This window comes from Stutzerimonas stutzeri SDM-LAC (assembly GCF_000235745.1).
Classification (GTDB): domain Bacteria; phylum Pseudomonadota; class Gammaproteobacteria; order Pseudomonadales; family Pseudomonadaceae; genus Stutzerimonas; species Stutzerimonas stutzeri_H.
Map to the genome: position 1 here is coordinate 1 of NZ_AGSX01000070.1, position 55,319 is coordinate 55,319.

At 60.0% G+C, this 55,319-nt stretch carries 58 protein-coding genes and 1 tRNA gene (1 of these 59 running past the window's edge); 51 read left to right on the plus strand and 8 right to left on the minus strand.

The genetic code is table 11. The annotated features are described in order from the left end of the window. Positions 1-79: 79 nt before the first annotated feature. Positions 80-1,267, minus strand: a complete 1,188-nt coding sequence (locus PSTU_RS0108355) for a benzoate/H(+) symporter BenE family transporter (RefSeq protein ID WP_019340590.1) — start codon at positions 1,265-1,267, stop codon at positions 80-82. Positions 1,268-1,570: 303 nt separating this feature from the next. Between PSTU_RS0108355 and fliE the strand changes: the two genes are divergently transcribed. From fliE to flhB, 18 genes are all read left to right on the plus strand, one after another. Then, positions 1,571-1,900, plus strand: a complete 330-nt coding sequence (fliE, locus tag PSTU_RS0108360; protein ID WP_019340591.1) for a flagellar hook-basal body complex protein FliE — start codon at positions 1,571-1,573, stop codon at positions 1,898-1,900. Positions 1,901-1,915: 15 nt separating this feature from the next. Beyond that, positions 1,916-3,700 carry a flagellar basal-body MS-ring/collar protein FliF gene (fliF, locus tag PSTU_RS0108365; RefSeq protein WP_019340592.1) on the plus strand — a complete coding sequence of 595 codons (1,785 nt, stop codon included), beginning with the start codon at positions 1,916-1,918 and terminating at the stop codon, positions 3,698-3,700. Beyond that, a complete protein-coding gene (gene fliG, locus PSTU_RS0108370) occupies positions 3,693-4,709 on the plus strand; it encodes a flagellar motor switch protein FliG (protein WP_029404681.1) in 1,017 nt (338 codons plus the stop codon). Before fliF ends, fliG begins: the two co-directional genes overlap by 8 nt. A gap of 17 nt (positions 4,710-4,726) precedes the next feature. Next, entirely contained in the window at positions 4,727-5,515 is a 789-nt protein-coding gene (gene fliH / locus PSTU_RS0108375; RefSeq protein WP_019340594.1) for a flagellar assembly protein FliH, read from the plus strand. After that, a complete protein-coding gene (gene fliI / locus PSTU_RS0108380) occupies positions 5,505-6,863 on the plus strand; it encodes a flagellar protein export ATPase FliI (protein WP_019340595.1) in 1,359 nt (452 codons plus the stop codon). Before fliH ends, fliI begins: the two co-directional genes overlap by 11 nt. Before the next feature lie 3 nt (positions 6,864-6,866). Then, positions 6,867-7,319, plus strand: coding sequence for a flagellar export protein FliJ (gene fliJ / locus PSTU_RS0108385; RefSeq protein WP_019340596.1), 453 nt, complete (start codon positions 6,867-6,869; stop codon positions 7,317-7,319). Positions 7,320-7,492: 173 nt separating this feature from the next. Beyond that, complete coding sequence (locus tag PSTU_RS0108390) at positions 7,493-7,798, plus strand: STAS domain-containing protein (RefSeq protein ID WP_019340597.1); 306 nt, start codon at positions 7,493-7,495, stop codon at positions 7,796-7,798. Then, positions 7,798-9,504: a fused response regulator/phosphatase gene (locus tag PSTU_RS0108395; protein ID WP_019340598.1), complete on the plus strand. Its 1,707-nt coding sequence runs from the start codon at positions 7,798-7,800 to the stop codon at positions 9,502-9,504. The genes PSTU_RS0108390 and PSTU_RS0108395 overlap by 1 nt, the downstream gene beginning before the upstream one ends. Next, complete coding sequence (locus tag PSTU_RS0108400) at positions 9,497-9,889, plus strand: Hpt domain-containing protein (protein ID WP_051127873.1); 393 nt, start codon at positions 9,497-9,499, stop codon at positions 9,887-9,889. Before PSTU_RS0108395 ends, PSTU_RS0108400 begins: the two co-directional genes overlap by 8 nt. Positions 9,890-10,009: 120 nt before the next feature. Beyond that, entirely contained in the window at positions 10,010-11,251 is a 1,242-nt protein-coding gene (locus PSTU_RS0108405) for a flagellar hook-length control protein FliK (protein WP_019340600.1), read from the plus strand. Positions 11,252-11,453: 202 nt separating this feature from the next. Then, the gene (gene fliL / locus PSTU_RS0108410; RefSeq protein WP_019340601.1) at positions 11,454-11,984 is read left to right on the plus strand and encodes a flagellar basal body-associated protein FliL; all 531 of its coding nucleotides are present in this window, start codon (positions 11,454-11,456) and stop codon (positions 11,982-11,984) included. A gap of 12 nt (positions 11,985-11,996) precedes the next feature. After that, positions 11,997-12,968: a flagellar motor switch protein FliM gene (gene fliM, locus PSTU_RS0108415; protein WP_019340602.1), complete on the plus strand. Its 972-nt coding sequence runs from the start codon at positions 11,997-11,999 to the stop codon at positions 12,966-12,968. A 40-nt stretch (positions 12,969-13,008) separates the two neighbouring features. Then, entirely contained in the window at positions 13,009-13,479 is a 471-nt protein-coding gene (fliN, locus tag PSTU_RS0108420) for a flagellar motor switch protein FliN (RefSeq protein ID WP_019340603.1), read from the plus strand. A 1-nt stretch (position 13,480) separates the two neighbouring features. Then, on the plus strand, positions 13,481-13,900 hold the full coding sequence (fliO, locus tag PSTU_RS0108425; RefSeq protein WP_019340604.1) for a flagellar biosynthetic protein FliO: 420 nt from the start codon (positions 13,481-13,483) through the stop codon (positions 13,898-13,900). Beyond that, positions 13,900-14,676 (plus strand): flagellar type III secretion system pore protein FliP, encoded by a 777-nt coding sequence (gene fliP, locus PSTU_RS0108430; RefSeq protein WP_019340605.1) that lies wholly within the window; start codon positions 13,900-13,902, stop codon positions 14,674-14,676. The genes fliO and fliP overlap by 1 nt, the downstream gene beginning before the upstream one ends. Positions 14,677-14,695: 19 nt before the next feature. Continuing rightward, positions 14,696-14,965 carry a flagellar biosynthesis protein FliQ gene (fliQ, locus tag PSTU_RS0108435; RefSeq protein WP_019340606.1) on the plus strand — a complete coding sequence of 90 codons (270 nt, stop codon included), beginning with the start codon at positions 14,696-14,698 and terminating at the stop codon, positions 14,963-14,965. Between the two features lie 36 nt (positions 14,966-15,001). After that, positions 15,002-15,781, plus strand: a complete 780-nt coding sequence (gene fliR, locus PSTU_RS0108440) for a flagellar biosynthetic protein FliR (protein ID WP_019340607.1) — start codon at positions 15,002-15,004, stop codon at positions 15,779-15,781. A 36-nt stretch (positions 15,782-15,817) separates the two neighbouring features. After that, complete coding sequence (gene flhB, locus PSTU_RS0108445; protein WP_019340608.1) at positions 15,818-16,909, plus strand: flagellar biosynthesis protein FlhB; 1,092 nt, start codon at positions 15,818-15,820, stop codon at positions 16,907-16,909. A gap of 280 nt (positions 16,910-17,189) precedes the next feature. Here flhB and sodC read toward each other — a convergent pair whose 3' ends face one another. Beyond that, positions 17,190-17,711, minus strand: a complete 522-nt coding sequence (gene sodC, locus PSTU_RS0108450; protein WP_019340609.1) for a superoxide dismutase family protein — start codon at positions 17,709-17,711, stop codon at positions 17,190-17,192. A gap of 204 nt (positions 17,712-17,915) precedes the next feature. Between sodC and flhA the strand changes: the two genes are divergently transcribed. The 15 genes from flhA to PSTU_RS0108530 all read left to right on the plus strand — a co-directional run bounded on the left by flhA (position 17,916) and on the right by PSTU_RS0108530 (position 32,718). After that, positions 17,916-20,036: a flagellar biosynthesis protein FlhA gene (gene flhA / locus PSTU_RS0108455; protein WP_019340610.1), complete on the plus strand. Its 2,121-nt coding sequence runs from the start codon at positions 17,916-17,918 to the stop codon at positions 20,034-20,036. A 16-nt stretch (positions 20,037-20,052) separates the two neighbouring features. Further along, the gene (flhF, locus tag PSTU_RS0108460) at positions 20,053-21,330 is read left to right on the plus strand and encodes a flagellar biosynthesis protein FlhF (protein ID WP_019340611.1); all 1,278 of its coding nucleotides are present in this window, start codon (positions 20,053-20,055) and stop codon (positions 21,328-21,330) included. A 91-nt stretch (positions 21,331-21,421) separates the two neighbouring features. Beyond that, positions 21,422-22,252 (plus strand): flagellar synthesis regulator FleN, encoded by an 831-nt coding sequence (gene fleN / locus PSTU_RS0108470; RefSeq protein WP_019340613.1) that lies wholly within the window; start codon positions 21,422-21,424, stop codon positions 22,250-22,252. Between the two features lie 14 nt (positions 22,253-22,266). Beyond that, positions 22,267-22,992 (plus strand): RNA polymerase sigma factor FliA, encoded by a 726-nt coding sequence (gene fliA / locus PSTU_RS0108475; protein WP_019340614.1) that lies wholly within the window; start codon positions 22,267-22,269, stop codon positions 22,990-22,992. A gap of 117 nt (positions 22,993-23,109) precedes the next feature. Next, a complete protein-coding gene (locus PSTU_RS0108480) occupies positions 23,110-23,484 on the plus strand; it encodes a chemotaxis response regulator CheY (RefSeq protein ID WP_172830728.1) in 375 nt (124 codons plus the stop codon). Positions 23,485-23,507: 23 nt separating this feature from the next. Then, positions 23,508-24,302: a protein phosphatase CheZ gene (locus PSTU_RS0108485; protein WP_019340616.1), complete on the plus strand. Its 795-nt coding sequence runs from the start codon at positions 23,508-23,510 to the stop codon at positions 24,300-24,302. Between the two features lie 12 nt (positions 24,303-24,314). Continuing rightward, positions 24,315-26,498, plus strand: a complete 2,184-nt coding sequence (locus PSTU_RS0108490; protein WP_019340617.1) for a chemotaxis protein CheA — start codon at positions 24,315-24,317, stop codon at positions 26,496-26,498. A gap of 49 nt (positions 26,499-26,547) precedes the next feature. Beyond that, the gene (locus PSTU_RS0108495) at positions 26,548-27,648 is read left to right on the plus strand and encodes a protein-glutamate methylesterase/protein-glutamine glutaminase (RefSeq protein WP_019340618.1); all 1,101 of its coding nucleotides are present in this window, start codon (positions 26,548-26,550) and stop codon (positions 27,646-27,648) included. Continuing rightward, complete coding sequence (locus PSTU_RS0108500; RefSeq protein WP_019340619.1) at positions 27,648-28,388, plus strand: flagellar motor protein; 741 nt, start codon at positions 27,648-27,650, stop codon at positions 28,386-28,388. The genes PSTU_RS0108495 and PSTU_RS0108500 overlap by 1 nt, the downstream gene beginning before the upstream one ends. Before the next feature lie 140 nt (positions 28,389-28,528). Further along, on the plus strand, positions 28,529-29,356 hold the full coding sequence (gene motD, locus PSTU_RS0108505) for a flagellar motor protein MotD (RefSeq protein WP_019340620.1): 828 nt from the start codon (positions 28,529-28,531) through the stop codon (positions 29,354-29,356). A gap of 90 nt (positions 29,357-29,446) precedes the next feature. After that, entirely contained in the window at positions 29,447-30,235 is a 789-nt protein-coding gene (locus PSTU_RS0108510; protein ID WP_019340621.1) for a ParA family protein, read from the plus strand. 86 nt (positions 30,236-30,321) lie between these two features. Then, on the plus strand, positions 30,322-31,146 hold the full coding sequence (locus PSTU_RS0108515) for a CheW domain-containing protein (protein ID WP_019340622.1): 825 nt from the start codon (positions 30,322-30,324) through the stop codon (positions 31,144-31,146). A gap of 85 nt (positions 31,147-31,231) precedes the next feature. After that, on the plus strand, positions 31,232-31,711 hold the full coding sequence (locus tag PSTU_RS0108520; RefSeq protein ID WP_019340623.1) for a chemotaxis protein CheW: 480 nt from the start codon (positions 31,232-31,234) through the stop codon (positions 31,709-31,711). Between the two features lie 3 nt (positions 31,712-31,714). Beyond that, positions 31,715-32,128: a DUF2802 domain-containing protein gene (locus PSTU_RS0108525; RefSeq protein ID WP_019340624.1), complete on the plus strand. Its 414-nt coding sequence runs from the start codon at positions 31,715-31,717 to the stop codon at positions 32,126-32,128. Between the two features lie 149 nt (positions 32,129-32,277). Further along, positions 32,278-32,718, plus strand: coding sequence for a rhodanese-like domain-containing protein (locus PSTU_RS0108530; protein WP_029404682.1), 441 nt, complete (start codon positions 32,278-32,280; stop codon positions 32,716-32,718). On the opposite strand, the gene PSTU_RS0108535 is transcribed toward PSTU_RS0108530, so the two are convergent. Beyond that, complete coding sequence (locus PSTU_RS0108535; RefSeq protein WP_019340626.1) at positions 32,699-33,022, minus strand: EscU/YscU/HrcU family type III secretion system export apparatus switch protein; 324 nt, start codon at positions 33,020-33,022, stop codon at positions 32,699-32,701. The genes PSTU_RS0108530 and PSTU_RS0108535 overlap by 20 nt on opposite strands. Then, positions 33,019-34,542 carry a flagellar hook-length control protein FliK gene (locus PSTU_RS0108540; protein WP_019340627.1) on the minus strand — a complete coding sequence of 508 codons (1,524 nt, stop codon included), beginning with the start codon at positions 34,540-34,542 and terminating at the stop codon, positions 33,019-33,021. The genes PSTU_RS0108535 and PSTU_RS0108540 overlap by 4 nt, the downstream gene beginning before the upstream one ends. Positions 34,543-34,668: 126 nt before the next feature. On the opposite strand from PSTU_RS0108540, the gene ccmA reads away from it, so the two are divergent. From ccmA to ihfB, 16 genes are all read left to right on the plus strand, one after another. Continuing rightward, positions 34,669-35,304 carry a cytochrome c biogenesis heme-transporting ATPase CcmA gene (ccmA, locus tag PSTU_RS0108545; protein ID WP_019340628.1) on the plus strand — a complete coding sequence of 212 codons (636 nt, stop codon included), beginning with the start codon at positions 34,669-34,671 and terminating at the stop codon, positions 35,302-35,304. Continuing rightward, entirely contained in the window at positions 35,301-35,972 is a 672-nt protein-coding gene (gene ccmB / locus PSTU_RS0108550) for a heme exporter protein CcmB (RefSeq protein ID WP_019340629.1), read from the plus strand. The genes ccmA and ccmB overlap by 4 nt, the downstream gene beginning before the upstream one ends. 155 nt (positions 35,973-36,127) lie before the next feature. Further along, positions 36,128-36,883: a heme ABC transporter permease gene (locus PSTU_RS0108555; protein ID WP_019340630.1), complete on the plus strand. Its 756-nt coding sequence runs from the start codon at positions 36,128-36,130 to the stop codon at positions 36,881-36,883. Further along, positions 36,880-37,056: a heme exporter protein CcmD gene (gene ccmD, locus PSTU_RS0108560; protein ID WP_019340631.1), complete on the plus strand. Its 177-nt coding sequence runs from the start codon at positions 36,880-36,882 to the stop codon at positions 37,054-37,056. The genes PSTU_RS0108555 and ccmD overlap by 4 nt, the downstream gene beginning before the upstream one ends. Then, entirely contained in the window at positions 37,053-37,520 is a 468-nt protein-coding gene (gene ccmE / locus PSTU_RS0108565; protein WP_019340632.1) for a cytochrome c maturation protein CcmE, read from the plus strand. Before ccmD ends, ccmE begins: the two co-directional genes overlap by 4 nt. Then, positions 37,517-39,490, plus strand: a complete 1,974-nt coding sequence (locus PSTU_RS0108570) for a heme lyase CcmF/NrfE family subunit (RefSeq protein WP_019340633.1) — start codon at positions 37,517-37,519, stop codon at positions 39,488-39,490. The genes ccmE and PSTU_RS0108570 overlap by 4 nt, the downstream gene beginning before the upstream one ends. Before the next feature lies 1 nt (position 39,491). Next, positions 39,492-40,022, plus strand: coding sequence for a DsbE family thiol:disulfide interchange protein (locus PSTU_RS0108575; protein ID WP_019340634.1), 531 nt, complete (start codon positions 39,492-39,494; stop codon positions 40,020-40,022). After that, positions 40,019-40,492, plus strand: a complete 474-nt coding sequence (locus PSTU_RS0108580; protein WP_019340635.1) for a cytochrome c-type biogenesis protein — start codon at positions 40,019-40,021, stop codon at positions 40,490-40,492. Before PSTU_RS0108575 ends, PSTU_RS0108580 begins: the two co-directional genes overlap by 4 nt. After that, positions 40,489-41,706, plus strand: coding sequence for a c-type cytochrome biogenesis protein CcmI (gene ccmI, locus PSTU_RS0108585; RefSeq protein ID WP_019340636.1), 1,218 nt, complete (start codon positions 40,489-40,491; stop codon positions 41,704-41,706). The genes PSTU_RS0108580 and ccmI overlap by 4 nt, the downstream gene beginning before the upstream one ends. Before the next feature lie 23 nt (positions 41,707-41,729). Beyond that, complete coding sequence (locus PSTU_RS22005; RefSeq protein WP_080571192.1) at positions 41,730-42,164, plus strand: hypothetical protein; 435 nt, start codon at positions 41,730-41,732, stop codon at positions 42,162-42,164. A gap of 126 nt (positions 42,165-42,290) precedes the next feature. Continuing rightward, the gene (locus PSTU_RS0108590; RefSeq protein ID WP_019340637.1) at positions 42,291-42,587 is read left to right on the plus strand and encodes a flagellar protein FliT; all 297 of its coding nucleotides are present in this window, start codon (positions 42,291-42,293) and stop codon (positions 42,585-42,587) included. 399 nt (positions 42,588-42,986) lie between these two features. Beyond that, entirely contained in the window at positions 42,987-44,456 is a 1,470-nt protein-coding gene (locus tag PSTU_RS0108595; RefSeq protein WP_019340638.1) for a sigma-54 dependent transcriptional regulator, read from the plus strand. A 241-nt stretch (positions 44,457-44,697) separates the two neighbouring features. Beyond that, on the plus strand, positions 44,698-45,774 hold the full coding sequence (locus PSTU_RS0108600; protein WP_085990183.1) for a sensor histidine kinase: 1,077 nt from the start codon (positions 44,698-44,700) through the stop codon (positions 45,772-45,774). 4 nt (positions 45,775-45,778) lie between these two features. Then, a complete protein-coding gene (locus tag PSTU_RS0108605; protein WP_019340640.1) occupies positions 45,779-47,176 on the plus strand; it encodes a sigma-54-dependent transcriptional regulator in 1,398 nt (465 codons plus the stop codon). 67 nt (positions 47,177-47,243) lie between these two features. Beyond that, positions 47,244-47,906, plus strand: a complete 663-nt coding sequence (locus tag PSTU_RS0108610; protein WP_019340641.1) for a thiopurine S-methyltransferase — start codon at positions 47,244-47,246, stop codon at positions 47,904-47,906. A 376-nt stretch (positions 47,907-48,282) separates the two neighbouring features. Continuing rightward, complete coding sequence (ihfB, locus tag PSTU_RS0108615; protein ID WP_019340642.1) at positions 48,283-48,567, plus strand: integration host factor subunit beta; 285 nt, start codon at positions 48,283-48,285, stop codon at positions 48,565-48,567. Between the two features lie 289 nt (positions 48,568-48,856). On the opposite strand, the gene PSTU_RS0108620 is transcribed toward ihfB, so the two are convergent. After that, positions 48,857-50,059 carry a CaiB/BaiF CoA transferase family protein gene (locus tag PSTU_RS0108620; RefSeq protein ID WP_019340643.1) on the minus strand — a complete coding sequence of 401 codons (1,203 nt, stop codon included), beginning with the start codon at positions 50,057-50,059 and terminating at the stop codon, positions 48,857-48,859. A 460-nt stretch (positions 50,060-50,519) separates the two neighbouring features. Here PSTU_RS0108620 and acs point away from each other — a divergent pair, with 460 nt between their 5' ends. Then, the gene (gene acs / locus PSTU_RS0108625; RefSeq protein WP_019340644.1) at positions 50,520-52,478 is read left to right on the plus strand and encodes an acetate--CoA ligase; all 1,959 of its coding nucleotides are present in this window, start codon (positions 50,520-50,522) and stop codon (positions 52,476-52,478) included. Positions 52,479-52,524: 46 nt separating this feature from the next. On the opposite strand, the gene PSTU_RS0108630 is transcribed toward acs, so the two are convergent. From PSTU_RS0108630 to PSTU_RS0108645, 3 genes are all read right to left on the minus strand, one after another. Continuing rightward, on the minus strand, positions 52,525-53,643 hold the full coding sequence (locus tag PSTU_RS0108630) for a mechanosensitive ion channel family protein (RefSeq protein WP_019340645.1): 1,119 nt from the start codon (positions 53,641-53,643) through the stop codon (positions 52,525-52,527). 132 nt (positions 53,644-53,775) lie between these two features. Then, positions 53,776-54,141: a rhodanese-like domain-containing protein gene (locus tag PSTU_RS0108635; RefSeq protein WP_019340646.1), complete on the minus strand. Its 366-nt coding sequence runs from the start codon at positions 54,139-54,141 to the stop codon at positions 53,776-53,778. A 653-nt stretch (positions 54,142-54,794) separates the two neighbouring features. Then, positions 54,795-54,884: transfer RNA gene (locus tag PSTU_RS0108645), tRNA-Ser, on the minus strand. A 229-nt stretch (positions 54,885-55,113) separates the two neighbouring features. On the opposite strand from PSTU_RS0108645, the gene PSTU_RS0108650 reads away from it, so the two are divergent. Continuing rightward, positions 55,114-55,319 carry the 5' end (the start) of an HD-GYP domain-containing protein gene (locus PSTU_RS0108650; protein WP_019340647.1) on the plus strand. The gene runs 1,102 nt beyond the window's last position, so only the first 206 of its 1,308 coding nucleotides appear in the window; its start codon is at positions 55,114-55,116; the stop codon falls past the right edge of the window.

Genomic DNA, 55,319 nt, shown 5'->3' on the forward strand with positions numbered 1-55,319 from the left:
GGTCAAGACCGCTCCCACGGGTGAGGCTAAGGCGGCGGGGTTGGGCTCTGTGGGAGCGGTCTCGACCGCGAAGGGTGTTTCAGGCCCGCTTGTTGAGTATTGCTAGCGTCAGCCCGCCCGCAATCAACCCCCAGAGCGCCGCCCCTATGCCGAACAGCGTCAGCCCCGACGCCGTTACCATGAAGGTAATTAACGCAGCGTCGCGCTCGTTGGGCTGTTGCATGGCTTGGGTCAGGCCTGAACCGATCGAGCCGAGCAAGGCCAGGGCGGCGATGGACAACACCAGCGCCGCCGGAAACGAGGCGAACAGCGCAGCCAGCGTGGCGCCGAAGATCCCTGCAATACCGTAGAACACCCCGCACCAGATCGCCGCCGTATAGCGCCGGGATGAATCCGGGTGCGCCTCCGACCCACTGCAGATGGCCATGGTGATCGCCGCCAGGTGAATGCCGTGGGAGCCGAACGGAGCCAGCAACACCGAGGCGATGCCCGTTACCGATATCAATGGCGAGGCCGGAACCTGATAGCCCTCGGCGCGAAGTACGGCCAGCCCCGGCATGTTCTGCGAGGCCATGGCGATCACGAACAGCGGAATGCCAATGCTGAAGATGGCAGCGAGCGACAGGCTCGGAGTGGTCCAGACCGGCACGGCGATTTCCAGACTCAGCTCACTGAAATTCAGCAGACCCATCATCGTCGACAAACCGCAGCCAATCAGCAGTGCCGCCAGCACGGCATAGCGGGGCTGGAAGCGCTTGGCGAGCAGGTAGCTGAAAAACATGCCCAGCACCAGTATTGGCTGGACCTCAACGGCACGGAATATTTCAATGCCGATGTTGAACAACACACCGGCCAGCAACGCCGCGGCCAGCGAGGAGGGCACCTTGCGCATCAGCCGTTCGAAGCTGCCTGTGATCCCGCAGAGCGCAATCAATGCTGAAGCAAAGATGAACGCGCCAATGGCTTCGCCATAGGGAACGCCCGGTAGGCTGCTGATCAGCAGCGCAGCGCCGGGCGTCGACCAGGCAATGACGACGGGCGTTCGGTAGCGCAACGACAGCCCGACGCTGCAGATTGCCATGCCGATCGACAGTGACCAGATCCACGATGAGATCTGACCATTACTGAGTCCAGCAGCCTGTCCGGCCTGGAACATAAGCACCAGCGAACTGGTGTAGCCGGTCAGCATGGCAATGAAGCCAGCTACGACCGTAGAAGCCGAACTGTCCTTGAAGAATCGCTGAGGTGAGGCGGTGATTTCGGTCATCGTCGGCTTAGGTTCTGGCTTGAGCGGTGGTTACGCGGGAGTGAAGGTTTCCGGCAAAGTGAAGCGTTCAGCCTGCTGCGGCTGGAGCCGGTCGGCGCGCAAACGACAGGCTAGAACGTTGCGCGCATCGCGTCGCGATACAGCCAGTGGCGCGATCAACGTAACAGTCCAGCCCCCTCTCAGCACCGTTCGTCTTCGCTTCCACGCTGCACAGCAATCGTCGGGCGGACACTGGCACCGATGTTGCTATTACTCTTCTGCCTGCTGCGAGGCGTCAAAAAAACCGCAGCCGTTGGAGGAATGATGAGTCAGGGTATCGAATTCAATCGCTTGATGCTGGAAATGCGGGCCATGCAGACCGATGCAATGGCGCGTTCCAAGCCTGTGACGGCGGCCCCAGAAATTGGCGCTCCGAACTTTTCCGACATGCTCGGCCAGGCCGTCAATAAAGTGAACGAAACCCAGCAGGCTTCCAACCAGTTGGCCACCGCTTTCGAGATGGGCCAGGGCGGCATCGATCTGACCGAGGTCATGATCGCGTCGCAGAAAGCCAGCGTCTCCTTCCAGGCAATGACCCAGGTGCGCAACAAGCTGGTCCAGGCGTACCAAGACATCATGCAGATGCCGGTTTAAGGCAGGGTTTGAATAATGGCTGACGCGCTTAGCAAGGTTCCAGTGCCGGTTGCTTCGGAAGTCCCGAAGAAGCCGCTGTTGGGCCTGTCCTTTCTGGAAAACCTCTCCGAAATGTCGATGTTGCGGCAGATCGGCCTGCTGGTTGGTCTGGCGGCGAGCGTTGCCATCGGGTTTGCCGTAGTGCTCTGGTCGCAGCAGCCGGACTACCGCCCACTGCTGGGCAGCCTCGCCGGAATGGACGCCAACCAGGTGATGGAAACCTTGGCGGCCGCCGATATTTCCTACACGGTCGAGCCCAATTCCGGCGCTTTGCTGGTCAAGGCCGACGACCTTGCGCGTGCGCGGCTGAAGCTTGCCAGCGCCGGCATCGCCCAGACCGACAGCAACATCGGCTTTGAGATTCTCGACAAGGAGCAAGGCCTCGGCACCAGTCAGTTCATGGAAGCGACCCGCTATCGCCGTGGCCTCGAAGGTGAGCTGGGGCGTACGATTTCCAGTCTGAACAACGTCAAGGGCGCGCGCGTCCATCTGGCTATTCCGAAGAGTTCGGTGTTTGTCCGAGACGAGCGCAAGCCGAGTGCATCGGTTCTGGTCGAGCTGTATCCAGGGCGCAATCTCGAGCCGAGCCAGGTGATGGCCATCATCAACCTGGTCGCCACCAGCGTGCCGGAGTTGACCAAGTCGCAAATCACTGTGGTGGATCAGAAGGGCAACCTGCTGTCTGACCAGCAAGGTCTCACCGAACTGAGCATGGCCGGCAAGCAGTTCGACTACAGCCGGCGCATGGAAAGCCTCTATACCCAGCGCGTGCACAACATCCTGCAGCCGGTGCTGGGCAGCGGTCGTTACAAGGCCGAAGTGTCTGCTGATGTGGATTTCAGCGCGGTTGAGTCCACCTCCGAGACCTTCAACCCGGATCAGCCGGCGCTGCGCAGTGAGCAGAGCGTCAGCGAACAACGTCAAAGCAGCCTCGGCCCGCAGGGCGTACCTGGCGCGCTGAGCAATCAGCCACCGGGACCTGCGACTGCGCCGGAGAATGCGTTGGCGGGCCAGGCCGCGGCGGGTGCCGTCGCGCCGGGGCAACCATTGCTGGACGCCAACGGTCAGCAGGTCATGGACCCGGCAACAGGCCAGCCGATGCTGGCGCCGTACCCCGCAGACAAGCGCGAACAGGCGACCCGCAACTATGAGTTGGACCGTTCGATCAGCTACACCAAGCAGCAGCAGGGACGTCTACGTCGGCTGTCGGTGGCGGTGGTACTCGACGACCAGGTAACGGTCGCCGCCGACGGGACCACGACTCGGGTGCCGCGCACTGCCGAAGAACTGGCGCGCTTCACCCGGCTGGTGCAGGACGCGGTCGGTTTCGATGCGAGCCGTGGTGACAGCGTCAGCGTAATCAATGCGCCGTTTGCTGCTGATTCGCTCGACGAGACGTTCATCGACATTCCGTTCTACTCGCAGCCGTGGTTCTGGGACATCGTCAAGCAGGTGCTCGGCGTCCTGTTCATCCTGGTACTGGTGTTCGGCGTGCTCCGGCCCGTGCTGAACAATCTGACCAACGCCGGCAAGAGCAAGGAATTGCAAACGGTGGGCGGCGATGCCGAACTTGGTGATATGGAAGGCATTGACGGTGCGCTTTCGAGCGATCGCGTCAGCCTGAGCGGACCGCAGAGCATCATGCTGCCGAGCCCGACCGAGGGATACGATGCGCAATTGAATGCCATCAAAAATCTGGTAGCAGAGGACCCGGGCCGGGTGGCTCAGGTCGTCAAAGAGTGGATCAATGCAGATGAGTGATGCTCGAGTTCCCGTCAAGCTGAATAAAGTCGACAAGGCCGCGGTCCTGCTGCTCTCGCTAGGTGAGGCCGATGCCGCGCAGGTGCTGCGTCACCTCGGCCCGAAGGAAGTACAGAAGGTCGGCACGGCGATGGCGCAGCTGCGCAACGTGCAAAAAAACCAGATTGAACAGGTGATGGGCGAGTTCGTCGAGATTGTGGGCGACCAGACCAGCCTCGGGGTCGGTTCGGACGGCTATATCCGCAAGATGCTGACCCAGGCACTCGGTGAGGACAAAGCCGGCGGCCTGATCGACCGGATTCTGCTCGGCGGCAACACCAGCGGCCTGGACAGTCTCAAGTGGATGGAGCCGCGCGCGGTCGCCGACGTGATTCGATACGAGCACCCGCAGATCCAGGCCATCGTGGTGGCGTATCTGGATCCCGATCAGGCCGGAGAGGTGCTTTCGCACTTCGACCACAAGGTGCGCCTGGACATCGTGCTGCGCGTGTCGTCGCTCAACACCGTGCAGCCGGCGGCGTTGAAGGAGCTGAACCTGATCCTGGAGAAACAGTTCTCCGGCAACGCCAACACCACCCGAGCGACGCTGGGCGGTGTCAAGCGCGCCGCGGACATCATGAACTACCTCGACAGCTCCGTTGAAGGCCAACTGATGGACGCCATTCGCGATGTCGACGAAGATCTGTCGTCGCAGATCGAAGACCTGATGTTCGTCTTCGACAATCTCGCCGATGTCGACGACCGGGGCATCCAGGTGCTGCTGCGCGAAGTATCCTCCGATGTGCTGGTATTGGCGCTCAAAGGTGCCGACGAAGCGATCAAGGAAAAGGTTTTCAAGAACATGTCCAAGCGCGCCGGCGAATTGCTGCGTGACGACCTGGAAGCCAAGGGACCGGTGCGCATCAGCGAAGTCGAAGGCGCGCAGAAGGAAATTCTCACTATCGCTCGCCGCATGGCCGAGGCCGGAGAAATCGTGCTCGGCGGCAAGGGCGGCGAGGAAATGGTCTAGCAAGGCGCAGAACCTGAATGTCCAAGGAAAACCCCAGCGATGTAATTCGCGCGAAAGACGTCAACATTTTCGATCGCTGGGCCTTGCCGAGCTTTGACCCACTGGGTGCTGAGCCGGAAGACCCAGAGGTTGGCGAGGGGCCAGTTGAAGTCGAAGACCTGGCGCACAGCGAAGATGTGCCGGTCGAGGAAGTCAAACCACTGACGCTCGATGAGCTCGAGGCGATTCGTCAGGACGCTTACAACGAAGGTTTCAGTACTGGCGAGAAGGATGGCTTTCACGCCGGTCAGCTGAAGGCCAAGCAGGAGGCCGAGGCGGCATTGTCGCTTAGACTGGAAAGCCTGGAAAAGCTGATGACGCAGCTGCTCGAACCCATCGCCGATCAGGATCGCAACCTTGAACACGCCATGGTCACGCTGGTCAGTCAGCTAGCCCGCGAGGTGATTCAACGCGATCTGCTGATTGATTCCAGTCAGATCCGCCAGGTGCTGCGCGAGGCGCTCAAGCTGCTCCCCATGGGCGCCAGCAACGTGCGCATCTACATCAATCCGCAGGATTTCGACCTGGTCAAAGCGCTGCGCGAACGCCACGAAGAGACTTGGAAGATCGTCGAGGACAGTGACCTGTTACCCGGCGGCTGCCGGATCGAAACCGAGCAGAGCCGCATCGATGCCAGCGTCGAGACTCGCCTCGGGCAGGCCATCAAGCAGTTGTTCGAGCAGCAGCGCGAGAACGCCACCAGCCCGCCCGAGGCCGATCTGCACCTGAATCTGGATCCAGGCCTGGAAAATCCCGATGCGTCTTGATCGCACCAGCTTCGCCAAGCGCTTCGAAACCTACGGTGAGGCGATCAAGCTTCCCAGCCAACCGATCCTCGAGGGTCGGTTGTTGCGTATGGTCGGGTTGACGCTGGAAGCCGAAGGCTTGCGCGCGGCAGTCGGCAGCCGCTGTCTGGTGATCAACGAGGACAGCTACCATCCGACCCAGGTCGAGGCCGAGGTGATGGGGTTTTCCGGCGGCAAGCTCTACCTGATGCCGGTCGGCAGCCTCGCCGGTATCGCGCCTGGTGCGCGGGTGGTGCCCTTGGCCAATACCGGTCGCTTGCCGATGGGCACTTCGATGCTGGGGCGCGTATTGGATGGCGCTGGCCGTGCACTGGACGGCAAGGGCGGAATGAAAGCGGAAGACTGGGTGCCCATGGACGGCCCGGTGATCAACCCGCTCAAACGCCACCCGATCAGCGAGCCGCTGGATGTCGGCATCCGCAGCATCAATGGCTTGCTCACCGTGGGGCGAGGTCAGCGTCTCGGCCTGTTCGCCGGCACGGGTGTCGGTAAGTCGGTCCTGCTTGGCATGATGACGCGCTTCACCGAGGCCGACATTATTGTCGTCGGGCTCATCGGTGAACGTGGCCGGGAAGTGAAGGAATTTATCGAGAACATCCTCACCGAAGAAAGCATCAAGCGTTCGGTTGTCGTCGCATCGCCAGCTGACGATGCACCCTTGATGCGCCTGCGAGCGGCCATGTACTGCACGCGAATTGCCGAGTACTTTCGCGACAAAGGCAAAAACGTGTTGCTGCTGATGGATTCGCTGACCCGCTTCGCCCAGGCCCAGCGCGAGATTGCCCTGGCCATTGGCGAGCCGCCCGCGACCAAGGGCTACCCACCATCGGTGTTTGCCAAGCTGCCCAGCCTGGTGGAGCGTGCCGGCAATGCGGAAGAGGGTGGTGGCTCGATCACGGCGTTCTATACCGTCTTGTCCGAGGGCGACGATCAGCAAGACCCGATTGCCGATGCCGCGCGAGGCGTGCTGGATGGCCACTTCGTGTTGTCGCGCCGCTTGGCGGAGGAGGGGCATTACCCTGCCATCGACATCGAGGCTTCGATCAGCCGGGTTATGCCGCAGGTGGTCAGTGCCGAGCATATGCGCAATGCACAACGCTTCAAGCAGCTCTGGTCGCGCTTTCAGCAGAGCCGCGACCTGATCAGCGTCGGTGCGTACGTACCGGGCGGCGATCCCGAAACCGACCTCGCCATCGCCCGCCAGGCGGAAATGATTCGTTATCTCCGGCAGGGCCTGAACGATGCCGAGCACCTGGCCCAGAGCGAAGCGTTGCTGGCCAGCGTATTCAATCCCAAGGCCGCAGGCTAACCCTTGCCGGTCAGCCGAGCGGCGCGCCTGGCGCCGGTGATCGATATGGCCGAGCGCGCCGAGCGAGAGGCTGCGAAGCTGTTTGGGCAGGGCCAGACGCAAGTCGCCCAGGCTGAAACCAAGCTCGGCGAGTTACGGCAGTACTTTGCCGATTACCAGCAGCAGTGGATGGCGCAAGGCAGCCAGGGTGTATCTGGCCAGTGGCTGATGAACTATCAGCGTTTTCTCTCTCAGCTCGAATCCGCCATCGGACAACAGCAGCGCAGCCTGGATTGGCACCGTAACAACCTCGATAAGCTTCGCGAGCAATGGCAACAACGACGCGCTCGGCTCGACGGCCTGCGCAAGCTGGTCGAACGCTACCTGCAGGAGGCCAGAACCGCGGCGGACAAGCGAGAGCAAAAGCTGCTGGACGAGTTTTCCCAGCGGCTCTCGGGCCGGCCCAGGCAGGATTGAAGCTTGCTGTACCGGGCTTTGGGTGCTAAATCTTCATCAGCTTCTTTACAACAGCGCGGCTGGAACTGAAGCTGCTGGCGCTGGACAAGGCGCCAGTCAGCGGCCATCACCAACCCAGCAATAACGACAGCCGTGGCGAAAGGCTACGACCTCGTTCGGATCAGGAGTGCTAGATGACCATCAGTTCACAGCTATCGGCCGATGGACAGGAGCTGACCATTACGATTCAGGGGCGCTTCGATTTCAATACCCATCAGGCGTTTCGCGATGCCTATCAGTGTGCCGGGAATTCGCCACGACGCTATGTGGTCGACCTCAACGGCGCGACCTATCTCGACAGCTCCGCCCTTGGCATGCTGCTCTTGCTGCGCGATCACGGCGGCAGCGACAAAGCCGATATCCGTCTGATCAACTGCAACCCTGACGTGCGCAAAGTCCTGGCGGTATCCAACTTCGAACAATTGTTCTCGATCGCCTGATGTCGGGCCGGCTCTCCATACTCATCGCCGAGGATGGTGCGGCCGACCGCATGCTGTTGGCGACGATCGTGCGTCGTCAGGGCCATCATGTGATCACGGCGGCCAATGGTGCCGAGGCAATCAGCCTGTTCGAGCGCGAACGTCCGCAGCTGGTGCTGATGGATGCGTTGATGCCGGTGATGGACGGCTTCGAAGCGGCACAACAGATCAAGCGGCTGGCTGGCAATGAACTGGTGCCGATCATCTTTCTCACCTCGCTGACCGAGAATGAAGCGCTGGTTCGCTGTTTGGAGGCGGGCGGCGATGACTTCATCGCCAAACCCTACAACCCGATAATTCTGGAAGCGAAGATCCAGGCCATGCACCGCTTGCGGCGACTGCAGGCGACGGTGCTGGAGCAGCGTGATCTCATCGGCCAGCGCAATCAGCAATTGCTCGACGAGCAGCGCGCGGCCAAGGCCATTTTTGACAAGGTCGCCCACGCCGGTTGCCTGAACGCTCCCAATATTCGCTACCGGCAGTCGCCGCGTGCGTTGTTCAACGGTGATCTGTTGCTGGCTGCCCATGCGCCAGCCAACAGGATGTTCGTGCTGCTCGGCGACTTCACGGGCCATGGACTGCCGGCTGCGATCGGAGCCATGCCGCTAGCCGAGACCTTTTACGGAATGACCGCCAAGGGCTATTCGAGTAATCAGATCCTTCGTGATATCAACGCCAAGCTGAAGTTGATCCTGCCGGTCGAGATGTTCTGCTGCGCCACCTTTCTCGACATCAGCCTCGAGCAGGGGATTTTGCGCGTATGGAACGGTGGATTGCCGGACGGTTATCTGCTCAAGGCAGCGGACAACGAGCGGTTGCCGTTACGATCGAAGCATCTTCCGCTTGGGGTGCGCGAAGCATCGTCATTCGATGACAGCTTCGAGACGCTGCCGCTGGCGACGGGTGATCGCCTGCTGCTGCTATCGGACGGGCTGCTGGAGAGCCGAAACGCCGCCGATCAACTGTTCGGCGAGCAACGGCTGCTTGCCGTGATGGAAGCCAACAGCAACCCGGCAACCCTGTTCGACGACATCCAGGAGGCACTGCATGCCTTCCACGGTCAAATACTTGACGATTTGAGCCTGGTCGAAGTCAGCATGTTCACCGAGCCGGGCACGGCAGCGCTTCCTGCTCTTCATGCTTATCCCCTGGGAAGCCGAGAGCGGCGCCCGAGGGACTGGTCGACCTGCTTCGAGTTGCGCCCTGACAGCCTGCGCTCAGCCGATCCGTTGCCTATGACGATGCAGCTTCTGCTGCAAATCTCACCTTTGCGCTACCGTATCGGCACGATTTTTACAGTGCTGACCGAGCTTTACTCCAATGCCTTGGAGCACGGCGTGCTGTTGCTCGATTCATCGATCAAGCGCGACGCAGAAGGCTTCGCCAGCTATTACCGGGAACGCCAGCAACGGCTGGACGCACTTGATGACGGCTTCGTGTCCATCGAGCTGACGGTCAAGTCTGAAGGGGCAAATGGGTTTCTGCGCATCGCTGTTCGCGACAGCGGACCGGGGTTCGACGTGCAGCGTGCACTGAATCAGCAATATTGCAGCGAGCGCCTTGGCGGGCGAGGCCTGCGCATGATTCGCCAATTAAGCGAACGCTTTTACTGGCAGCCCGAAGGCAAGGTACTCAACGTGGAGTTCCATTGGTCCGGTCATGCATAATTCGCCGTTTACAGCCAGGAGCGACTCCGTGGCCGAGCATCTCGACGACAGTGTGCTGGAAACTCTACAGACCGTAATGGAAGCGGAGTATCCGGCGCTGCTGGATACTTTCCTCGTCGATTCGCAAGAGCGACTGCGCCTGTTGCATGCGGCCTGTCGGAGCGGCCAGGCAGAGAGCTTGCGGCAGGCCGCGCACAGTTTCAAAGGCAGCTGCAGCAATATGGGCGCTGCGCTGCTGGCAGAGCTTTGTCGCGAGATGGAGGAAATGGCCAGTCGCGATCAACTCGATGAGGCGCCGGCGCTGTTCGAGCGCATCGAACGTGAATTTGCCATCGTGCGCATCCTCTATCGCGCCGAACGCCAGCGTTGGGGCGGGCCTGGCTGATCGACGCCGTGCTGCAGACGTGCTGCGGGTCGCTGCTCTTTCACTGGGACGCTGTCCGCTACCGACTGGCCCGGAGTTTGCTTGAATATGGGTACGTCCCCATCCTCAGCGGAAAGATCCATGGCCGTTTCCCCCGATCTCTTGCTCAATATCAAGGCGCCGACCACTACCGCTAAGTCAGCGGGCAGTGCCTCCAAGCCTGCTTCACAGTCCAGTCGGGACGAGGCTTCCAGCTTCGCCAACGTTTACGCAAAAGAGCGCCAGGGGAAGCCTGCCGAAGCGCAGAATGCGGCGGCGAAGCCAGCCCGGAACCAGGCGGCCGGCGAGGAGTCGAGTCAGGAAACCGACAAGGCGAGCGGCAGCGAAAAGCCGGTAGAGCCTGAAACCGGCAAAGACTTGCCCACCAGCATCGAGACGGCTGATGACAGCGTGTCGAACCCCGAGGCCGAGCTTGACCCGCTGCTGCTGTTCGGCCTGGGTGGGCAGGGTGGGCAGGGTGAAGCCGGCACAGAACAGCCGGTCGACGAGTCGCCTCTGGCCGGGAGCGAATTTATCGTTGGTCTGACACCGCCGCAGGCGGCTGCAGAGAACGTCGAAGGGGAAACCGAAGCGGTGCTGGCTGGGCAGCGGGCGCTGGAGATTCAATCCGCCGCTCAGAAGAACCCTGTAGCGAACCTCGCGGCGACGGAGCCCACACTGGACGCGCAGGAAGCAGTCTCGACGAGCCTGTTGGCTGACGAGCTGATCGACGAAACCGACGAAAGCTCGCTGGAAGAAGGCTTCGCCGAGTTGCTCGACAAGCTGGAAGCACCCAAGGAAAGCCGCACGAGCGCCAGCGAAGCGGCGATCAATCGGCTTAGTCCACTGACACAAGCGATCGCGCAGCAGAACCAGATGCAACAGATCCACAGACCGCCAATGGTGCCCGGGCAACCGGTCCAGATGCAGCAGTCCGGCTGGAGTGAGGCGGTAGTAGACCGGGTGATGTGGCTATCCAGCCAAAACCTCAAGTCGGCCGAGATCCAGCTTGATCCCGCTGAGTTGGGGCGCATGGAGGTTCGGATCGACATGAACAAGGACCAGACTCAGGTGACCTTCATGAGCCCTCATGCCAACGTACGCGATGCGCTGGAGGGCCAGATGCAGCGATTGCGTGACAGTTTTGCCCAGCAGGGCATGACCATGGATGTCAACGTTTCTGACCAGTCGCGCGGCTGGCAGGGCGAGAGCGGCGGCGATTCGCGTAACCGTGGCGTTGCCGGGGCGTTGGCTGCGGGGGAAGAAGAGATTGCCCAAGGCACGATGGACATCAGCGGCGGTCGTGCCGGTGGCGACCGTGGCCTGGTGGATTACTACGCGTGAATGTATCCAGCTGACCGGAACCGGGCTTCGCGCCCGGTTTTTTTTGTTTGCGGCAACACGCGGCTCCAACTATTCGTCTGCAAAGAGAGGACACAGCATGGCAATCGTTTACGCTGCCTGTTCGCTGGTCGATACTTTGGCATAGCAGTTGCTCGCATCGGTGTGAGGCGAGTGAAAACACTTGTGATGACGGATATTTGGCATGGCAAAGAAACAAGGACCACCGGACGTTCCGAGTCCTGCGGCTGCGACCGAAGGAAAGGGCAAGCTCAAGCTGATCATCATGATCGTTCTCGGATTGCTCTTGGCGGTTGGAGTGTCGGTGGGTGCCACTTTGTACTTCATGTCTCGAGGCGAAGCAGAAAAGCCAGCCGATGAGGCAGCCAGCGCCGATGCCGCGCCCCAGCGACAAGCGGCAATCTACGAAGTGCTGGCGCCGGCTTTCATTGTCAACTTCACCAATGCCAATGGTCGCCAGCGTTACATGCAGGTCAGCGTTGCGTTGATGTCACGGGATCAAGCAGCGCTCGACGGATTGAAGGAACACATGCCGTTGTTACGCAATCAATTGGTGATGTTGTTCTCCAGTCAGGACTTTGCCAGCCTGGCGACGCCTGTCGGCCAGGAAATGTTGCGGCAGCAGGCGACTGCCAGCGTTCAGGAGCTGGCGCAGAAGGAAATCGGCAAGCTCGCGATCGAGCAAGTCCTGTTCACCAACTTCGTATTGCAATAGGGGTCGTTTCAGATGGCTGTTCAAGACCTGCTCTCGCAAGACGAGATCGATGCGCTCCTGCACGGAGTCGACGACGGTCTGGTCGATACCGAAAGCGATTCCGAACCGGGCAGCATCAAGAGTTACGACCTGACTAGCCAGGACCGAATCGTTCGGGGGCGCATGCCCACCCTGGAGATGATCAACGAACGTTTCGCCCGCTATACACGCATCAGCATGTTCAACCTGCTGCGCCGCTCGGCAGACGTTTCTGTCGGCGGCGTGCAGGTGATGAAATTCGGTGAGTACATACATTCGCTGTATGTACCGACCAGTCTCAATCTGGTGAAGATCAAGCCGCTGCGGGGCACGTCGCTGTTCATCCTCGACGCCAAGCTGGTGTTCAAGCTGGTCGATAACTTTTTTGGTGGTGACGGTCGGCACGCCAAGATTGAGGGTCGTGAATTCACACCCACCGAGCTGCGTGTTGTGCGAATGGTCCTGGATCAGGCATTCGTCGACCTGAAGGAAGCCTGGCACGCGGTGCTCGACGTCAACTTCGAGTACGTGCATTCGGAGGTGAATCCGGCGCTGGCCAACATCGTCAGTCCCAGCGAAGTGGTGGTGGTATCGACGTTCCATATCGAGCTGGAAAGCGGCGGTGGCGATTTCCACATCACCATGCCCTACTCGATGATCGAGCCGATTCGCGAAATGCTCGATGCCGGTTTCCAGTCCGACGTCAGCGATCAGGATGAGCGCTGGGTCAATGCATTGCGCGAGGACGTGCTCGATGTGAGCGTGCCGCTCAGCGCGACGGTGGTGCGGCGCCAGCTCAAGTTGCGCGAGATTCTCAACATGCAGCCGGGTGATGTGATCCCGGTGGAAATGCCCGAAGACATGATCATGCGCGCCAATGGCATGCCGGCGTTCAAGGTCAAGCTGGGTGCGCACAAGGGCAACCTGGCCCTGCAAGTGCTCGAATCCGTACTGCGACCACGTTGATTCAGTCTTTATTCAATTACCCGCCGGTCGAGGATTAGCGATGGCAGACGAACACGAAAATACTTCCGCTGAAGAGCAGGCGTTGGCGGATGAATGGGCTTCGGCGCTGGCTGAAGCCGGTGACGCCAATCAGGATGACATCGATGCCTTGCTGAACCAGGGACCGGCGACGGCCCCCGCGCCGCCCCGTGCGCCGCTGGAAGAGTTTGGTAGCAGCCCGAAGGCGGCCGCTGTATCCGCTGGCCTGGAAGGGCCGAATCTGGACGTCATTCTGGATATTCCGGTTTCCATCTCGATGGAAGTTGGCAGTACAGAAATCAGTATCCGCAATCTGCTGCAGCTCAACCAGGGCTCGGTCGTCGAACTCGATCGCCTGGCCGGTGAGCCGCTCGATGTACTGGTCAACGGCACCTTGATCGCCCATGGCGAAGTGGTAGTCGTGAACGAAAAGTTCGGCATTCGTTTGACTGATGTGATCAGTCCGAGCGAACGCATCAAGAAGCTACGCTGACATGCGGACTCTGGCGTTTCTCTCGGTGTTTCTGGCGTTGCCAGCGATGGCTGCCGAGCCGGCTGCAAACATGAGCAGCACCGGTATGGGTGGGCAGATGACCAAGTTGTTGCTCGGCCTGTTGCTGGTGATAGGGCTGATTTTCCTGTTGGCGTGGTTGCTGCGTCGTATGCAGCAGCTCAACCCGCGCAGCAACCAGGCGATCAAGCTGATTTCCAGCCACGCGCTCGGCCCCCGCGAGCGGCTGGTGCTGGTCCAGGTCGGCAGTGAACAGGTGCTGCTCGGCCTCAGCGCCGGTCGAATTACACCGCTGCATGTACTCGAGGAGCCGGTGCATCTGCCGGACGCCGAGCCTGCCAACCCGGAGTTTGCCCAGCGCCTGATGGAGCTGCTCGGGCGGGACCATAAGGACAAGCTCTGATGCTTCGATTGTTGCTGGCGGCCGTGCTGACCCTGGCCGCCCCGTTCGCCGTGGGCCAGGATGCCGGTGGTTTGATCGCACAGGGCGACAACCCATTGTCGATCCCGGCGATCACGCTGAGCACCGATGCCGAGGGCCAGCAGGAATATTCGGTCAGTCTGCAAATCCTGCTGATCATGACCGCGCTGAGCTTCATCCCGGCGTTCGTCATGCTGATGACCAGCTTCACCCGCATCATCATCGTCTTTTCCATTCTGCGTCAGGCTCTGGGCCTGCAGCAGACGCCGTCGAACCAGATCCTCGTTGGCCTGACCATATTTCTGACGCTGTTCATCATGGCGCCGGTGTTCGAGCGGATTAACAACGAGGCGGTGCAGCCTTATCTGAACGAGCAACTGTCCGCACCGGATGCGATCGCGCGGGCCGAAGTGCCGTTGAAGAATTTCATGCTGGCGCAAACCCGCGAGAGCGATCTGGAGCTGTTCGTACGGCTGTCGCGCCGGACCGATATCCAGACGCCGGACGCTGCACCGCTGACCATTCTGGTGCCGGCATTCGTAACTTCCGAGCTGAAAACCGCGTTCCAGATCGGCTTCATGATCTTCATTCCGTTCCTGATCATCGACATGGTCGTCGCCAGCGTGCTGATGGCGATGGGCATGATGATGCTTTCGCCACTGATCATTTCGTTGCCGTTCAAGATCATGTTGTTCGTACTGGTTGACGGCTGGGGGCTGATCATCGGCACGCTCGCGAGCAGCTTCGGCACGCTCTAGCGTCCATTGGGAGACACGCATGACACCCGAAGTTGCGGTTGACCTGTTTCGAGAAGGCCTGTGGATGACGGCGATGATCGTCGGCGTGCTGGTGGTGCCGAGCCTGCTGGTCGGTCTGGTGGTGGCGATGTTTCAAGCCGCTACCCAGATCAACGAACAAACCCTGAGTTTTCTGCCGCGCCTGCTGGTCATGCTGATGACGCTGATCTGGGCCGGGCCCTGGTTGGTCCGCGAGTTGATGGAGTACACCCAGGGCCTGATCCAGAACATTCCGCTGATCATCGGATAACCGTGATGTTCAGTGCCTCCCGCAAGGCGTTCGCCAGTGCTTGAACTCAGCGATGCGCAGATCGGTGCCTGGGCCGGGCAGTTCCTGCTGCCGCTGTTTCGCATCGCGGCGCTGTTGATGAGCATGCCGATCATCGGTACGCAGCTGGTGCCGATGCGCATACGGCTGTATCTCGCAGTCGCCATCGCGGTGGTGCTGGTACCGGGGCTGCCGCCGGTGCCAGTGGTCGAGGCGTTGAGCGGCCAGGCGCTGGTTCTGATCGCTGAGCAGATACTGATCGGCGTGATGCTGGGTTTCGTGCTGCAGCTGTTTTTTCAGGTGTTCATCGTCTCCGGCCAACTGCTCGCCATGCAGATGGGACTGGGCTTCGCGTCGATGGTCGATCCGGCCAACGGCGTTTCGGTGCCGGTGATCGGTCAGTTCTTTAACATGCTGGTGATTCTGCTGTTCCTGGCAATGAACGGCCACTTGGTGGTGCTGGAGATCCTCACCGAAAGCTTCGTCACCTTGCCGATCGGCGGTTGGCTGGTTGGCACCAATCACTTCTGGGAAGTGGCTAGCAAGCTTGGCTGGGTGCTGGGCGCCGGATTGCTGCTGGTGCTGCCAGCGATCACGGCGCTGCTGGTGGTGAACCTGGCCTTCGGCCTGATGACCCGGGCGGCGCCTCAGCTGAACATTTTCTCGATCGGTTTCCCGTTGACCCTGGTGCTCGGCCTTGTCATCGTCTGGATTGGTATGGCTGACATCCTCGCGCAATACCAGACCTTCGTCAGCGAAGCGCTGGCAATGCTGCGCGAACTGATCGGGTTGCGTTGATGGGAATTCCATCCTCCTGGCTGGCGGAGGCCCTGCATGGCTGAAAGCGAAAGCGGCGCCGATAAAAGCGAAGAACCCACGGAGAAACGCATCCGTGAATCCCGCGAAAAAGGTCAGCTTGCTCGTTCCCGCGAACTGAATACGGTCGCAGTGACGCTGGGTGGCATTGGCGGTCTATTGGCGTCTGGTGGCAGCCTGGCGGGCAGCCTGATGGCCGTCATGCAGGGCAGCTTCGAGCTCAGCCGTGAAACCTTGCTTGATGAAGGCGCCATGGTGCGACTGCTGATCGTGCTGCTGATCGTGTCCATCATCGGGCCGATCTCGCTGGGTGGCTGGCTGTTTTCTGGTAAGGCGATGGCGCCCAAATTCAGCCGGATGAACCCCGGTCCCGGCCTGAAGCGGATGTTTTCCACCAAGGCACTCATTGAACTGCTCAAGGCGCTGGGCAAGTTTCTCGTGGTGTTACTGGTGGCGCTGGCGGTACTCAGTGCCTATCAGGACGACCTCTTGTCGATTGCCAAACAGCCGCTGGACCTGGCCATCATGCACAGTGCCGAGGTGGTGGGCTGGTGTGCGCTATGGATGGCCTGCGGATTGATTTTGATCGCCGCGGTGGATGTGCCATTCCAGCTCTGGGACAACAAGCAGAAGCTGATGATGACCAAGCAGGAAGTGCGCGACGAGTACAAGGACAGCGAGGGCAAGCCCGAGGTCAAATCGCGGATTCGCCAGCTGCAGCGCGATGCGGCCCAGCGGCGGATGATGCAGGCGGTACCGGAGGCGGACGTGGTCATCACCAACCCGACCCACTTTGCCGTGGCGCTGAAATACGACGGCAGCAAGGGCGGCGCCCCGATGCTGGTGGCCAAGGGTGGCGACTTCGTTGCGTTGAAGATTCGCGAAATCGCCAACGAGCATCAGGTAACGGTGCTCGAATCCCCGGCTCTGGCGCGAGCGGTGTACTACTCGACTGAGCTCGATCGGGAAATCCCTGCGGGCCTGTATCTCGCAGTGGCCCAGGTCCTGGCGTACGTCTATCAGCTACGTCAGTACCGCTCCGGCAAGGGTAAGCGACCGGATCCGTTGAGCAATCTGCCGATTCCGCCGGATTTGCGCCGTGATGAATAGGTAAGAGCAGATAAGGGTAGGAGGCTTGGAGTTTAGGAGGTCGTAAACGCTGTAGTTGCCGTTACAGTTCAATCCCGCTTGCCAGGCTATGGGCTGGAGCCCACCCTACGGCGGCCTGGGATATGGCTCGGAACCGCTGCCGCGCCGCAGTTCTGTGGGGTGGGGCGGGCGGCGCGCTGCTTCAGCCTTCCGTGGCGAAGGCGGGTAAAAAACCAGCCGATTAAAGCCCGTTATTGCTTCGTAAGCTCAAAGCCGCAGCGTCTCTAGCCTCCAGTCGCTTTTACTCGATCACCCCACAGGCCACGCGCGCGCCGCCACCGCCGAGCGGTTTGGGCTCGTCGGAATAGTTGTCGCCGCCTTCATGGATCATCAGCGCGTGGCCTTTGAGATCGCCGAGGCTTTTCAAGCGCGGTGCCAGTACCGGCTGGTTGGCTTTACCCTCGGCGTCAACCACCAGGACCGGCAGATCACCCATGTGGCCGTCACCCCAGGGCTCGCCATGCTTGCCGGCGTTCTTCGGATCCCAGTGACCACCGGCCGCAACCGCTGCAGCCGGCTTGCCGTCTTTTTCTGCGGGCTGGCAGCTGCCATTGGCATGGACGTGAAAGCCATGCGCGCCAGCGTTCAGGCCTGACAGGTCGGGACGAAATATCAATCCGTGATCGGTGGTTTCGATCTTCACGGTGCCGACAGAGCTGGCAACGCCCTGGTCGTTGACCTTGTTCATCTCCACCGAAAGGGTTTCGGCCTGCACGCCAACCGCGGCGCAGCTAGCCATTGCAGCGATTAACCACTGTTTCATAGCACGCTCCTGTTTTGATTGAAGGCGGGCGGCGTCACGCCACCCGACGACTGTCTGACTGCCGCAGCCCAGACGCGTTCGATTAGCCCGGCGTGCCTTGGCGTGACGGTATCGATGCCAAGACAAAATTGGACCCCTTCTTGCTATAGCCCGGACAGGGCGCGTTTTTGCGTCAATTCTTTGTTCTTGTCTGGCGGGGTCTACGTGGATCGCACGCAACTCATCAATTTCGGCAATGGCCTAGCGGGCGCAGGGCGCGGCAACCTCGGGGTGCCGCTGCTGTTGCTGGTGATGATGGGCATGATGATGTTGTCGGTGCCGCCGTTCCTTCTGGATCTGCTGTTTACCTTCAACATCGCCTTGTCGATCGTCGTGTTGCTGGTCAGCGTCTACGCGCTGCGGCCACTGGATTTCGCCGTATTCCCGACGATTCTGCTGGTCGCCACGCTGATGCGTCTCGCGCTCAACGTGGCATCGACGCGGGTGGTGCTGATCAATGGTCATGAGGGCGGTTCTGCGGCCGGTCATGTAATCGAAGCCTTCGGCAATGTGGTGATCGGCGGCAACTACGTCGTGGGTATCGTCGTTTTCGCGATCCTGATGATCATCAACTTTGTCGTGGTTACCAAGGGTGCCGGGCGAATCTCCGAAGTCAGCGCGCGCTTTACCCTCGACGCCATGCCCGGCAAGCAGATGGCGATCGATGCCGACCTCAACGCTGGCCTGATCGACCAAGCCGAAGCGAAGGTGCGTCGGGTCGATGTCGCTTCGGAGGCGGACTTTTACGGTTCGATGGACGGTGCGAGCAAGTTCGTCCGCGGTGATGCCATCGCCGGCTTGCTGATCCTTTTCATTAACCTCATCGGTGGTGTCGGCATCGGTATGGCGCAGCACGGCATGAGCTTCAGTGAAGCGGGCCAGGTGTACGCGTTGCTGACGATCGGTGACGGCCTCGTCGCACAGATCCCGTCGCTGTTGCTGTCGACCGCCGCCGCCATCATGGTGACCCGAGTCACCAGTTCCGAGGACATGGGGCAACAGGTCAACCGGCAAATGTTCGCCTCGCCCAAGGCGCTGGCCGTATCTGCCGGCATCATGATTGCCATGGGCCTGGTGCCCGGCATGCCGCACATGTCGTTTCTCGGCCTCGGTGCGGTGGCGGCGGGTGGCGCCTACTGGATATGGCATCGCCAGAAGCAGGTCACGCAACAGGCCGAGCAGGATGTTCAGAAGCAGCAGGAAATGCTTCCCGCCCAGCGGGCTGCCGAGACCAAGGAGCTGGGTTGGGATGATGTGACGGCGGTGGATATGGTCGGCCTGGAAGTCGGCTACCGGCTGATCCCCCTGGTTGACCGCAATCAGGGTGGCCAGCTGCTGGCCCGGATCAAGGGCGTGCGCAAGAAGCTGTCCCAGGATCTGGGCTTTCTAATGCCGTCGGTGCACATTCGCGACAATCTGGACCTGTTGCCCAATGCCTATCGCTTGACGCTGATGGGCGTAAGCCTGGCGGAAGCCGAGGTGTATCCGGATCGCGAGCTGGCGATCAATCCGGGACAGGTGTTCGGCCCGCTCAACGGTATCGCTGCCAAGGACCCGGCGTTTGGGCTGGAGGCGGTGTGGATCGAGGCCAGTCAGCGCGATCAGGCGCAATCGCTCGGCTACACGGTGGTTGACGCCAGCACAGTCGTGGCGACGCACCTCAATCAGATCTTGCACAAGCATGCCCATGAATTGCTCGGGCACGAGGAGGTTCAGCAACTTCTGCAGTTGTTGGCCAAGAGCTCGCCGAAGCTCGCAGAAGAGCTGGTGCCCGGGATGATTTCGCTGTCGACCTTGCTCAAGGTACTGCAAGCGCTGCTGCAGGAGCAGGTGCCGGTGCGTGACATCCGAACCATTGCCGAGGCCATCGCCAACGTCGCCGCCAAGAGTCAAGATCCCGCCGCAATGGTGGCGGCGGTGCGTGTCGCACTGTCCCGAGCGATTGTGCAAAACGTTGTCGGGCTTGAGCCGCAGCTGCCTGTGATCACCCTTGAGCCAAGGTTGGAACAGATATTGCTCAATAGTCTTCAGAAGGCTGGGCAAGGCTCGGAAGATGGCATTCTCCTCGAGCCGGGAATGGCCGAAAAGTTGCAACGTTCTCTGGTAGAAGCGGCACAGCGTCAAGAAATGTTAGGTAAGCCGGCGATTCTGCTGGTGGCAGGTCCGGTCCGCGCGATGCTGTCGCGGTTTGCCCGGCTCGCGGTACCGAACATTCATGTCCTGGCCTATCAGGAAATACCGGATAACAAGCAGGTCACCATCGTTTCGACGGTGGGTCAGAATTAACTGAGGGCTACAGGCCATGCAGGTCAAACGTTTCTTCGCAGCCGACATGCGTATCGCCATGAAGATGATTCGTGACGAGCTGGGCGCTGATGCCGTGATCACGGGAAACCGTCGGGTCGCAGGCGGCGTCGAGTTGACCGCCGTGCTTGATTATCCGATGGAGTCGGCGGCGGCGAAGCAGCCGAATCCGGCCCTGGAAGCCGAACTGCGCAAGACTCAGGCGCGTATTGCAAGCGCCCATGCGGAAATGAGCGGCCCGGCACGCGGGTCGATCGGTCAGGATCGCCAGCTGCTTGACGAAAAGCCCGCTGCGGCTGCCCAGGCAACTCCGGTTGCCACAAGCCCATCGTTCGATTCGCGTGCGGTTGAAGCGATGCAGTCGGAGCTGCAGGGCCTGCGCGAACTGATCGAAGTTCAACTCGGTTCGATTGCCTGGGGTCAGGAGCAGAGCCGCCGTCCACAACAGGCTGGCCTGTGGCGCCGCCTGCAGCGCGTCGGCCTGCCTGCCGAGCTGTCACGCGCATTGCTGGAAAAAGTTTCGACCGTATCGGAGCCGCGCCAGGCATGGCGGATGTTGCTGGCGCATCTAGCGCAATCGATCAAGGTCAGCAAGGTCGAGCCGCTGGAAGAGGGTGGCGTTATCGCGTTGGTTGGCCCGGCGGGTGCCGGCAAGACCACTACGCTGGCCAAGCTTGCCGCGCGCTACGTGCTCAAGCACGGCCCGCAAAGCATCGCGCTGGCGAGCATGGATAACTACCGCATCGGCGCGCAGGAACAGCTGAAGACGCTGGGTCGGATTCTCAATGTTCCGGTTGTTCAGCTCGATGCCAGTCAGCCCTTGAGCAAAACGCTGGCGCCGCTGGCCCGTAAGCGCCTGATTCTTGTCGACACCGCTGGCCTGCCGGCCGGTGACTCGATGATGAAGATGCAACTCGAGGCACTGGCGGACCGTGGCATTAAAGCGAAGAATTATCTGGTCCTGCCTGCGACCAGCCAGAGCCAGGTGCTCAAGGCAACTTGGCACAATTACCGCCGGTGCGGGCTGGCGGGCTGCATTCTGACTAAACTGGACGAAGCCGGGAGCCTGGGTGATGTGCTGGGTCTGACCATCAGCCAGCATCTACCTATCGCGTATCTTGCCGATGGGCCGCGTATCCCTGAGGATCTGCATCTCCCGCGCAGCCATCAGTTGGTCAGTCGCGCGGTGAGTCTGCAATCGGAAGAGAATCCCAGCGAGGAAACCATGGCTGACATGTTCTCCGATCTGTACAACGGTTCTCGGAAGGTCGGATGAACGCTTTGCGACGTGAGACACACAAAGAAGACGCGTTCGGGCTGAACGCATCGATGGCCCAAGGGCTCCAGCAAGAGATAGGCGTGTGAAAATGGGTATGCATCCCGTACAGGTTATTGCAGTGACCGGCGGCAAGGGTGGCGTCGGCAAGACCAACGTGTCGGTCAATCTGGCCCTGGCGCTGGCCGATCTCGGGCGTCGGGTGGTATTGCTCGACGCCGACCTTGGCCTGGCTAACGTCGACGTACTACTCGGCCTGACGACCAAGCGCACCCTGGCCGATGTCATTGCCGGTGAATGCGACCTGCGCGATGTGCTGATTCAGGGGCCGGGCGGGGTGCGTATCGTGCCGGCCGCTTCCGGCACTCAGAGCATGGTGCAGCTATCGACTCTGCAACATTCCGGCTTGATCCAGGCCTTCAGTGACATTGGTGATGACATCGATGTGCTGATCATCGATACCGCCGCGGGTATTGGTGACGGTGTGGTGAGCTTTGTGCGCGCCGCACAGGAAGTGCTGCTGGTGGTGACCGATGAGCCCACGTCGATCACCGATGCCTATGCGCTGATCAAGTTGCTCAATCGCGACTACGGCATCAGCCGCTTCCGGGTGCTGGCCAACATGGCTCATGCGCCACAGGAAGGTCGCAACCTGTTCGCCAAGTTGACCAAGGTGACTGAGCGCTTCCTCGACGTGGCGCTTCAGTATGTCGGCGCGATCCCGTACGACGAGTTGGTGCGCAAGGCCGTGCAAAAGCAGCGCGCCGTCTACGAGGCCTACCCGCGGGCTAAATGCTCGCTGGCGTTCAAGGCCATCGCGCAGAAGGTCGATACCTGGCCGTTGCCGGCGACGCCACGCGGTCATCTGGAGTTCTTTGTGGAGCGCCTGGTCAGGCCCGCCGCAGAGCCTAACGAACAATAGCGGCTGGATTCGGTATGTATTACAGCAAAGCTCAGGCTAAAGACTCGCAGTACCAACTCATCGATCAGTACGCGCCGCTGGTCAAGCGCATCGCTTATCACCTTCTGGCGCGGTTGCCGGCGAGCGTGCAGGTCGACGACCTGATGCAGGCCGGCATGATCGGCTTGCTGGAGGCGTCAAAGAAATATGACGCCGGTAAGGGGGCGAGTTTCGAGACCTATGCCGGTATTCGCATACGCGGCGCCATGCTCGACGAAGTGCGCAAAGGTGACTGGGCGCCGCGTTCGGTGCACCGGAATTCGCGCATGGTCAGTGAGGCGATTCGGGTAATTGAGGCCAGAACCGGGCGCGACGCTAAAGATCAGGACGTTGCGGCCGAACTTAAATTGAGTCTCGATGAGTACTACGGCATTCTGGGCGACACCCTGGGCAGCCGCCTGTTCAGCTTCGATGATCTGCTGACCGAAGGCGAGCACGGGGAGTTCGAGGAGGATGCCGCCAGCACCCATCCGGAACCGTCCCGCGATCTTGAAGACGAGCGTTTTCAACAGGCGTTGGCCGAGGCCATCGGTAACCTGCCGGAACGTGAAAAGTTGGTGCTTTCGCTGTATTACGACGAAGAGTTGAACTTGAAGGAAATCGGTCAGGTACTGGGCGTCAGCGAATCGCGGGTGAGTCAGTTGCACAGTCAGTGCGCGGCACGTCTGCGGGCTCGTCTTGGCGAGTGGCGCGCGCGTTAACGACCGGTTTGCAACAAAAGCATTAGAGACCGCTTACGAGCTTCATTCATGAGGCCCGCAAACAGACCGTGAGCAGGTCTCGGATTCGGGTTTACGGAGGTGTACTTGGACAAGAACATGAAAATCCTCATCGTCGATGACTTCTCGACCATGAGACGGATCATCAAGAACCTCTTGCGCGATCTGGGCTTCACCAATACTGCTGAAGCGGACGACGGCACGACTGCGCTGCCGATGCTGAAAAGCGGAAGTTTCGATTTCCTCGTTACCGACTGGAACATGCCGGGCATGAGCGGTATCGATCTGCTGCGCGCTGTGCGTGCTGATGAGCGCCTGAAGCATCTGCCGGTATTGATGGTCACCGCCGAAGCGAAGCGTGATCAGATCATCGAGGCCGCGCAAGCCGGGGTAAACGGATACGTGGTCAAGCCATTCACGGCTCAAGTGCTCAAAGAAAAGATCGAGAAGATCTTCGAGCGCGTCAACGGCTGAAGCAGTACCGCCGCGAGGGCACTATGACGCAAGCAGACCAAAGCCTGGCAGAGTTCGAAGCAACTCTGAGGGCTCATGCACCCCAGTTGATTGAAAGTCTGCAACAGGGCCGCTTCGACGAAGCCACGCAGATGTTCAACGAGCTCAACCAGGCTCGCAATCACGGGCTCTATCTGGAAGTTGGCAAGCTCACCCGCGAGCTGCACAACGCCATCGTCAAGCTCGAAATGGATACTTGTGCAACCGGCGGCGACCCGTCGCCCATCACTGACGCGACCGATCGGCTTTCCTACGTCGTGGAAATGACCGAAAAAGCCGCCAACCGCACCATGGATCTAGTGGAGGAGTCGGCGCCGCTGGTGAATTACGTCAGCTACGAAGCCCAGAGCCTGACCGCCGACTGGCAGCGCTTCATGCGTCGCGATATGAACGCTGAACAGTTCCGCGATCTGGTCAAGCGTATCGATCAGTTTCTCCAGCGCAGCATGAGCGATGGCAGTCAGTTATCGCAGAACCTTAGCGAAATCATGTTGGCGCAGGATTTCCAGGACCTCACCGGTCAGGTGATCAAACGGGTGACCCGGCTCATCACCGAACTCGAAAGCAACCTGCTGAATCTGGTGCTGATGGCCGGCCAGGTTGACCGCGTGGCGGGTATCCAGCATGACCGCGAAGCGATGCGCGCCGAGCAGGAAATGAAAAATCAAGAAAAACAGCCTTCCAATGGTGAAGGTCCGCAGATGCATGCCGATATACGTGAGGATGTCGTATCCGGGCAAGACGACGTCGATGATCTGCTTTCGAGCCTGGGCTTTTAGGGGAAGTTAAATATGAGCTTCGACGCCGATGAAGAAATCCTCCAGGACTTCCTGGTTGAGGCCGGCGAGATTCTCGAACTATTGTCAGAGCAACTGGTGGAGCTGGAAAGCAGCCCCGATGACACAGCCTTGCTCAATGCGATTTTTCGCGGTTTCCATACGGTAAAAGGCGGTGCCGGTTTTCTCCAGTTGCATGAGCTGGTCGAGTGCTGCCACATCGCCGAAAACGTCTTCGACATCCTGCGCAAGGGTGAGCGTCGCGTCGACTCGGAATTGATGGATGTCGTGCTGCAGGCTCTGGACTCCGTCAATGAAATGTTTAGCCAGGTGCGTGAGCGCACCGAGGTAACCCCGGCGACTCCTGAACTGCTGGCAGCGCTGGCACGTTTGGCTGAGCCAGCCGACGAGCAGGAGCCAGTGGCCGAAGCACCTGTCGAGGCTGCGCCCGAGCCTGCTGTAACCGCCGACAGCGAATTTGAGCAGTTTTTGGGTGCGCTGGACGAGTCTGCCGAGACTCCAGGTCCTAGCGCCGCTGACGAAATCACTGACGAGGAGTTCGAGTCACTGCTTGATCAGCTCCACGGAAAGGGTCAATTCGCGGCTGATCAACAAACGTCGCCAGCTGCAACGGCTGCGGCAGCGGCGCAACCGTCTGCCAGCGACGAGATCACCGACGACGAATTCGAGGCACTGCTCGACCAACTGCATGGCAAAGGCCAGTTTTCCGAGCCGGTAGCAGCAGCACCCACCGAGGCTGTTAGCGAAGCCGTGGCTGCAAGCGGCGACGACATCAGCGACGATGAGTTCGAAGCGCTGCTGGACCAGTTGCATGGCAAAGGAAAATTTGAGCCCGACGCAGCCGCTCCAGCCGCAGCCGCCGCTGCGCCCGCCGCTAAGCCTGCGCCGATTGCCGCGGCGGTTGAGAAAAAGGCTGCGCCGGCCAGCTCTGTGGCGAGCAAGGCTGCTGCACCCGCCAAAGCGGAGCTTGCATCGAAGCCTGCCGCCGCGCCAGAAAAGCCTGCAAGCGAGGCCGAGACCACTGTTCGAGTCGATACCGCCAGACTTGATGAAATCATGAACATGGTCGGCGAGCTGGTACTGGTGCGTAATCGTCTGGTGCGCCTAGGCTCAAATAGCGCCGATGAGGCCATGGCCAAGGCCGTGTCCAATCTGGATGTGGTAACTGCTGATCTGCAGAGTGCCGTGATGAAAACGCGCATGCAGCCGATCAAGAAGGTCTTTGGCCGCTTCCCGCGCTTGGTTCGCGACTTGGCTCGCAGCCTCAAAAAAGAGATCAATCTGGAACTGGTCGGCGAAGAAACCGATCTGGACAAGAACCTCGTGGAAGCGCTGGCCGATCCGCTTGTCCACCTGGTGCGCAACGCGGTGGACCACGGCATAGAGACGCCTGAAGAGCGCGAAGCTGCAGGCAAGCCGCGCACCGGTAAGGTTGTGCTTTCCGCTGAACAGGAAGGCGACCATATTCTGCTGCTGATCACTGATGACGGCAAAGGCATGGATGCGGACGTCCTGCGCGCCAAGGCGGTTGAGAAGGGCTTGCTCGATAAGGACGCAGCCGATCGCCTGAGCGATCTGGAATCCTACAATCTGATCTTTGCGCCGGGCTTCTCGACCAAAACGGAGATCTCTGACGTGTCTGGCCGCGGCGTCGGCATGGATGTGGTCAAGACCAAGATTTCGCAGCTTAACGGCACGGTCAATGTCTTTTCCAACAAAGGCCAGGGCTCGCGCGTCGTGATCAAGGTGCCGCTGACGCTGGCGATCATGCCGACCCTGATGGTGATGTTGGCCAACCAGGCGTTCGCTTTCCCGCTGGTAAGTGTCAACGAAATATTCCACCTCGACCTGTCCCGCACCAACGTGGTTGACGGCCAGGAAGTCGTGATCGTCCGCGACAAGGCGCTGCCATTGTTCTATCTCAAGCGCTGGCTGGTGCACGGCGCCGAGCTTGAGGAGCAGCGTGAAGGGCACGTGGTGATACTCAACGTCGGTAATCAGAGTATCGGCTTCGTCGTCGATCAGTTGGTTGGGCAGGAAGAGGTGGTAATCAAGCCGCTGGGCAAGATGCTACAGGGCACTCCGGGAATGTCCGGTGCGACTATCACCGGCGACGGTCGTATCGCCTTGATCCTGGATGTCCCGAGCATGCTCAAGCGTTACGCGCGCCGGATCTGATCAGTAGCCAGCGGTGTCTTCACGGACCGCTGTCGCTAGGAGTTGTTTTATGGCAGTCAAGGTCCTGGTGGTGGACGATTCCGGCTTTTTCCGCCGTCGTGTATCGGAGATCCTTTCTTCAGACTCGAATATCCAGGTGATCGGAACCGCGACCAACGGGCGCGAGGCGATCGACCAGGCGCTGGCGTTGAAACCAGACGTCATCACCATGGATTACGAGATGCCGATGATGGACGGTATTACCGCCGTCCGGCAGATCATGCAGCGCTGCCCAACGCCGGTATTGATGTTCTCCTCGCTTACCCACGAAGGCGCACGGGTCACGCTCGATGCGCTGGATGCGGGTGCCGTCGACTTTCTGCCAAAGAACTTCGAGGACATCTCGCGCAACCCGGACAAGGTCAAGCAGTTGCTCTGCGAGAAGGTGCATAGCATCTCGCGCAGCAACCGCCGTTTCAGCAGCACTGCTAGCGCTCCGGTTGCCACGCCCCAGGCGGTGCGCCCGCTTGGCGCCTCTTTGGGTAGCGCATCCCATGCGAGGCCTGCCGCGCCAATCCATGCGGCACCGACTCCGGCACCTCGGCGCAAATCGTACCGACTGGTTGCCATCGGTACCTCGACCGGTGGGCCGGTGGCGCTTCAGCGCGTACTGACGCAGCTGCCCGGCAATTTTCCAGCTCCTATCGTGCTGATCCAGCACATGCCGGCTGCGTTTACCAAAGCCTTCGCCGAACGTCTGGACAAGCTTTGCAAGATCCGCGTCAAAGAAGCCGAAGATGGTGATCTGCTGCGGCCGGGCCTGGCTCTGCTGGCGCCCGGAGGCAAGCAGATGATGGTCGACGGACGCGGCGCGGTGCGCATATTGCCGGGTGACGAGCGACTCAACTACCGTCCTTGTGTGGACGTTACCTTCGGCTCTGCTGCCAAGGCCTTCGGCGACAAGGTACTGGCGGTTGTACTGACCGGCATGGGTGCGGACGGCCGCGAAGGGGCGAGGATGCTCAAGCAGAGCGGTAGCCAGGTATGGGCTCAGGACGAAGCCAGTTGCGTCATCTATGGCATGCCGATGGCAGTGGTCAAGGCCAACCTCAGCGATGCCGTCTACGGGCTCGATGACATCGGTCGCCACTTGAGCGAGGCGTGCCTCTGATGGATGTACTCAGCCTGATTGGGCTGGTGCTCGCGTTCGTCGCCATTGTCGGGGGTAATTTCCTCGAAGGCGGGCATGTTTCGGCGCTGCTCAACGGGCCGGCCGCGCTTATCGTTCTCGGCGGCACACTCGGGGCGGTGTTGTTGCAGACGCCGATGGCGGTTTTCATGCGGGCGATGTCGGTGATGGGCTGGATATTCTTTCCGCCGCGTATCGATATGGTTCGCGGAATCAGCCTGGTCACGGGCTGGAGTGCCACGGCGCGCAAGGAAGGGTTGCTTGGGCTTGAGCCTATCGCCGAAACGGAGCCTGACCCTTACGCACGCAAAGGCTTGCAGCTGCTGGTCGATGGGGCTGAGCCGGAAGTGATTCGCAGCATTCTCGAGGTTGACCTGTACACGCAGGAAACTCGCGATCTACGGGCGGCGAAAGTATTCGAGAGCATGGGGGGCTACTCGCCCACGGTCGGCATCATCGGTGCGGTGATGGGGCTGATTCATGTCATGGGTAATCTGGCCGATCCCAGTCAGCTGGGTAGCGGCATTGCGGTTGCATTCGTTGCCACCATCTACGGCGTGGCCTTCGCCAACCTGCTGGTGTTGCCGATGGGCAACAAGCTCAAAAGCGTGGTGCAGAAGCAGACCGCTTACCGCGAAATGTTACTTGAAGGTGTTCTGTCGATTGCCGAGGGAGAGAATCCGCGTTCAATCGAAATGAAACTCCAGGGTTTCCTCGATTGATAACTCATCGGCAACGCTGCGCATGCTTCGCGCTGCGGATCTGGAAATGAACATGGCAAAGGCTTTATCCACGACGCTCTGCCTCAGTTCCGCTACGGTGAGCCTGCTCATCGCCGCTCTCGGTTGGAGTTGATCTGATCATGGCGCGCCGCCGCTCCCACGAAGAACCGGAGAATCACGAGCGGTGGCTCGTGTCCTATGCCGACTTCATCACGCTGCTGTTTGCGTTCTTCGTGGTGATGTACTCGATCTCCTCGCTCAACGAGGGCAAGTACAAGATCCTGTCCGATTCGTTGGTCGGCGTTTTTAATCAGGTCGACCGCGCGGTCAAGCCCATTCCCATCGGCGAAGAGCGGCCACGTACCACGCAGCCGGACGCATCCCAGATCGATGAGCCGCAATCATCGCAGCAGCCAATCGATCCGCTGCAGAGCATCATGCAGAGCATGCAGGCGGCTTTTGCCGATCTGATCGCCTCCAATCAGCTGACGGTTCGCGGCAATGAACTCTGGGTCGAAATCGAGCTGAACTCGAGTTTGCTGTTTCCCAGCGGCGAAGCATTGCCAAATGACCATGCGTTCGCCCTGTTGGAAAAGGTCGCCGGGATTCTGGCACCTTTCGATAATCCGATTCACGTTGAAGGCTTCACCGACAATCTACCTATCAATACGGCGAATTTTCCGACCAACTGGGAACTGTCGGCGGCGCGTGCTGGCAGTGTGGTCCGGATGTTGGCTGCGGACGGTGTCGACCCGGCACGCCTGGCGGCGGTGGGTTACGGCGAATTCCAGCCCATCGCGGATAATTCCACCGCCGAAGGCAGGGCACGTAATCGCCGTGTGATTCTGGTCATTTCACGCAATCTCGACGTCCGCCGCAGCGTCAGCGGTGTGGGAAGCGGGAATGCCCAGCCTGTGACGGAAGCCTCGCAAGCTGGCACACAACGTGCTGTTCCTTCTGATGGTTAGGTGCCCCTCGCGGCATCGTCAATTCTCCGTCGTTGGCTAACGCCGAGACGGCCGGTCCCGGTCTGGTTCGATCCGGATGGAAAGAGAGTTATGAGAGTCTGGGCTGTAGCCAATCAAAAAGGCGGGGTGGGGAAAACCACTACGTCCATTGCACTTGCTGGTTTGCTGGCCGATTCCGGCAAGCGGGTCGTAGCGCTGGATCTCGATCCCCACGGCTCGATGACCAGCTATTTCGGGCATGATCCGGACAACCTCGATCACAGCGTTTTCGACTTGTTCCAGCATCAGGGTACCGTTCCCGAAGGTCTGCCCTGGCAATTGCTGCTGCCGACCAGCCATGAGCGCCTTTCCTTGCTGCCGTCGAGCACGGTACTGGCGACGCTGGAGCGCCAGTCTCCGGGCCAGAACGGCCTCGGCCTGGTCATTGCCAAGAGTCTTTCGCAGCTCTGGCAGGATTTCGATTACGCCATTATCGACAGCCCACCGCTGCTGGGCGTGCTGATGGTCAACGCGTTGGCCGCCAGTCAGCAGCTGATCATCCCGGTGCAGACGGAGTTCCTGGCCATGAAGGGCCTGGAGCGTATGGTCAGTACGCTGAGCATGATCAACCGATCGCGTCGGCAGGCCTTGCCTTACACCATCGTGCCAACGATGTTCGATCGCCGCACCCAGGCTTCGATGAACACGCTCAAAGTCTTGCGCAAAGGCTATCAGGAGCACCTCTGGCAAGCCTTCATTCCGATTGATACACGTCTGCGTGACGCCAGCCGTGCCGGCCTCACGCCGTCCCAGTACGATTCTGGCAGTAGGGGCGTACTCGCCTACCGTGCACTGCTGAAAACATTGTTGGCGGCGCAAGCCTCGCCAGAGGTGGCCTGAATGACGACGTACGGCCGCGTTCGCCGTTCAAGTTCGCCATGGGTGCGGCCGATAGCCTATCCAGTGGGTTCGCACGAGTTGGTTTCATGAGTCGTACCGTTCTTAAAGAAAGCCGATCGCAACAGACGCTGCAGTCGTATCTCGATGCGCTTCTGCAGGATGCCGTCATGGAATTGGCCGAATCGGTCAGCCCGGACGAGTTTCAGGCGGCCGTGTTCGAGGAGCAGCAGCGCGATACACAGCGGGTCGTGGCGCTACGTCCGGTTGCTCCGCCTGAACCCGAAGCCATTGCCGTTCCGGTAGTTGCCGAGGCGCAGGCGTTGCTCGAATTGCCCCCCGAATCACCGGTGGATGCACCGCCTGCGCCGGTCGAGCCGATTGCCGTTTTTGACTTGCAGGCGCAGGCGCCGAACGGCCCGCCAGCGATGCCGAACAGCCAGCCGGAGTGGGGCGAGGAACCGTTCGAGTGCTTGTTGTTCGATGTGGCCGGGCTGACGCTGGCGGTGCCGCTGGTCAGTCTCGGTTCGATCTATCCGCTTGCCGGGCAGGAACTCACGCCTCTTTTCGGCCAGCCTGCCTGGTTTCTCGGCATCTTGCCGAGCCAGGCTGGCAATCTGAAGGTTCTGGACACAGCACGCTGGGTCATGGCCGAGCGCTATCGCGACGATTTCCGCGACGGACTTCAGTACGTGATTTCAGTGCAGGGTTATGAATGGGGGCTGGCGGTACATCAGGTCAGCCGCTCGATTCGTCTGGACCCCAAAGAAGTGAAGTGGCGCACGCAGCGCACGCAGCGGCCCTGGCTCGCCGGGACGGTGATTGACCACATGTGTGCGCTGGTGGACGTAACCGCGCTCGCCGAGCTGATCGCCAGCGGCGCGACCCGACATCTCAAGGGCGTCCCGTCGTAATCAATTGAACAAACCGAGGGGCACGCAAGCGCCCCGAGTAACCGATAGAATCAACCGCCAGTGCGGTACATGAAGAGGTGGGGCTATGAAGATGACTTCCGCACAGGGTTCCGATGATCCGGTCCTGCAATGGGTAACCTTCCGTCTGGATAACGAGACCTATGGCATCAACGTGATGCAGGTCCAGGAAGTGCTGCGCTACACCGAAATCGCCCCGGTGCCGGGTGCGCCCAGCTATGTGCTGGGCATCATCAACCTGCGTGGCAACGTCGTTACAGTGATCGATACGCGTCAGCGCTTCGGTCTCGACACGGCGCCGGTATCGGACAACACCCGTATCGTTATCATCGAGGCTGATCGCCAGGTGGTCGGCATTCTCGTCGACAGCGTTGCCGAGGTGGTCTACCTGCGCCAGTCGGAGATCGAAACCGCACCGAACGTTGGTAACGATGAGTCGGCGAAATTCATCCAGGGCGTATGCAACAAGAACAATGAGCTGCTGATTCTGGTCGAACTGGACAAGATGATGAGCGAAGAAGAATGGGCGGAACTTGAGAGCATCTAAAGCATGATTGCGTCGCTGGTAGCGGCGGTCGTTGCGCTTGCCTTATGCTGCCTGGCATTGCTCGGTTGCTGCATCTGGCTGTTTCGCCGCCAGCGCCAGCAGGCTGAAGCGCAAGCGCACGAAGACGCTATCCGTGACAAGCGCATCAAGGCGCTCGGCGCGCGGCTGGATAATTACCTCGAAAGCAACGTTCGGATGGGCAAGGATCTGCACGAGCTGTCGCGCATCGTTGCCCCGTTGCCCGAAAAGCTGGGTCAGCTCGAACAGCGTGATCCCAATAATTTCTCTTTTTCCCAGGCGGCCAAGCTGGTCGGTATGGGCGCCAGCGTCGATGATCTGACGCAGTCCTGCGGGTTGTCCCAATCTGAAGCCGAATTGATGCGCAAGTTGCATCAGTCCCGCCGCGAGCCCGATTAGCGCCGAGAACTTCAGCGTCGCAGCGCGGCTGCCAATACGTCGGCCCGCCGACCGTGGCAGTGAACGATATGACTATTGCTTCCTCCAACTTGGACAAGGTGTCGCCATGTCTGGTGCCGACCTGTGCCTTCAAGGGCGAGGAGGATGTGATGCTGCGCATTCTGATGCTGTGCCTGCTGACGAGCCCCGCGTGGGTTTTTGCAGCGGAAGCGCCGGCGGAGGTCGATGGTGCGATGACCATCAATGTTTATCAGGCTCGGCAGCTTCATGCGCTGGGTGCGGTGTTCATAGACGTGCGCCCCAGGCGCGAATGGAGCTGGGGGCACGTTGAGGGTGCGGTGCACATGAGTCTGGCGCGTGAATTCGTTGGGCTGTCACGCTCCGAATGGCCAAGAAGCGTGCCGCTGGTCGTTTATTGCGATAGCGAAGTCTGTCCGGTCAGTGCTGAGGCGGTTCGCCTTGCCGTCGAATGGGGCTACCAGCAGGTTTTTTATTTCCGTGAAGGCTATTTCGCCTGGATGTTGGCTGATTTTCCGCAGGAAAAAGACCAGATCGACGGCCTCGCGACGCTCAATGCTCAGGCCCATTGAGTCGCGGAATCGCCGATGTTTCTTTGTCACGGCCAAAGCCCGCTGGGCATTTACCTTTCAAGTACCAGGCAAAGGCGATGATTTCGGCAATGGTGCGGTAAAGCGCTTCCGGAATCGCATCGCCCAGCTCCAGGCGCGCCAGCAATTTCACCAGTTCGGCATTCTCGTAGATCGGCACATCGTGTTCGCGGGCTATTGCCAGTATCGCTTCGGCCAGTTCGTCGTCGCCTTTCGCTGACAGGGTCGGTGCGGTGGCGCCGTCATAAGTAAGTGCAATGGCTTGGCGCGGTGTCTGGGCAGTCATGCGGTTTCATCTACGAAGCGTTGATCCAGCGAAGTGCGTGGTCCTTGTGGCGGCGTTCCCTGCCGGCAGGCCAGCTCACCGACATTCAGCCCGGCCGTGATCAGCCGCTGACGGAGATGCCCGAGCTCCGCCGAGATCAGCTCGGCAGTGCCGCTGTGTTCGGCCCAGATCTGGCTCGAAAGACTGCCCTGTAGCAACTGTGCCTGAATTTGCAACGGGCCGAGGGGGGCGACGTCGAACGCGAGCTCTACCTTCCACAACGTTTCCGGTTTTTCCTTGCGGTTTTGCTGAGGCTCGTCTTCGCGTTGAAATTTCACTTGCAACGGAACGATATCGCGCTGGTCGCGCATCGGCACCTCGAGCTGCCAGGTTGTAACCTGGGTGCCGTCCGGGCTGGTCTGGGTCTGAGCCAGACTAGACAGTTGATGTGTCTGTAGCCGCGATACGGCCGCCGCGGCTAGCTTGAGCAACAGTTCGAGATCGGCTTCTTCATCGGCGCTCGGCAATAACCGGTTCGATAACGGGAAGTTTTGCGCCAACTGGCGCGAATTGGGCTGGCCAAGCGCTCCGAGCGCATTGCGGGCAAAGGCCGGCAGCGCCTGGCCGAGGCCTGCGCTTGCTTGCGCCGCGCCTAGCGGTCCTCCACCCGGTAGGCCCGGTAGTTGCGCAATCAGGCGGAGCAGTGTGGCCTTCATGTCGGTCGGTAGATCGCTTGCTTCGCCGCGCAGGAGATTGCCTTCTAGAAAGACCCCACTGCGCGCCAGCGCCTGCGCCAAGGCCTTGGCATCGCCAAGTTGTTGCATGCTCGGCACCAGCCCGAGCAGTCGCTCGGCTGCCCCGCGTAAGGGGTCCGGCAATGCCGAGCTGGATGTGAGCGCACTGAGCAGCCCTTCGATCGAGCCTTGGCGGCTGTGCTGTGCGGTCAGTTGTTGACCAAGCATCAATTGATCGAGGCGACCGCTTAGTGGCAAGAAGGCCAGTGACTGGTCGCCCTGAACGCGCGCGGTAATCAGGCTGCCCGGAGCGAGCGGCATGGCGGATTCGACATTGAGCTTCTGTCCGGCGAGCGGCGAATTGAGCAGGGTGATTGCGACCTTGAACAGAGTCTTGCCGTCCTGCTGGGTCTGCTGGCTGGCCGTCACCTTGCCTTGCACCACGCTGCCCGTAGGCAGCTGCGAAAGGTCAATGCTGCTCTGCGGCTGGCGGTTGTTGGGCTGCAGTGTGGCTATCAGGCGTGAATCGGATACGGCAGTGATGAACAGGGCGGTCCCGGGCGTGGCTGCTTTTGAACTCGCGGTGTCGACCGTTGCCTGTCGTCCATTGGTCAGGGTCAGGCGTAGCGTCAACTGAAAGCCTTGCAGGGCCTCCTTGATATTGATGACTTCCGCCTCGGCACTCTCGCCAGCGGCAAGCAATCCCTGCATCGGCTGCAGCAATTTCAACGCCAGCTCAGCCGACGCCACTGCCGGCCGAGAGGGGCCGGTCGCGGGAATTGCCTGGGTGCTTTTGATCTCGGTCATCTTACTTAAATGCTCTTACAACCTTTCTACATTGTGGTCTTTGGCGCCCGGGTTCGGCATGTATAATTCCGCCGCCCGCCCGAGCATGTAGCGGCCGGGCTCCTTTCATCTTGAGGTAGCCCTAGCGTGTCCAGCCCCTTTCTAGAAACTGTGGCGCTTTCCTGCGAGCGAGACTGGCGCCTGCTCTTCGAGAGGTTAGACCTGCAGATCGTCAAAGGTGAAATGTTGCAGATCGCCGGCCCCAACGGCAGCGGCAAGACAAGCCTGCTGCGTTTGCTGTCCGGGTTGATGCAGCCGACCTCCGGGGAGGTATTGCTGAAGGGTGAAACGCTGGAAAGCCAGCGCGGCGAACTGGCCCGTAACCTGCTGTGGATCGGTCATGCTGCAGGCATCAAAGGGTTGCTGAGCGCTGAAGAAAACCTCGCCTGGCTGTGCGCATTGCATCAGCCAGCGTCGCGTGACGCTATCTGGCAGGCGCTTGATGCCGTTGGGTTGCGCGGTTTCGAGGATGTACCCTGTCATACACTCTCCGCCGGCCAGCAGCGCCGGGTTGGGCTAGCCCGGCTATATCTGTCGCCGCCGCCCCTGTGGATTCTCGATGAGCCTTTCACGGCGCTCGACAAAGGCGGCGTGGCGCAGCTAGAGCGGCATCTGGCCACTCACTGCGAGCAAGGCGGTATGGTTGTGCTGACCACCCATCATTCGCTCGTTGAAATGCCGGCGGGCTTCCGCCAAATCGATCTGGGGCAGCGAGCCGCATGAGCAACGTCTTTACCCTGTTGCTGGCTCGCGAAAGCCGACTGTTGTTCCGGCGGCCTGCGGAGCTGGCCAACCCATTGGTCTTCTTCGCCATTGTCATCGCATTGTTTCCCCTGGCGGTCGGCCCCGAGACTCAGCTGTTGCAGACCATTTCACCGGGGCTTATCTGGGTCGCCGCGTTGTTGGCCGTGCTGCTTTCGCTGGATGGGTTGTTCCGCAGTGATTTCGAGGATGGCTCGCTCGAGCAGTGGGTCGTTTCGCCGCACCCCTTGGCGCTTCTGGTGCTCGCCAAGGTGCTGGCACACTGGATGTTCTCTGGCCTGGCGCTGGTGCTGCTGGCGCCGTTGCTGGGCCTTATGCTGGGTATGCCGTTCAGCGCGTTGCCGGTGTTGCTGATGTCGCTGCTGCTGGGTACGCCGGTCCTGAGCCTGCTGGGCGCGGTCGGAGCGGCTTTGACCGTTGGGCTTAAGCGAGGCGGGCTGTTGTTGGCGCTGCTAATTCTCCCCCTGTACATACCCGTGCTTATCCTTGGCAGTGGAGCATTGCAGGCAGCGCTGCAGGGGCTGCCTGCGCTCGGTTATCTATTATGGCTTTCCAGCCTGACTGCCCTGGCAGTTACTCTGACACCCTTTGCAATAGCGGCCGGCCTGAGAATCAGCGTCGGCGAATGACGGATTGGCAGAATGTTTCTATCCAGTAGCGGAACGCGGTTGGCCGAGGCGAGACGAGCGGTTATCGCAACGATGGGTTCCATGATCTCGAACAAGCGCCGGTTGCCCGGTTTCGGCGCAGTATCGGCATACATAGCGGGCGTGAGGCAGGCTCTATGAACTGGACATGGTTCCACAAGCTGGGTTCGCCTAAATGGTTCTATGGCATCAGCGGTCGTTGGCTGCCGTGGTTTGGCTGGGCGGCATTGCTGCTGGTCGGAGTCGGGGTGGTTTGGGGGTTGGCGTTCGCACCTCAGGATTACCAACAGGGCAATAGCTTCCGGATCATCTATATCCACGTTCCGGCAGCGTTTCTGGCGCAGTCCATCTATGTGATGCTGGCGGTGGCGGGGCTGGTCGGGCTGGTGTGGAAGATGAAGCTGGCCGATGTCGCTCTGCAGCAAGCTGCGCCCATTGGCGCCTGGATGACCTTTATTGCGTTGGTCACAGGTGCGGTGTGGGGCAAGCCCACCTGGGGCGCCTGGTGGGTCTGGGATGCACGCCTGACGTCGATGCTGATCCTGCTGTTTCTGTATTTCGGCATCATTGCCTTGGGCCAGGCCATCACCAATCGCGACAGTGCAGCCAAGGCTTGTGCAGTGCTTTCGATCGTCGGGGTGGTGAACATCCCGATCATCAAATATTCGGTCGAGTGGTGGAACACCCTTCACCAGCCGGCCACCTTCACCGTGACGGAAAAGCCGGCCATGCCGCTGGAAATGTGGCTGCCCCTGCTGGTCATGGTGCTGGGCTTCTACTGTTTCTTTACGTTGGTTCTGCTGATGCGCATGCGCCTCGAGGTGCTGCGTCGCGAGTCGAGAAGCAGTTGGGTCAAAGCAGAAGTGAAAGAACTGATGGGTAAATCATCATGAATTTCTCGTCGTTTTCGGATTTCATCGGCATGGGTAACCATGGCCTATACGTCTGGACGTCCTACGGCATCAGCCTGGCGGTTCTGGTTCTCAACGTGGCGCTGCCGATGATGGCACGTCGACGTTATCTGCAAGATGAGGCGCGTCGTTTGCGCCGGGAGGAAATGAAGTGAATCCTGTGCGCAAGAAGCGTCTGTTCATCATTCTGGCCATTCTGGCTGGCGTCGGTGTCGCGGTGACGCTGGCATTATCCGCGCTGAAAGAGAACATCAACCTCTTCTACACACCGACCCAGATTGCCGCAGGCGAAGCGCCTGAAGGCACGCGAATTCGCGCTGGCGGCATGGTCGAAGAGGGTTCGGTACAGCGCAGCAACGATTCCCTGACGGTGACGTTTCGCGTCACCGACTATGCCGAAGCGGTCACTATCCAGTATCAGGGAATCCTGCCTGATCTGTTTCGTGAAGGGCAGGGCATCGTTGCCTTGGGGCGCATGAACGCTGATGGCGTCCTGGTTGCTGACGAAGTGCTGGCCAAGCATGACGAGAACTACATGCCGCCAGAAGTCACCGCAGCGCTGGAGAAAAGTGGCAAAAGCAAGCCCTACAGCGACAGCGCGCAGGGGGATACGAAATGATTCCTGAGCTTGGTCACCTGGCAATGATTCTGGCGCTGTGCCTCGCCGTGGTGCAGGGCACGCTCCCGCTGATTGGGGCCTGGCGGGGCGACAGTCAGTGGATGGGGTTGGCGCAACCGGCTGCCTGGGGGCAGTTTTCTTTTTTGGCGTTTTCTTTCGCCTGCCTCACCTATGCCTTCATGATGGATGATTTCTCCGTTGCTTATGTGGCGCAGAACTCCAACAGCGCCTTGCCCTGGTACTACAAGTTCAGCGCCGTATGGGGTGCACACGAAGGCTCGCTGCTGCTGTGGGCGTTCATCCTGGCCGGGTGGACCTTTGCCGTATCGATTTTCTCGCGACAGCTGCCCGAGGACATGCTTGCGCGGGTGTTGGGTGTGATGGGGCTGATCAGCATTGGCTTCTTGTTGTTCCTGATTGTCACGTCCAACCCCTTCGAGCGGCTGCTGCCGCAAGCACCGATGGATGGGCGAGATCTCAACCCGCTGCTTCAGGACTTCGGTCTGGTAGTACACCCACCCATGCTTTACATGGGGTATGTCGGTTTTTCAGTTGCCTTTGCGTTCGCCATTGCCGCCTTGCTAGGTGGCCGCTTGGACGCGGCCTGGGCGCGCTGGTCGCGTCCCTGGACGTTGATCGCCTGGGCGTTCCTGGGTACGGGTATCGCGCTGGGCTCGTGGTGGGCCTATTACGAACTGGGCTGGGGCGGCTGGTGGTTTTGGGACCCGGTGGAAAACGCCTCGTTCATGCCGTGGTTGGTGGGTACCGCTTTGATCCACTCGCTGGCGGTGACGGAAAAGCGCGGCGTATTCAAGAGCTGGACCGTACTGCTGGCAATCGCGGCCTTTTCGCTCAGCCTGTTGGGGACGTTCCTGGTTCGTTCCGGGGTGCTCACTTCGGTACACGCGTTTGCGACCGATCCGGCGCGCGGCGTCTTTATCCTGGCGTTCCTGTTGGTGGTGATCGGTGGTTCGCTCACTCTGTTCGCGCTGCGTGCGCCGGTGGTGAAGAGCCAGATCGGCTTTGGTTTGTGGTCACGTGAAACGCTGCTGCTGGTTAACAACCTTCTGCTGGTCGTTGCTACCTCGATGATTCTGCTGGGGACTTTGTATCCCTTGCTGCTCGACGCCATGTCCGACACCAAGCTGTCGGTCGGACCACCCTATTTCAACGCGATGTTCCTGCCTCTGGTTGGCGCTCTGATGCTTGCGCTCGGCGTGGGCGTATTGGTGCGTTGGAAAAGCACACCGGTCAAATGGCTGATCGGCATGCTAATGCCCGTGCTGATAACCAGTGCCGTCCTGGGCGGCCTGGGGTCGATGTTGTTTGGTGATTTCCACTGGGCGGTTCTGGCGGTCTGCCTTCTCGCCGGCTGGGTGGTCAGTGCTGGAGTGCGTGACATCCTCGACAAGACTCGTCACAAGGGCCTGTTGAAAGGTTTGCGAAGCCTGGCGCCGAGTTACTGGGGTATGCAACTGGCGCACTTCGGTCTGGTGGTCTGTGCGCTGGGCGTGGTGCTGACAAGTCAGCAGAGCGACGAGCGTGACCTGCGCCTGGCTCCGGGCGAGTCGCTGCAGCTGGGTGGTTACAGTTTCGTATTCGACGGTGCCAAGCATTTCGAAGGACCAAACTTCACCTCAGATAAAGGCACCATTCGGGTCTTTGAAGGCGACAAACAGGTCGCGACGCTGCATCCAGAGAAGCGCCTCTACACCGTGCAGCAGATGCCAATGACCGAAGCGGGCATTGACGCCGGGTTCACCCGTGATCTCTACGTGGCGTTGGGCGAGCCGCTGGACAACGGCGCCTGGGCAGTTCGGGTGCATATCAAGCCGTTCGTTCGCTGGATCTGGTTGGGTGCGCTGATGATGTCGTTGGGTGGCGTGCTGTCGGTGAGTGACAAACGTTATCGGGTGAAAGTCAGGACCCGTGTTCGCGAGGCGCTCGGTTTGGCACAGCAAGGAGCCTGATATGAAGAGATTATTGATGTTGTTGCCACTGGCGATTTTCCTGCTGGTCGCCGTGTTTCTATATCGAGGTCTGTTTCTGGACCCTACCGAGCTGCCATCGGCGCTGATTGGCAAGCCGTTGCCTTCCTTCTCGCTGCCCTCGGTCGAGGACCCGCAGCGGATGGTCACTGCCGAAGACATCAAGGGCAAACCAGCCCTGGTGAACGTCTGGGCGACTTGGTGCGTTGCCTGCAAAGTCGAACATCCCGTTCTGAACAAGCTTGCCGAGCAGGGCGTGGTCATCCATGGGGTCAATTACAAGGATGAGAACGCGTCGGCTCAGAAATGGCTGCGCGACTTCCACGACCCCTACCAGTTGAATATTCGCGACGAGCAGGGCACTTTGGGGCTGGACCTGGGTGTGTATGGTGCGCCTGAAACCTTCCTTGTCGACAAGCAGGGCATCATCCGTCACAAGTATGTCGGCGTCATCGACGAGCGTGTCTGGCGTGAACAGCTTGCAGCGCTTTATCAGCAACTGGTGGACGAATGAAACAGCTGATCCAAGGGCTCGTGCTGACGCTGTGTCTGCTGGGCAGCGCGTCGGCAGCGATTGATGCCTACGAGTTCAAGGACGAGGCCGAACGCGAGCGCTATCGCACGTTGGTGGAAGAGTTGCGCTGCCCGAAGTGCCAGAACCAGAACATCGCCGACTCCAATGCGCCGATCGCGATGGACCTGCGCCGGGAAATCTTCCGGATGCTGGAGGAGGGTCAGACCAACAAGCAGATTGTCGATTACCTGGTTGCCCGTTACGGCGACTTTGTCCGCTATAAGCCACCGGTCAATTCCAAGACGCTCGTGCTCTGGTATGGGCCAGCTGCACTGCTGGTGATTGGCTTCGGCGTGTTGGCATTCATTCTGGTGCGCCGTCGTCGCGGAGCCACCGGGCCGGCATCGAACACACTTTCCGAGGCCGAGCGCGCGCGCCTTGCCACGTTGTTGGATAGAAAAGAACCATGATCGATTTTTGGATAGGCGCAGGCCTGTTATTGCTGGCTGCGTTGGCGTTCCTGCTGCTGCCGTTGCTACGGGGGCGCGGTGTACAGGCGGAAGAAGATCGGACGGCGCTGAATGTTGCGCTTTACCAGGAGCGGCTCGGCGAGCTGGCAGCGCAACAAGCGGCTGGGACCCTTGAGCCGGAGCAGTTCGAGGCCGGGCGCGCCGATGCGGCCCGAGAGCTGCTTGACGACACCGAAGGCAGTACTACCCGGCGCAGCAACCATCTGGGTCTTGCCGTGCCGCTGATAGCAGCGATTCTTATGCCGTTGCTTGGATATGGTCTTTACCTGCACTGGGGCGCGAGCGACAAACTTCAGCTGGCCAGGGAGTTCACCGAGCAGCCGGCGACGATGGAAGAAATGGTTGGACGGCTCGAGCGCGCTGTGAAGGCCCAACCCGAGTCCGCCGAGGCGTGGTATTTCCTTGCCAAGACCTATATGAGCCGGGAGCGCCCCGCGGATGCCGCCGCCGCTTACGAGCAGGTCGTCAAGCTGGCCGGGCGTCAGCCGGAGCTTCTGGGGCAGTTGGCGCAGGCGCTGTATTTCGCCGGTGACCGTAAATGGACCGAGCAGCTGCAACAGCTGACTGACGAAGCCTTACGCGGTGATCCTCACGAGGTAACAAGCCTCGGACTGTTGGGTATTGCGGCCTACGAAGAGGAACGATTTGCCGATGCGATAGGGTTTTGGGAACGGTTGGTTTCAACGCTGGCGGCTGAAGATCCTTCTCGTGAAGCCATTCAGGGCGGTATCGCTCGTGCGCGCGAGCAGCTCGGCGAACCGGCCTCGGCGAGTGTGACCGAACCGGCGGGCGAGATGATTGCCGAAACGGGTGCGGGACTGACTGTGGAAGTGCAACTGGCGACCGAGATGGCCGACAAGGTTCGCCCTTCCGATGCCGTGTTCGTCTTCGCACGTGCGTTGTCAGGCCCGCCGATGCCATTGGCCGTGAAGCGTCTGACCGTTGCGGATTTGCCTGCAACGGTCAATTTGAGCGACGCCGATGCAATGACTCCACAGCTTCGGTTGTCCAACTTCCAGCAAGTCAGATTGTTCGCTCGTATATCCAAGGACGGCGACGCTACTCGCGGTGAGTGGCAAGGCAGTAGCGAGCCATTGGCACCGGGTGATTCGGATGAGATCACGCTGACTATTGACCAACCAGTAACACCCTGATCGCAAGGGTTCGGGAGCGACTAATGATACTGGCGGAGCGGGAGTCAACAAGGCTGCAGCGCTTGGTGAGAGCCGGCGCAGTGGTAGCGTTGGGGTTGCTGCTAGGCGCCTGTGCAGGCAATCCCTATCAGACGTCAGAGCCGAAGCGTGGCCCGGCTCCGCCCGTATCGGAACCGCCTCGCGGGCCGGTTACGACGCCCCCGCCGGTACGTACCCCACCGGCACCTCGCCCACCCGCCACTCAGAAAAGCCATCCTCGTTATGCGCCGCCGCCTCATGTTGCTGCGCATTGGGACAACCGTCTGGGCGTCTACGTTGTGGAAGGGCAGGACCTGTTCTATCGCGAGCGTCTGTACTACCGCTGGGATGGTGATTGGTATTGCGCCGGGCGGCCTAGCGGTCCTTGGGAACCTGTTGCACCACCCAGTGTTCCGACGGGGCTGCGTAGCCTGCACTGATTCGCCCTATTTTCCGCAATGGCATTAAAGGCGACGTGAAGGTGGCCGATAGCGTAACAGGCGTCGCGAACCATGCGAGGGGCGGCGCCGGTTCGGCCTTGTCACCAGTTCATTCGGAGCGGATCCATGAGTGCAGCAGTCAAACGTCTTGAGGAAACCGGCAACGCTTTGCGTGACGCCATGGCGCAGCAGGATTGGACAGCGATCAGCGTGCTTGACCTGCAATGCCGTCAAGTCGTTGAGGCCGCAATGGTAGAGCCTCGTGAGGACGAGGCAGCAATCCGGCAGCGTCTGCAGGAACTGGTGAATCTTTATCATGAACTGGTCACCACCTGTCAGAGCGAGAAGCGACGTGTCGCAGATGAGCTGATTCAGCTCAACCAATCTCAGCAGGGCGCTAACGTTTACAAGTTGTTTGGTTGATCGTCTCCAGCAAATAACCGCTACCACTAGTCATGAGTAATGGCTGGCGCTCATCTCCTGATCTTCGAGCCCGCTACCCTCAAAGCCCGTCCAAACACATCACTTCAGCACTGCCTTCTTAGCGGTACAGTGTGTTTTCCGCGGAAACCGGCGGTTCTCTCTCGATCTTCGAGAATCTATGCCGCTGGGCCAAATTCACCACGCCATCTTCCGGCTCATTCCAGCGAGTTGTGATAAGTCAATAAAAGAAGGCATTGCTAGCTATTTTGTCGTTGAATCACGTCATAAATTTGACTCAGACCGATTTTTTTAATTAACTACGGGCTATCTGCCGATGACGCTGCCGTTCAGCCGAGGACGTGCGCGGGCTTTCTTTCAGCCTCTAGAGCTATAAACAAGATGTGGCGTGAAACCAAAATTTTGTTGATAGACGACGATCAGGATCGTCGCCGGGATTTGACGGTCATTCTGAACTTTCTCAGCGAAGATCATTTGTCATGTGTCAGCAGCGAATGGCAGGCTGCGGTCGACTCACTGGAATCGAGCCGCAACGTCCTCGGGGTGATGCTTGGTGATGTTTCAGCGAAGGGCGGTGCCGTTGAGTTGCTCAAACAGATCAGCAAGTGGGACGAGAACCTGCCACTGCTGTTGATTGGCGAACCGGTGCCGGCCGAATGGCCAGATGAGATTCGCCAGCGCGTGCTGACTAGCCTGGAAATGCCGCCGAGCTACAACAAGCTGCTCGATTCCCTTCACCGGGCCCAGATCTACCGGGAAATGAACGATAAGGCCAAGGCACGCGGGCGACAGCGTGAGCCTAATCTGTTTCGTAGTCTGGTGGGCACCAGTCGTGCAGTTCAACACGTACGCCAGATGATGCAGCAGGTTGCCGACACCGAAGCGAGTGTATTGATTCTCGGTGAATCGGGAACCGGTAAGGAAGTTGTTGCACGCAATCTGCATTACCATTCCAAGCGCCGTAAAGGTCCTTTCGTTCCGGTCAATTGCGGGGCGATTCCCGCGGAGCTGCTGGAAAGCGAGCTGTTCGGTCATGAAAAGGGTGCGTTTACCGGTGCGATCACTTCGCGTGCCGGTCGTTTCGAATTGGCCGAAGGTGGCACGCTGTTCCTCGATGAGATCGGCGACATGCCGCTGCCTATGCAGGTCAAGCTGCTACGCGTCCTGCAGGAGCGCACCTTCGAACGGGTGGGTAGCAACCGCACGCAGAATGCCGACGTACGCATCATCGCCGCGACGCACAAAGATCTCGAGAAGATGATCTTGGACGGTAGCTTCCGCGAGGACCTCTATTACCGGCTTAACGTGTTCCCGATCGAAATGGCCCCGCTGCGTGAGCGCATCGAGGATATTCCGCTGCTGATGAACGAGCTCATCTCGCGCATGGAGCACGAGAAACGTGGCTCAATCCGCTTCAATTCGGCTGCGATCATGTCCCTCTGTCGTCACGATTGGCCCGGTAACGTAAGGGAGCTGGCCAACCTCGTTGAACGAATGGCCATCATGCATCCATACGGCGTCATCGGCGTTATGGAACTGCCGAAGAAATTCCGCCATGTCGATGATGACGACGAGCAATATGCAGCCAACCTGCACGACGAGATGGAAGAACGCGCTGCGATAAACGCTCCCATCATTGCGACGGACGCGCACGCCATGCTTCCCGTGGAAGGCCTTGATCTGAAGGATTACCTAGGCAATCTGGAGCAAGGGCTCATCCAGCAGGCACTCGAAGATGCAGGCGGCGTCGTTGCACGGGCCGCAGAGCGGCTGCGGGTGCGGCGAACCACACTGGTGGAAAAAATGCGTAAATACGGGATGAACCGTCGCGAAGACGATCTCGACGAGTGACTCGTTTTGCTACGCCGCTGCTCCCGGCGGCGTAGCCCTTCTGGATCTGTCATCACGGGCATGATCCTTGCTGGTCCACAGGTTACCGACCATCTTTTGACGGATACGTGTGCCTGTGATTTCAGCGACCCGCTCCACCGATCCAGCTCAATGCGCGGCCAAGGCTGGCGCAAGCGACGAGCTCGAACAGTCGCTCGCACTGTTCCATCACGTGTCCGGCCAATTGGGCGATTCCCAGTTTATGTTGCACGCACGGGTAGCCGAGTTGAAAGATCAGCTCGCGGAAAGCGCTGCGCAGCGTTTGCAGGAGTTTGACGAGAAGGAGCGTCTGGCGAACCGCTTGCAAAGCCTGCTCGACTTGTTGCCCGGCGGTGTGATCGTCATCGACGGCCAGGGTAGGGTCCGCGAAGCCAATCCGGTTGCGCTTGAGCTGCTGGGTGCGCCGCTCGTGGGGTCGCTCTGGCGTGAGGTGATCGCGCGGAGCTTCTCGCCTCGTAGGGATGATGGTCACGAAATCTCATTGAAGGATGGACGTCGCGTTTCCATCGCTACCCGATCCTTGAATGTTGAGCCGGGGCAGCTGGTGTTGCTGACCGATCTGACTGAGACGCGGCGGCTGCAGGATCAGCTGGCGCGCCATGAGCGTTTGTCTGCGCTGGGCCGGATGGTGGCGTCGCTGGCTCATCAGATCCGCACTCCATTATCGACAGCCCTGCTGTATGCAAGCCATCTGGAGCAGGGCGGGTTGTCGGCCGAGCACCAGCAGCGATTCGCTGGTCGCTTGAAGGACCGGCTGAACGAGTTGGAGCATCAAGTTCGTGACATGCTGGTTTTCGCTCGTGGTGATCTGCCGCTGGAAGACCGGATAACGCCTGCCGAGTTGCTGGGAGCGCTTCGGGCAGCGACCGAGACCAAGTTGGAAGGCGTCGCTGTTCGCTGGCAATGCGACACCCAGAGCGGTGCCCTGCTGTGCAATCGCGACACCTTGGTCGGTGCATTGGTCAATTTGATTGAGAATGCACTCCAGGCCGCGAGCGGCGATACCAAACTGAAGGTTCACCTCTATGCACGTGGTACGGCGCTGCGCATCAGCATCAGCGACAACGGCATCGGCATCGATGCAGCAACCCTCGCCCGACTCGGCGAACCCTTTTTCACCACCCGGGCGACCGGGACCGGCCTCGGCCTGGCTGTTGTCAACTCGGTAGCGCGAGCCCATTCAGGCGCGCTCGAACTGCGTTCTCGCCCAGGCAGGGGAACCTGCGCCACCGTGCGATTGCCGTTGCTTGCGCTGCTATCTCGGTCACATTCGGAGTAGCACCATGGGTGTGAAGGTTTTGCTGGTTGAAGACGACCGCGCTTTGCGCGAAGCGCTAGGCGATACCCTCGAACTGGGCGGCTATTGCTACCGCGCGGTTGATAGCGCCGAGGCCGCGTTGTTCGCGCTGGGTCAGGAAAGTTTCGGCCTGCTGGTAAGTGACGTGAATATGCCTGGCATGGACGGCCACGCCTTGCAGGTGCTCGTGCGTGAACGGTATCCGCAGATGCCGGTTCTGCTAATGACCGCCTATGGGGCGGTCGAGCGCGCCGTCGAGGCCATGCGTCAGGGGGCTGTGGACTACTTGGTCAAACCGTTCGAACCCAAGGTCTTGCTCGACCTGGTCGGCCGGCATGCCTGTGGCCAGCTTGGAGCTACCGATACACAGGGACCGGTGGCGGTTGAACCTGCGAGTCGGCAGCTGCTGGCATTGGCTGCCCGGGTGGCGCAAAGCGATTCGACCGTACTGGTCTCGGGGGAATCCGGAACCGGCAAAGAAGTGCTGGCTCGTTTTATTCATCAACAGTCATCGCGAGCGGACAAGCCGTTCGTGGCGATCAACTGCGCAGCGATTCCAGACAACATGCTGGAGGCTACGCTTTTCGGTCATGAGAAGGGCGCTTTCACTGGCGCCATCGCGACGCAGCCAGGCAAGTTCGAGCTGGCCGATCGTGGCACGCTGCTGCTCGACGAAATCTCCGAAATGCCGTTGGCATTACAAGCCAAGCTGTTGCGGGTACTGCAGGAGCGTGAGGTCGAGCGCGTCGGTGGACGCAAGCCGATACCGCTCGACATCCGTATCGTCGCCACGACCAACCGCGATCTGGGTGAAGAAGTTCGCAGCGGGCGCTTCCGTGAAGACCTGTTCTACCGCCTTTCGGTCTTTCCGCTCGCCTGGCCGGCATTGCGCGATCGGCCGGCGGATATCGTGCCGCTCGCTGAGCGGTTGCTGGCCAATCATGCGACGAAAATGCGTCAGCCCGGCGCGAGACTGACATCCGAAGCGCGCCAGTGCCTGCTCGGTCATGCCTGGCCCGGCAACGTACGCGAGCTGGACAACGCGATTCAGCGAGCGTTGATTCTGCAGCAGGGAGGGTTGATCCGACCGGACGATCTTTGTCTCACCGCTGCTGCCGGCTTCGCTTCGCTGGCGCGAACCACTGCGAGCGGAACCGTGTCCCCGTCTTTGGTCGCTTCAATGCCATCCGAAGTAACGGGCGCGCTAGGTGACGACCTGCGGCGTCGCGAATTCGAGCTCATTCTCGAGACCCTGCGCGCCGAGCGCGGACGCCGTAAGGAGACGGCTGACCGTCTGGGCATCAGCGCGCGTACCCTGCGTTACAAGCTCGCTCAGATGCGTGACGCCGGCATGGATCCAGAAGCAGCGCTGCGCTCCAGCTGAAGCGGTGTTTCGGGCGAAGGCAGCTCTGATAAGCTGCCCCACCAACATCGCTCAAGAGGATCTCAACATGGATGAAGCGTTCTGGCAGCGTCGCTGGGCACGTAATGAAATTGGCTTTCATCTAAACGAGGTCAACCCTTACCTGCGCCGCCATTGGTCCTGCTTGGAGTTGGACCCAGGCGCCCGCGTCCTGGTGCCGTTGTGCGGCAAAAGCCTCGACATGGCTTGGCTCGCCGAGCAGGGTTTCGCCGTGCTGGGTGTAGAGCTGAGCGAACGCGCAGCAGAGGATTTCTTTGCCGAGCATGGGCTGGTTCCGGATGTCAGCGTCCAGGGAGAGTTCAAGTTCTACCGAACTGGTAACGTGGAAATCCGCTGTGGCGATTTTTTCGCCATGACATTCGATGATGTGGCTGACTGCCAGGCACTCTACGACCGGGCCGCCTTGATCGCATTGCCTGCCGACATGCGTCAGCGTTACGTCAACCATCTTGTCAGCATCCTAGCACCGCGCTGCCAGGGGCTGCTGATCACGCTGGACTACGAGCAGGAGCAGATGCCCGGCCCGCCATTCGCAGTGGGTGATGCTGAGGTTCGCGAGTTTTTGAGCGCGCGTTGGAAAATCGAATTGCTGGAGCACATGGATGTGTTGAACGAAAGCAATTGGAAATTTCTACAGCGTGGGCTTACGCGCCTGGAAGAGCGCTGCTACCGACTTGTTGAGCGCTCCTAGCGCATCTCGATGTCGGTTGCCTAGCTAGTTAGATCGCGGGACGCGCAGTACCGTGCCCGCTAAAGTTTTGACGCGCTGACCTGTACCACGCTGCGATTGGGCTCCAGGGCGTCCTTGAATTGCTCCTTGGCGTCTTGCTGGGCGTTGCGCGCGCCTTCGACAGGTCAGTCAGTGTCCCGCCCATGCAGTCCGACCTTGTCTTTGCAACCGAGACGGTTAGCGCAGTGGAGCACCTCTTCCGCTCAGCACGTTTTGATATAACTGCACAACACCAGCGTGTAGCGGGTCCGTTGATCGGGCTGTTCAAAGTCTGAGCAACATGCTACAAACGAACGCAACCCAAATGATCTAGCCGCTTGAAAACGAAGGGAAAACCATGACCAAGTCGGAGTTGATCGAACGTATCGTCACCCAACAAGGGCTGCTTTCGTCCAAGGATGTGGAGCTGGCAATCAAAACCATGCTCGAGCAGATGGCGCAGGCGCTGGCCACTGGTGACCGCATCGAGATCCGCGGCTTCGGCAGTTTTTCCCTCCATTACCGCGCCCCCCGTGTCGGTCGTAACCCTAAGACCGGCCAATCCGTTCCGCTCGATGGCAAGTTCGTCCCGCATTTCAAACCGGGCAAAGAGCTGCGCGATAGGGTCAACGAAGACGAGTAGCCAAATCGGTATTCGTTGCAGATACCGCTAGCGCCGGGTTGGCTGTTGGCGGGTACAGATGCCTATATGCGAGGCGTTGATGGGGCCTCAGCCCTGTTCCGTATGAGCGACCCCATTTTCGAATGCCGAGAGTGTGCATCGAAAACCGCATCGCGCCGCCGCTTTTGCGCCTTTTGGCCGCAGCCTTTGATCCATGCCGATTCGGCCATGCCGGTGTCGCGGATGAAAATGCCGTAAAAACTTTTGGTCAAAATGCCTGATAAAGCGCTGCCCGCGGCGAATGGCACCCTTAGATAATTCCCCGTTCGCGCAGCCCGCGGACTTGATCGTCACTGAGGCCAAGCCCTTCCAGTACGTCGTCGGTGTGTTCACCCAAATGAGGCCCGCCGGCGCCAATACGACCGGGCGTGCGGCTGAGTTTGGGGAGCACGCCCGGGACCTTGAGCGGCCCGGCGAAAGTCTCTACCTGCTCGATCATCCGCCGCGCCAGATAGTGCGGGTCCTTGACGATATCGGCGGCGGTGTAGGGATAGCCGGCCGGAACCCGCGCCGCTTTTAGTGCCTCGATGACTTCGTCGCGGCTGCGCTGCACGGTCCATTCGCCAATTGCGGCGTCGATCAGTTCGGCGTGCTGAGCACGGCCGTCGTTATGGGCGAAGCGCGCATCGTCGGCCAGGTCCTGTCGGCCCATCAGAGTCATCAGGCGCTTGTAGATGCTGTCGCCATTACCAGCGATCAACACGTAGGCGCCGTCCTTGCACAGATAGGAGTTGGACGGTGTGATGCCGGGCAGTGCGCTACCGGCCGGTTCGCGGACATAGCCGAAGGCGTCGTACTCGGGCACCAGGCTTTCCATCATGGCGAACACTGACTCATACAGCGCAACATCAATTTCCTGGCCCTTGCCGCTGCGATTGCGCTCCTGCAGGGCGAGCAGTACACCGATGACGCCATACAGCGACGACAGCGAATCACCGATGCTCACGCCCACCCGTACCGGCGGTTGGCCGGGATAGCCGGATAGGTGCCGCAACCCGCCCATGGCTTCGCCGATCACACCGAAGCCGGGCAAGTCGCGATAGGGGCCGGTCTGGCCATAGCCGGAGATGCGCAGCATGATCAGGCGAGGGTTGAGCTTGGACAGTTCGTCCCAACCCAGGCCCCAGGCTTCGAGTGTGCCGGGGCGAAAGTTCTCGACCAGCACATCGGCTTCGGCGACCAGCTGACGGACGATCTGCTGGCCTTCGGCGGCTTTCAAATCGAGCGTTACGGACTGCTTGTTGCGCGACTGCACGTGCCACCAGAGCGAGGTTCCGTCCTTGAGCTTGCGCCATTTGCGCAGCGGATCACCGACGCCCGGCGGCTCGATCTTGATCACCTCGGCGCCGAATTCGCCGAGCATCTTGCTGGCGAAAGGACCGGCGATCAGCTGGCCCATCTCGATGACCCGGAGGCCATGCAGCGGCAAGCTGCTCTCATTCTGTCCGTTCATCACAACTCCTATGGCGGGTTGGGTCATCTTCGAAGGATGACCGAGCGTCAGCCTGCGGACAATTACCGGATAGCCATCGTGGGCGTCGTAAAGGGCAGACACCGACCTCGCCGCCGAGCCGCTTTCAGCACATCAACTGGGAAAGCCGGGCTCAACCGGATGAGCAACCGAAGCGGCCGATCGAGGCCTTGCAAAAACTCAAGCCTCTTCCTCAGTGAGCTCGGCTACAAGTAACCCCGGCATCTTTATGGCCAACGCAGGCGACAAAGTGCACCTTGGCCGAAACGTCTATGCTTTATAGCAACGATGCGTTCCCAGATGGTTCAGTCTATGGGGAACGCTGTTCGGCCCGTGAAGCTCCAACGTGAAGTCGCTCAGGCGCTTGGTTTGATTCGTATGGTTCGCCTGTGAGACAGGGTTGTTCGAGACGATAACAAGACCGACGAATGAGGTATTCGCCATGAGTGCTGCGTCCCTGTATCCGGTAAGTCCAGAGGCGGCTGCTCAGTCGCTGACCGATGAAGCCACTTACAAAGCCATGTATCAACAGTCTGTGGTCAATCCTGACGGCTTCTGGCGTGAGCAGGCCGAACGTATCGATTGGATCAAGCCGTTCACGCGGGTCAAGCAGACCTCCTTCGATGATCACCACGTCGATATCAAGTGGTTCGCCGATGGCACCCTGAACGTAGCCGCCAATTGTCTGGACCGCCATCTCGAAACCCGCGGCGATGAGATTGCGATCATCTGGGAAGGTGACGACCCGGCCGAGCACCGTGAGATCACCTACCGCGAACTGCATCATGAGGTGAGCAAGTTCGCTAATGCGTTACGTGGGCAGGATGTGCATCGGGGCGACGTGGTTACCCTCTACATGCCGATGGTCCCCGAAGTCGCCGTGGCGATGCTGGCGTGTGCACGCATCGGCGCTATCCATTCTGTAGTCTTCGGTGGCTTCTCCCCGGAAGCCTTGGCCGGAAGGATCATCGATGGCAATTCCAAGGTAGTGATCACCGCCGATGAAGGGCTGCGGGGTGGTAAACGGGTGCCGTTGAAGGCCAATGTGGATGAGGCGCTGACCAACCCGCAAACGCGTTGTGTGCAGAAGATCATCGTGGTGCGGCGTACCGGAGGTGACATCCGCTGGCATCCGCATCGCGACATCTGGTACGAAGACCTGATGCGCGTGGCTGGGGATGTTTGCGCACCAAAGGAGATGGGCGCGGAAGAGCCGTTGTTCATCCTCTATACCTCGGGCTCGACCGGCAAGCCGAAGGGCGTGCTGCATACATCCGGCGGTTATCTGCTCTACGCAGCCCTGACCCACGAGCGGGTATTCGATTACCGGCCAGGCGAGATCTACTGGTGCACTGCCGACGTCGGCTGGATCACCGGGCACAGTTACATCCTTTATGGGCCGCTGGCTAATGGCGCCACGACGCTGATCTATGAGGGGGTGCCGAACTATCCGGATGTCACGCGAATCGCCAAGATCATCGACAAACATCAGGTGAATATTCTCTACACCGCACCGACGGCGATTCGTTCGATGATGGCCGAAGGCCCTGCAGCGATGGAAGGCGCCGATGGTTCGAGTCTGCGCCTGCTCGGTACCGTGGGTGAGCCGATCAACCCCGAGGCCTGGCACTGGTACTACGAGACGGTCGGCAAATCACGCTGCCCGATCGTCGACACCTGGTGGCAAACCGAGACGGGCGGCATTCTGATCAGCCCGTTGCCAGGCGCAACGGCTCTGAAACCAGGGTCCGCGACGCGGCCGTTCTTCGGCATAGTGCCCGGGTTGGTGGATAACCTTGGCAACCTGCTCGAAGGGGCGACCGAGGGTAATCTGGTCATTCTCGACTCATGGCCTGGGCAGATGCGCGGCATCTATCGCGACCACGATCGCTTCGTCGATACCTACTTCAAGACCTTTCGCGGGATGTATTTCACCGGTGATGGTGCCCGGCGCGACGAGGATGGCTACTACTGGATCACGGGTCGGGTCGATGATGTGCTGAACGTTTCCGGGCATCGCATGGGTACTGCGGAAATCGAAAGCGCCATGGTCGCGCACCGCAAGGTGGCCGAGGCGGCTGTGGTCGGCGTGCCGCATCCGCTTAAGGGCCAAGGTATCTATGTTTACGTCACGCTGGTGGCGGGGGAGCAGCCGTCCGATCAGCTGCGCCAGGAACTGCAACAGTGGGTGCGCAAGGAGATCGGGCCGATTGCTGTGCCCGATGCGATCCAGTGGGCGCCGGGCTTACCGAAGACACGTTCAGGCAAGATCATGCGACGCATCTTGCGCAAGATCGCCACCGACGAGTATGACGCCTTGGGTGATATCTCGACCTTGGCCGATCCAGGCGTGGTGCCGCAGCTGATCGAAACGCACAAGAAAATGTGTCCGATGAGTTGATGGATTGACGGCGCCCGGCCTTGGAGTCAGGGCGCCACGGGAACCCTCAATTCACCCGTTGGCTTTGTGTCTCCTGGTTGGCCGCCGGTTTTTCCTGCGGCACACCCGCCACCGTCACTTCTGGAAACTGCCCGCCGATGAACTCGATACTGCGGGTCGGGAAGGCGAATTGCAGGCCCAGCTCGCGGATACCGTCGAGCAGTTGCAGGTTGATCTCCTGCTGGGCGTCCATGTAGGCGTTGTAGTCCGAGACCTGCATGATGTAGACCACTTCAAAAGTCAGCTGGCTGTCGTCGAAGGCCAGGAAATGCGCGCGGTCGAAGTTGGCGTTTTCGACGCCATCGATGATGCGCTTCACCAGCGCAGCGACTTCTCGCACCTTGTCCGATGGCGTGTTGTAGGTGATTCCGAACTTGAACACGATGCGACGCGTGTTCATGCGCTTGTAGTTGTGCAGGATTTGCTTGAGCAGATCGGCATTGGCGCAGACGATCTGCTCGCCGCTGAGGGCGCGAATCCGCGTCGTCTTTAGCCCGATGTGCTCGATGTTCCCTGCGACTGCACCAAACACGACGAAGTCGCCGATCTCGAAAGGCTTGTCGACGCCGATCGACAGCGAAGCGAAGATGTCGCTGAGCAGCGTCTGTACCGCGAGGGCAATGGCAATACCGCCGACGCCCAGACTGGCGACCATCGCTGTGATGTCGACGCCCAGGTTCGCCAGGATCGACAGCAGCATCATTGTCCAGATAACGATACGGACCATGATGCCGATGATGGTCGTGGTGACCGGATTTCGAGTTTTGCCGTCTTGGGTCAGGCTTTCCATCCACAGGCGAACCGCCGTGTCCATCCACAAAGCGATCTGGAACGCCAGCGCGATGAACCAGCCGTGTGACATCGCTGTTTCCCAGCGCTCTGGCAGCTCGACGATCTTCAGTGCGATCAGCAGCGATAGGGCGATCAGCAAAATGTGACTGGTGCGACTGAGCATCTCTGCGGTGATGCCAACAAAACCGCTTCTGGAGCCCTTCGCCATCTTGCGAAGGCGGTTGGTGATGATCCGCAGGATGGCCTGCAGGGTGAGATAGCTGACAATCGTGATGCCAACAATTATGGCGATGTTGATCCAAAGGCCTTCGTTCAACACCACGTCCCAATTCATCAAACTGGTTTCCTCCCGGTATGCGCGACCAAGCGCTTAAGCAGTGGCTCCTTTTTCAGTAGCCACTGCAGCGCATTAGTTCCCGGGGGAAGGGAGGTGAAAAGAGGATGGGCGCGTGGCGGGTGGGTACTTTCAGCGAAGCGGGACGAGCCCGTTCAGCTCCTGATAACCGCCGGCGTTGATTACCTGGCTATAACCCAACTCCTGGAGCAGTGCCTGTGCGGCTGATGCTCGGCGACCGCTGCGGCAGTAGAGCACCACGGGAGCGTTTTTGTCTGGGGCAAGCGTGGCGATGCGCTCGGCAAGATCTGCTGTCTCGATACGCGTGGCACCGGGTAAGGCGCCCTCGGCAAACTCCTGTTCGGTGCGCACGTCGATCAGAACGCTGTCCGTTCGCTGTAACGCTTCCAGCGCGGCTGGCTGATCGACCTGGCCGCCATTGGCGGCAATGGTCACCAATGTTGCAATCAGAAATAACAGTCGGGACAGCGCTTTCATGGGTAGCCTCATTCTGGCGGTATCAACTGATCAGACGCGTGAGGTTCGGCAATATCAGAATTACTGCTGTGGCGAATAGGATCATCGTAGCCTGTCTAACCTTCTTGTGTTTGAACATGATGGCGGCCTTTTAATTATTCTGATTATTCTCATGAACAGCCTTGCTTCCCCGGACCGATCTCGAGCTTGCGAGTTCTGACTCAAGCTTCCGTTAAAGAAAGCAATATGCGGGCCACGCAAAAACGATGGTTATCTAGAGCGCTCCGTCAGTCGGCGTGGCGTGGCGTTGCGCTCGCGAGCTGCTAGCAATCTGATCGCGTCGCGGGGGCTTCGGCTGGCGTGCTTGGGTTTCGACCTTGAGCGCGGCTGGTCTCGCTTTAGCTCTGGGCTAAGGGTCGGCGGCCCAGCCTCTGGACGAACTGTTTGCATCATCGTCAGGGATCGCTGGCTGGCTCGATTGGAAACGTCTACTTTTTCGAAGCTTCCCATGCGGGTCGAATCGAAACATCAAAGGCAGCGGAGCGGCAGACGTGCAGCGTTGCGCATATTCCTGATTGATTGGCCCAGATTCAGCGCGTAGGCGCGGGAAGCCTTTTCGAAACGCAGGTGATAGAAACGACAAAGCCTCGATAAACGAGGCTTTGTGTTTGATCTGGCGGTGAGGGTGGGATTCGAACCCACGATACGATTTCTCGTATACACACTTTCCAGGCGTGCTCCTTCAACCGCTCGGACACCTCACCGGGTCTCGAAAGGCGCGATGTCCTTCGAGGCGCGCTAATGTAGCCGAAGAGCCTGCGGATGGCAAAAAGTTTTTTAGTTTTTTCATGCGGTTAAAGAGGTTGTTAGAAAACCGGGTAGGCTAGCGTGGTAATGAACCTATCGTTGGTCTAGGGTTCGAACGGCCAAGGTATTGCTTGTCAGCCTGAGCGCAATCATGCGCATGAATATTGAGAGCCAGGAAAGGCTTCGATGAAGTTATTCAGAACAAAGCGTAAACGGCCTGAGGTGGTGGAGATCCCCACCAAACGTCGTCTGCATGTCGGCCATTTGGAACTCGGGATGTACATCTGCGAGTTGGATCGGCCGTGGCGGCAAACGGACTTCCTGTTCCAAGGCTTCCCCTTGCTTAAGCTCGAGCACATCCAGGCGGTGCGCGAACGTTGTGACTACGTGTT

Bases quoted from the DNA above. Each gene is read 5' to 3' on its own strand.
- PSTU_RS0108355 (WP_019340590.1), bottom strand. From the start codon at position 1,267: ATGACCGAAATCACCGCCTCACCTCAGCGATTCTTCAAGGACAGTTCG.
- fliE (WP_019340591.1), top strand. From the start codon at position 1,571: ATGAGTCAGGGTATCGAATTCAATCGCTTGATGCTGGAAATGCGGGCC.
- fliF (WP_019340592.1), top strand. From the start codon at position 1,916: ATGGCTGACGCGCTTAGCAAGGTTCCAGTGCCGGTTGCTTCGGAAGTC.
- fliG (WP_029404681.1), top strand. From the start codon at position 3,693: ATGAGTGATGCTCGAGTTCCCGTCAAGCTGAATAAAGTCGACAAGGCC.
- fliH (WP_019340594.1), top strand. From the start codon at position 4,727: ATGTCCAAGGAAAACCCCAGCGATGTAATTCGCGCGAAAGACGTCAAC.
- fliI (WP_019340595.1), top strand. From the start codon at position 5,505: ATGCGTCTTGATCGCACCAGCTTCGCCAAGCGCTTCGAAACCTACGGT.
- PSTU_RS0108390 (WP_019340597.1), top strand. From the start codon at position 7,493: ATGACCATCAGTTCACAGCTATCGGCCGATGGACAGGAGCTGACCATT.
- PSTU_RS0108395 (WP_019340598.1), top strand. From the start codon at position 7,798: ATGTCGGGCCGGCTCTCCATACTCATCGCCGAGGATGGTGCGGCCGAC.
- PSTU_RS0108400 (WP_051127873.1), top strand. From the start codon at position 9,497: ATGCATAATTCGCCGTTTACAGCCAGGAGCGACTCCGTGGCCGAGCAT.
- PSTU_RS0108405 (WP_019340600.1), top strand. From the start codon at position 10,010: ATGGCCGTTTCCCCCGATCTCTTGCTCAATATCAAGGCGCCGACCACT.
- fliL (WP_019340601.1), top strand. From the start codon at position 11,454: ATGGCAAAGAAACAAGGACCACCGGACGTTCCGAGTCCTGCGGCTGCG.
- fliM (WP_019340602.1), top strand. From the start codon at position 11,997: ATGGCTGTTCAAGACCTGCTCTCGCAAGACGAGATCGATGCGCTCCTG.
- fliN (WP_019340603.1), top strand. From the start codon at position 13,009: ATGGCAGACGAACACGAAAATACTTCCGCTGAAGAGCAGGCGTTGGCG.
- fliO (WP_019340604.1), top strand. From the start codon at position 13,481: ATGCGGACTCTGGCGTTTCTCTCGGTGTTTCTGGCGTTGCCAGCGATG.
- fliP (WP_019340605.1), top strand. From the start codon at position 13,900: ATGCTTCGATTGTTGCTGGCGGCCGTGCTGACCCTGGCCGCCCCGTTC.
- fliQ (WP_019340606.1), top strand. From the start codon at position 14,696: ATGACACCCGAAGTTGCGGTTGACCTGTTTCGAGAAGGCCTGTGGATG.
- flhB (WP_019340608.1), top strand. From the start codon at position 15,818: ATGGCTGAAAGCGAAAGCGGCGCCGATAAAAGCGAAGAACCCACGGAG.
- sodC (WP_019340609.1), bottom strand. From the start codon at position 17,711: ATGAAACAGTGGTTAATCGCTGCAATGGCTAGCTGCGCCGCGGTTGGC.
- flhF (WP_019340611.1), top strand. From the start codon at position 20,053: ATGCAGGTCAAACGTTTCTTCGCAGCCGACATGCGTATCGCCATGAAG.
- fleN (WP_019340613.1), top strand. From the start codon at position 21,422: ATGGGTATGCATCCCGTACAGGTTATTGCAGTGACCGGCGGCAAGGGT.
- fliA (WP_019340614.1), top strand. From the start codon at position 22,267: ATGTATTACAGCAAAGCTCAGGCTAAAGACTCGCAGTACCAACTCATC.
- PSTU_RS0108480 (WP_172830728.1), top strand. From the start codon at position 23,110: ATGAAAATCCTCATCGTCGATGACTTCTCGACCATGAGACGGATCATC.
- PSTU_RS0108485 (WP_019340616.1), top strand. From the start codon at position 23,508: ATGACGCAAGCAGACCAAAGCCTGGCAGAGTTCGAAGCAACTCTGAGG.
- PSTU_RS0108490 (WP_019340617.1), top strand. From the start codon at position 24,315: ATGAGCTTCGACGCCGATGAAGAAATCCTCCAGGACTTCCTGGTTGAG.
- PSTU_RS0108495 (WP_019340618.1), top strand. From the start codon at position 26,548: ATGGCAGTCAAGGTCCTGGTGGTGGACGATTCCGGCTTTTTCCGCCGT.
- PSTU_RS0108500 (WP_019340619.1), top strand. From the start codon at position 27,648: ATGGATGTACTCAGCCTGATTGGGCTGGTGCTCGCGTTCGTCGCCATT.
- motD (WP_019340620.1), top strand. From the start codon at position 28,529: ATGGCGCGCCGCCGCTCCCACGAAGAACCGGAGAATCACGAGCGGTGG.
- PSTU_RS0108510 (WP_019340621.1), top strand. From the start codon at position 29,447: ATGAGAGTCTGGGCTGTAGCCAATCAAAAAGGCGGGGTGGGGAAAACC.
- PSTU_RS0108515 (WP_019340622.1), top strand. From the start codon at position 30,322: ATGAGTCGTACCGTTCTTAAAGAAAGCCGATCGCAACAGACGCTGCAG.
- PSTU_RS0108520 (WP_019340623.1), top strand. From the start codon at position 31,232: ATGAAGATGACTTCCGCACAGGGTTCCGATGATCCGGTCCTGCAATGG.
- PSTU_RS0108525 (WP_019340624.1), top strand. From the start codon at position 31,715: ATGATTGCGTCGCTGGTAGCGGCGGTCGTTGCGCTTGCCTTATGCTGC.
- PSTU_RS0108530 (WP_029404682.1), top strand. From the start codon at position 32,278: ATGCTGCGCATTCTGATGCTGTGCCTGCTGACGAGCCCCGCGTGGGTT.
- PSTU_RS0108535 (WP_019340626.1), bottom strand. From the start codon at position 33,022: ATGACTGCCCAGACACCGCGCCAAGCCATTGCACTTACTTATGACGGC.
- PSTU_RS0108540 (WP_019340627.1), bottom strand. From the start codon at position 34,542: ATGACCGAGATCAAAAGCACCCAGGCAATTCCCGCGACCGGCCCCTCT.
- ccmB (WP_019340629.1), top strand. From the start codon at position 35,301: ATGAGCAACGTCTTTACCCTGTTGCTGGCTCGCGAAAGCCGACTGTTG.
- PSTU_RS0108555 (WP_019340630.1), top strand. From the start codon at position 36,128: ATGAACTGGACATGGTTCCACAAGCTGGGTTCGCCTAAATGGTTCTAT.
- ccmD (WP_019340631.1), top strand. From the start codon at position 36,880: ATGAATTTCTCGTCGTTTTCGGATTTCATCGGCATGGGTAACCATGGC.
- PSTU_RS0108570 (WP_019340633.1), top strand. From the start codon at position 37,517: ATGATTCCTGAGCTTGGTCACCTGGCAATGATTCTGGCGCTGTGCCTC.
- PSTU_RS0108575 (WP_019340634.1), top strand. From the start codon at position 39,492: ATGAAGAGATTATTGATGTTGTTGCCACTGGCGATTTTCCTGCTGGTC.
- PSTU_RS0108580 (WP_019340635.1), top strand. From the start codon at position 40,019: ATGAAACAGCTGATCCAAGGGCTCGTGCTGACGCTGTGTCTGCTGGGC.
- ccmI (WP_019340636.1), top strand. From the start codon at position 40,489: ATGATCGATTTTTGGATAGGCGCAGGCCTGTTATTGCTGGCTGCGTTG.
- PSTU_RS22005 (WP_080571192.1), top strand. From the start codon at position 41,730: ATGATACTGGCGGAGCGGGAGTCAACAAGGCTGCAGCGCTTGGTGAGA.
- PSTU_RS0108590 (WP_019340637.1), top strand. From the start codon at position 42,291: ATGAGTGCAGCAGTCAAACGTCTTGAGGAAACCGGCAACGCTTTGCGT.
- PSTU_RS0108595 (WP_019340638.1), top strand. From the start codon at position 42,987: ATGTGGCGTGAAACCAAAATTTTGTTGATAGACGACGATCAGGATCGT.
- PSTU_RS0108600 (WP_085990183.1), top strand. From the start codon at position 44,698: ATGTTGCACGCACGGGTAGCCGAGTTGAAAGATCAGCTCGCGGAAAGC.
- PSTU_RS0108605 (WP_019340640.1), top strand. From the start codon at position 45,779: ATGGGTGTGAAGGTTTTGCTGGTTGAAGACGACCGCGCTTTGCGCGAA.
- PSTU_RS0108610 (WP_019340641.1), top strand. From the start codon at position 47,244: ATGGATGAAGCGTTCTGGCAGCGTCGCTGGGCACGTAATGAAATTGGC.
- ihfB (WP_019340642.1), top strand. From the start codon at position 48,283: ATGACCAAGTCGGAGTTGATCGAACGTATCGTCACCCAACAAGGGCTG.
- PSTU_RS0108620 (WP_019340643.1), bottom strand. From the start codon at position 50,059: ATGAACGGACAGAATGAGAGCAGCTTGCCGCTGCATGGCCTCCGGGTC.
- acs (WP_019340644.1), top strand. From the start codon at position 50,520: ATGAGTGCTGCGTCCCTGTATCCGGTAAGTCCAGAGGCGGCTGCTCAG.
- PSTU_RS0108630 (WP_019340645.1), bottom strand. From the start codon at position 53,643: ATGAATTGGGACGTGGTGTTGAACGAAGGCCTTTGGATCAACATCGCC.
- PSTU_RS0108635 (WP_019340646.1), bottom strand. From the start codon at position 54,141: ATGAAAGCGCTGTCCCGACTGTTATTTCTGATTGCAACATTGGTGACC.